The following is a 55,673-nucleotide window of genomic DNA, read 5'->3' as shown; positions in this document are numbered from 1 at the left end:
GGGCTGGGCCTGTACGTCCAGCTCGTCGCCCCGACGGCCGTCAAGGCCGGCGGAGCGAACGCCGAGTCGCTCATCCAGAACGACCTCGGCTGGATCCTGCTCGCCTTCGCCATCTTCAACACCTACATGTTGCTCTGGAGCACCCAGGTCAACGCGGCGGTGTTCGGCGTGTTCCTGACCCTTGAGGTCACCGAGATCGTCCTGTTCATCGGCAACCTGTCCCACAGCACCGGCACGGTCAAGCTCGGTGGGTGGATCGGTGTCCTGACCGCGCTCGTCGCCTGGTACACCTCGGCGGCCGGGGTGACCAACGGCATGCCGGGCAAGCTGTCCCTGCCGGTCGGCTCGCCGCTCGGCGGCCGCGCGGCCCCGGCCGAGCCGGTGATGGAGTAGTCGCATCCTTCTTCGCCGTGGCCGCGCTCACCGCGCGGTCACGGCGAAGTGCCGTTCACGAGCGGCGCGGGCACCGGCACGTGGTGGAGCCGGGCCCAGTCGCGGCCCATGGCGATCCGCTGCGGACCGGTCGGGTGGCTGTTCCACAGCGAGTACTCCAGTGCGTTCGGCGACAGGTCGTCGAGGTTGCGGGCGCTGAGCGAGCGCTGCATCCGCACGTACGTCTCCGGGTCACGCGTCAGATCGAGCGCGTGCATGTCGGCGCGGGCCTCGATGCGGCGGCTGACGAGGTTCTCCACCGGACCGGCGACCTGCAGGAGCACGGTGACCGCGGCGAGCAGCAGCGCCACCGACCGCGGGTCGGCCGGTGAGTCGGCCCCGGCGCGCCGCAGCAGCCGCGGGGAGGTCAGGACGAGGAAGAGCACGCAGACTCCGGCCGCCGCCCCGAGCGCGCCGACGAGGGTGCCGTGCAGCACGTCGTCGCGCTTGGCGTGGCCGAGCTCGTGCGCGACGATGAGCTCGATCTCCGCGCGCGGCTCGCTGGTGAGCAGCGTGTCGTAGACGACGATCCGGCGGGTGGAGCCGAAGCCGGAGACGTAGGCGTTCAGCTCGGTGGTCCGTTTGGAGGCGTCGGCGACGAGCACGTCGCCGACCGGCACGCCGTCCCGCCGCGCCATCGCGAGCAGGTCGGTGCGCAGCGGCCCGGCGGGCATCGAGTGGAACGAGTTGAACAGCGGCTCGACCAGCACCGGATAGCCGAACGACGCCGCCGCGACGAGCACGAACCCGCCCGCGGCCGCCCCCGCCCACCAGCGGCGCGGGAATCGGCGGACCAGCAGGTGCACGCCGAGCAGCACGACGATCCAGATGACGAGGGTGACGCCGAGCGAGGTGAGCTGGTCGGTGAACCAGCCGCCCCAGTGCTCGGTGGACAGCCCGTACCGGCGCAGCACGGTCTGGGACCACACGTCGAACGGCAGGCCGGCGAGCCGGGTCAGCACCGCGAGCACCACCGCGACGCCGACCAGCCGCAGCGGCCACCGCCGCAGGGGCCGCGTGACCGGGCCGAGCAGCCGCGCGCCCAGGGGTGTCAGCCCGAGCAGGAGCACGACCAGGAGCCCGGCGGCGAGCCCGGCGTACGCGGGCGGGTCGAGGGCCCTGTTGAAGGCGTCGCCGCGGCCGATCTGCGCGCGCGTGAAGTCGAGCGCCGGGTCGGCCGGCCGGCCGGCGCCGGGCAGCGGATGCCAGGGAGTCGTCACGAGGATCACCACCGCCAGCAGCGCGCACAGGACCACGGCGGCGATCGCCGCCCCGCGCCGATCCGGCGCGGGACCGGGCCCCTCCTCCGCCTCGGCCACGACCGCGGTCCCGGCCGTACGACGTGCGTTCACCCCGTGCTCCTCACCTGACTGCCTCATCCGCGACTCACGCCGGTCCGCAGCGGACGGACGCGGCGGAGCGCACTGTCTCGACGACGCGGATCACCCGAGTTCACCCGCCTTGCCTCGCCGGTACGACGTGCACACACCCCGTGCTCCTCACCTGACCGCCTCGTCCGCCGCTCACGCGAGCTCGCGGCGGACGTACGCACGCCACAGGGCGACGAACCGGTCGGTGCCGACGCCCAGGACGCTGCGGAGCGCGCGGTCCTGGAGGCGCGGGTCGCCCGAGTCCTCCGGCTCCGCCTCGGCCGTACGGTAGAGCCGGACGAGCCGGTCCTCACCGTAGCGTTCGGCGACCATGCGGCAGGCGAGCCACGCCTCCTCGTACGCCGCCGAGAGCCGGTCGCCCGAGCCGGCGAACTCCGTGGCGCCCGGCAGGGTGGCCGGGACGCCGCCGGTGGCGATGAGGTCGGCCAGTTCGCGGCCGGCCGCCCTGGTCGGGACGCCCGCCTTCTTGTAGCCGACGTAGTCGGCGAGTCCTTCGATCAGCCACATCGGCGTCTTGCCGTCGCGCGCCCCGCCCATGGCGACGTGCACGAGTTCGTGGGTCAGGACGACGCGCCGGCCCAGGGCGGTGAGCCGGCCGAACGCGGTGGGGGTGATGACGAGGCGGTCCTCTCCCGTACCCTGGCCGCCCTCGTCCCCGGTGACCGCGGCCAGCGCGGCGATGTCGCCGAGGTTGCGCACGTCTCCCGCGAGCTCTTCGGCCTTCTGCTCGGTGGCGGGGACGAGCGCCACGGCGTGCCGGGCCCACCGGTCGCCGACGACGCCGGAGACGGCGCCGACTCCCTCGTCGAGACGGGCGGCGATGTCGCGGAGCTCGGCGGTACGGGCGGCGGGGAGCTCGCCGGCCACGGCTCCGTCCTCGGCGAGCACGAGGCTGCGGCGTCCGTGGACCACGGTGAGGCCGCCGCTGTTCCAGATCTGCGGGTCGTCGCGCAGGCCGTGCGCCGCGCCGTCGCCGGAGACCATCCAGCCGGTGCCCGGGCGCCGGTCGAAGGTCAGGTATTCGGTGTAGACGAGGTCGCGGCGGTCGAAGCCGCGCAGCCGGTAGGTGAGCCTGAGCCGGGCCGTCCAGCCGTCATCGGCCGCCACGGCGGGACGCGTGTCGGCCAGGGACTCCCTCCAGGCGGAGAGAGGCACCTTGGCCAGGTTGTCGAAGAGCACCTGCTGCCCGGCGCGGAACGCCTGTCCCGACGGGTCGACGGTGGCGAGGAACGCGGCACGGTCGCGGGCGAGAACGGCCCGCGAGCGGCGCTGGAGCAGGGCGTTCACCGTGGCGACGCTGGGGGCGGACAGCGCCCCGGCGACCGGCCGGGAAGACGCGGCGGCGGCCCGGCCCGCACCGTCGTGGAACGCGAGGTAACCGACCGCGACGGCGAGATTGGCCACGATCGCCAACCCGGCGAGCCCGGCGAACATGGCCGACGCGGTGGTCACCCGCGAGTCCGCGTTCCCCTTGGCCGGCATGCGCGCGATCCTAGTCGCCACGACCGGGTGCCCCGCCGATGACGCCCACCGTCACTGAGCGACCGCCGGGCCCGGCCTCGCGGACGGGCGCCGGCGGTCGTCGTACGGCGGGTGCGTCAGGTTCAGTACGGTCGGGTGGCACCGTTGAAGTGTGCCCGGTAGTAGCTGTTGAGCAGCACCTGCTTGATGCGCGTGCCGGAGTGGGCGGCGTGGATCATGTAGATCTTCTTGCCCTTGACCTTCGAGACGATGCCCGTGTGGCCGTCGCCGTAGAAGTACACCAGGTCTCCGGTGGCGAGGTCGGAGAACTTCACGTGCCGCTTGATGTGCTGGTGCTGGGCGTCCGCGGTGCGCGGGAGCCGTACTCCGGCCTTGCGGTAGACGTACTGGACCAGACCGGAGCAGTCGAAACTGCTCGGGCCGCTGCCACCGTAGCGGTACGGCTTGCCGATCTGCTTACGGGCTGCGGCGACCGCCTTCAGCCCGACCTTGTGTCGCTTGCTCCAAGACGTCTGCTTCGTCGTCGCGCTCGTGGCCGCCGTGGGGGTGGCGACCGGGGTGGTCACCGGGTTGGCGACCGGAGTGACGGTCGTGACGGCGTCCGATGAGGCGGACGCCGTCGAGGCCGTCAGGACCGTCGGCGCGAGGACCGCGCCCGCGGCCAGCATTCCGCCGGCGAGGCGGACGCGCTTCGGCGAAGCGGTCGAGGGGGTGCGAGACAGGGTTCTCTCCTTCCGTGTGCGCCTACCGGGTTAGCTGACGGGTTCGGGCTGGAAGAAGCCGCCCTACGGTCCGCCCGGCGCACCACGCCGCACCACGGCCCGTTCGCCGCACTACGGTCTGCTGTGATGGCGCAGGCGCACCGACTCACCCCTGGGGATCTGCGCCTTCGCGCGCATGTGGGTCCCCGGCTCCGCGTGCCCGCGGACTCGGCGCTCGCGGCCGCCGGACGCGCCCTCTCACCGGGCGGTTCTCACTGTGGCCGGCCGCTTATCTCTGCATTCCGGAAAGCCGAGAGGAAAGTCGCCCGGCGGAATGTGTTCCACAACACATCCAAAGCGGAGGACGAATTCCCTCGTGATGGCCGCATGCGACACATGGGGCGTATCGCATAACTCGGCGCACGCTAACAAGGCACCAATGAATGCGCAAATTTGTCGCCAGAGCGTACGAGAGGAATTACCTAAGGTGAATTGGCCCCGACCGAAACAGGCCCTCTGGGCATCGCCAGAGGGCCTGTGAGGTTCGGGTCGGTCAGAGCAGGCGACCGCCGCCGTAGTACACCTGGCTGTAGTACGCGTCACTGAGGCTGGAGATCTTCACCACATCGCCGGTGTGCGGCGCCTGGATGAACTTGCCGTTGCCGACGTACATGCCCATGTGGTCGTTGTTGCTGAAGAAGACGAGGTCTCCCGGCTGGAGGTCGGCCTTCGCCACGCGCCGGCTCGCGCTGTACTGGTTCGGCACGTAGTGGCTGAGGTTGATGCCGATCTGCTTGTAGGCCATCATCGTCAGGCCCGAGCAGTCGAAGACGTTCGGGCCGGCGCCACCGAAGACGTACGGCTTGCCGAGCTGCGCGCAGGCGTACCTCAGCACCGTCTCGGCGCGGCCGGTCGCCAGGATCGAGCAGTTGGCCTTGGACGAGCCCGGGTCGATGTTGGCGCCCAGCTTGTCGATCAGGCGCAGCTGCTTCCTGATGGCCGAGTTGGCCGCCGACCGCTGCTTGTCGACCTGGTCCTTCTGCTGCTTGAGCTGCTCGGCCGCCTGCTCCGCCAGCGCCTTCTGCCGCTCCAGCCGCTGCGCGGACGCCAGGAACTGGTTCAGCTCCGCCGCGCGATTGCTGGAGACCTTGGTGAAGGCCGTCATCTGGTCGAGCACGGACTCAGGGTCCTTGGCCGACACGAACTGCGGGATGTCCCCTCCCGCGCCGCCCTCCTTGTACGCCGCGGCGGCGAGCTGGGCGACCCGGGTGTGCAGCTGGTTGAACGTCTCCTGCTCGACCGTGACGGAGGACTTGAGCGCCTTGAGGTGGCTCTGCGCGGCCTTCCAGTCCTCCTTGGCCTTGTTGTACTGGTTGGCCAGCTGGTCCACCTGGTCGTTGAGCTTGGCGAGCTGCTGCTTGGCGGCGCTCAGCGAGGGAGTGGGCTTCGCCTGGGCGGGGCTGGCGGGCAGGACGAGCCCGGCGACAACGGCCGCTCCGGCGGTGCCGACGATCCAACGACTGGTTCTGGACATGGTTGAACGCTTCATCTCCACTGTGGTCAGCCCCTTACGGACGGCCGGCGCCGTAGAAGTTGGAGCTGTAGTAGCCGCTCAGGCTCTCGATTTGGACGACCGTGCCCGTGTGCGGCGCGTGGATGAACTGGTTGTTGCCGACGTACATCCCGACGTGGTTCAGGTTGTCGAAGAAGACCAGGTCACCGGGCTGGAGGTCCGAGCGCGCCACGCGGCGGGTGGCGTTGTACTGGTCCGGCACGACGCGGGGAAGGCTGACGCCGGCGTGCCGCCAGGCCATCATCATGAGCCCGGAGCAGTCGTAGCCGGAGTTGTACGGGCCGGTGCCGCCGTACTTGTACGGGGCGCCCTTCTGCTGGTACGCGTACTCGAGAGCGAGGCGGGCGGGGCCGGACGCCGGCCCGTTGTAGGTGCCGCCATGGCCGCCGGACGAGGTGCTGCCCCCGCCGAGCCTGTTGACCAGGGACTGCTGCTGCCTGGCCTGCTTCTTCAGCTTGTCGAGCTGCGCCTTCTCGGACTTCAGCTTCGAACTGAGGTCGGCGGCGGCCTGCTGCGCCTGCGCCTTCTGGCGCTGCAGCAGCTGGGCCGCGTTGAGGAACTGGGTGACCTCGGTCGACCGGTTGTGCGCGACCTGCGTGAAGACCGAGATCTGGTCGAGAACGTCCGACGGGTTGTTCGACGACACGAGGTTCGGAATGTCGCCGGAGTCGCCGCTCTTGTACGCGGCGGCGGCAAGCTGCGCGACCCGCTCGCGGAGGCGCTCGTAGGTCTTCTGGTCCTCGGCGACCGACTTGTTCAGGGCGTCGTACTTCTTCTTGGCGGCCTGGCGCTGTTCCTTGGCCTTGTTGTAGACGTTGTCCTGGTGGTCAACCTGAGAATTAAGCTTCTTGAGCTTGGCCTGGCTCTCTTTCAGCGTCGGTTTCGGCGCTGCTTCGGCCGGCACGGACGGCAGTACCAACGCCGCCGATGCTGCTACGCACAGTGTCGCCAGGGCACGCGCCCCGACTCTGCCTCCCGGCAGCCAACCGGCGGTGGCACCGCCGGAACTGCGCTGTGTCGCCACGATTGCGGCACGCCCCTCTCCCAAGGACCGCCTACCGGGTTAGCTGACGGATTCGGGCGTGGAAGGCGCCCTACGGAACGCGAACGCTCCGATTCACCCCTGGAACCTGGTTCCCCGGCTCGGTACGGCATGGGCGGCCTTCGGCGGAAGGTCCCCGGGGTTGCCGTGACGACTCGGCGGGAGTCTGTCGCCGTCGCCTGGGGGGCGACGAACGAGCGACTGACTCAGCGCGTGAGACTAGTCAAGTATCACCCTGGTAACAACCGCTTCTACGGGAATACTCGCAATTTCCGTCAATCTGGCAGCAGGGTGCGCACGGGTGATTACGAGGCGCGCTCATCGGAGATCGTCAGGCGGAGCGGCGGAAGCATGCCGCCCTCCGCGAGAACATCCAGCGCACGGCGCTCACCGTCGCTGATCTCCACGGCCGCGACCGGATCGGTCAGCATGAACGAGATCACGCAGTCCGCGCACCCGACGTTGCGTACCTCACACTTTTCGCAGTCGACGAGCATCGTGCCTCCTCGTGTCGGCGTCATGACACAGACGGTAGGAGGAGGCAGTGACAGAATCGTGCCGACAGAACCAGCTACGGAACCGGATCACGTGCGGTTGAGGCGCCTCAGCAGCAGTGACGCGGGCGCGGGCCGCGCGTCGGCGCGGCGGGCGGCGTCGCACACCTCCTGGTCGGAGGAGATGACCACCACCGCACGCCCGCTCGGCTCCGCGCGTACGAGCTGGCCGATGAGGTCGTCGGCGGTCTGGCCGGGCGCGCTGAACAGCACCCGCACCCCGCGCGGCGCCTGCACCGCGACCGGGGCGTCCAGCTCGGCGCCGTCGAACACCACGGTCACCTCGGCCTTGGTCTGGGCGTGCAGGACGCCGACGCCCGACACGAGGCGGGACCGCTGGTCCGACAGGGGAAGGTCGCCGTAACCGGTCTTGGTGACGTTGTAGCCGTCGATGATGAGGTGCACCTGCGGCAGCGTGAGGAGCTGGTCGAGCAGCGCGGGGTCGCTGTCGGCCAGCGCACGGCCCGGCAGCGTGCGGTGGCCGGGCCGCTGGGGCGCGACCGCCACGACGTTGTCGGCCGGCCGGGTGATGCCGGTCGGCAGCCCGATCTCCTCGCGCAGGCCCCGAGCCGCGTCGGTCAGGGCGTCGAGCAGCACCCGCAGCCGCGTGTCGTCGAGGTTGCGCCCCTCGCGGGCGGCGCGGCGGGCGTTCTCGGCGGCCGACTCGGCCTGCGACAGCCGGGCCCGCAGCCGGCGCAGCTCCGTCTCGGCGGCGGCCGCCGCGGCCGTGGCGGCGGCGCGGTCCTCCCCCGCCTGGCGGTCCAGCTCCTCCGCCCGCGCGTGCTCGCGCTTGGCGCGCGTGCGGCTCTCGTGCAGCTTCTTGCGCAGCTCGGCGTTCTCCGCCCGTGAGGCGCGCAGTTCGGCGCGGAGCTTCTCGATCTCCTCCGAGCGTGTCGCCTTGGCCGCCGCGATCTGCTCCTGGAGCTCGGCCACCTTGCGGATCGTCTCGGCCTCGTCGGCCGCGAGGGCGGAGCGTTCGAGATCGCGCCGCGCCGTCTCCACCCGCTCGGTCCAGCCCGCCGGTCGCATGAGGTACGCGAGGGCGGCAACGGTCACCGGGTCGGCCGCGGCCGGAACCGTACCCGACTCGAGCGCCGCCGCCAGCTCGGCCTGGTCCTCGCGGGCGGACTCGGCGACGCGCTCGCGGAACACGTCGTCCTTCGCCAGCTGGGCGGCGATCGGCGTGGCCGCCAGCCGGGCCCGGCGGCGTGGCTCGAACCGCGCGACGCGCCGCAGCGGCGCCGGGACCTGATCGCCCGGCAGCACGCCGACGGCGTACGCGGCGATCTCGACCACGCGTTGCCGGACCGCCTCTGGCAACGGCTGATCGAGATGCTCACCCGGGCCGGTGTCGATGATCTTTCTCCTCACGCGTGGTCGGGTCGCGCGTCCGGCGAACATACCGCCGGCTCGCCCGTACCGCCGTCGCTGCCCAGCGTAGACGGCAGGACACCCCGGAGTAGGCGATCCTCCGACGAATGCCCCGCGCCTCGTCGCCGGCCCCTCCCGAGAGGCGTCGCGGGGGCCGGCTTGTCGGTGCCCGCCCGTACGGTGCCAGCCATGGCCCCCGTTGGCCCTGCCGTGCAGGGCACCCTCGACGATCTCGGCACCCCCCTCATCGGAGTGACCTTCGTGGTCGTCGACCTGGAGACCACCGGCGGGTCGGCACGCGACGACGCCATCACCGAGATCGGCGCGGTGAAGGTGCGCGGCGGCGAGATTCTGGGCGAGTTCGGCACGCTCGTCGACCCGGGCATGCCGATCCCGCCGTTCATCACCGTGCTGACCGGCATCACCCAGCAGATGGTCGTCGCGGCGCCGCCCGTCGAGCAGGTCCTGCCGGCGTTCCTGGAGTTCGCGCGCGGAGCCGTGCTGGTGGCGCACAACGCGCCGTTCGACATGGGCTTCCTCAAGGCCGCGTGCGCCGCGCAGGAGCGTCCCTGGCCCGCGCCGGCCGTCGTCGACACGGCCGACCTGGCGCGGCGGCTGCTCACCCGCGACGAGGTGCCCAACTGCAAGCTGTCCACGCTCGCCCGGTTCTTCCGTACGGCCACCGAGCCGTGCCACCGGGCCCTCGCCGACGCCAAGGCGACGGTCGACGTGCTGCACGGGCTGTTCGAGCGCGCCGGCGCGTTCGGCGTGGAGTCGCTGGAGGAGCTGATGAGCTTCTCCCGGGCCCCGACGCCGGAGCAGCGGCGCAAGCGCCACCTCGCCGACGCGGTGCCGGCCTCGCCGGGCGTCTACATCTTCGAGGACGCGCGCGGCGAGCCGCTCTACGTCGGCAAGAGCGGCCGGTTGCGCACGCGCGTCCGCTCCTACTTCACCGCCTCCGAGACGCGCCGGGGCATCCGCGAGATGATCGGCATCGCCGAGCGGGTGCGCACCATCGTCTGCGCCAGCGCGCTGGAGGCCGAGGTGCGCGAGCTGCGCCTGATCGCCGCGCACAAGCCGCGCTACAACCGCCGCTCGCGCCATCCCGAGCGCGCCGTGTGGCTCAAGCTGACCTCCGAGCCGTTCCCCCGGCTGTCCATCGTCCGCGAGGTGCGCGACGACGACAGCGTCTACCTGGGCCCGTTCGGCAGCACGCGCGTCGCCGAGGAGGCCCGCGCGGCCGTGCACGACGCCGTGCCGCTGCGCCAGTGCACGCAACGGCTGACCGTGCGGGTGATCTCCGAGGGCCGGGCCGGCACGTGCGTGCTCGGCGAGCTCGGCCGGTGCGGGGCTCCCTGTGAGGGACGGCAGAGCCCCGAGGCGTACGCCGAGCACGCCGCCCACGCCCGCGCGATCCTCACCGGCGACGTCCGCCCGGTGGTGACCGCGGCGCGCGCCCGCATCGACCGGCTCGCCGAGCAGCTCCGCTACGAGGAGGCCGCCGCCCTCCGCGACCGGCTGGCCGCCTTCGTCCGGGGGGCGGCGCGCTGCCAGCGGCTGTCCTCCCTCGCCGGCATCGCCCAGCTCGTCGCCGCCCGGCCCGCCTTCGACGGCGGCTGGGAGCTGCACGTCGTACGGCACGGCCGGCTCGCCGCCGCGGGCACCGTCCCGCCCTACGCCCATCCGATGCCCTACGTCGAGGCGCTCGTCGCCACGGCCGAGACCGTACGGCCCGGTCCGGGCGCCGCGCCGCGGGCCTCCGCGGAGGAGATGGAGTGCGTCCTGCGCTGGCTCGACTCCCCCGGCGTACGCCTGGTCGAGGTGGACGGCACGTGGAGCTGCCCGGCCCACGGCGCCGAGAGCGTGCGGCGCTGGATCGACGACGCGTATCGCGACACCGATTCCCGTATGGTTGACCGGGCCGGACGGCCGACGCGTTAGGAGTGGGAGTGGCGCTGCCGCTGTACGACAACCAGCCGACACGGCGCGCGCCGCTGGTCACCTATCTCCTCATCGCGGTCAACGTCGTCGTCTTCCTCCTCTCGCCGATCGCCTCGATCGGCCACGGCGGCGAGAGCCGTCTCCAGCGCAACTGCGAGCAGACGACGTTCCTGCTCAAGTACGGCGCGATCCCCAAGGAGATGATCGACGACCGGCAGGCGCCGGTGCCGGACGAGGTCGCCTCCGCCTGCCACCCCGCGCCGTACCACAAGCGCCCATGGCTGTCCGCGCTGTCGTCGATGTTCCTGCACGGCGGCGTCACGCACATCCTCGGCAACATGGTCTACCTGTTCATCTTCGGCGCCGCCACCGAAGACCGGCTGGGCCGCCTGCGGTTCCTCCTCTTCTACCTGCTCGTGGGCTACATCGCGGCGTACGGCTTCGCCGTGACCTACCCCGGCTCGATGACGCCGCTGGTGGGGGCCTCGGGGGCGATCGCCGGCGTGCTCGGCTCCCACCTGGTGCTCTACCCGCGCTCGAAGACGATCGCGCTGGTCCTGTCGTTTCTGCCGTTCCGGCTGCCCTCCTGGACCCTGCTGGTGCAGTTCTTCGTGTTCCAGTGGTTCAGCCTCGGCGACCAGAGCCAGACCGCCTATGTCGCGCACATCTACGGGTTCGTCGCGGGGATGATCTGCGGCCTGCTCGTACGACGAGGCGGCTTCGCCCGCAAGTCGGCGGCCCTCAGCTGGCGGTGAAAACCGCTCTACTAGGCTTTCCGCCACGGCCGGCTCGACCTATCGCAGGAGGACCTCTTGATCACCGCCATCGTGCTCATCAAGGCCGACGTCTCGCGCATCCCCGAGGTCGCCGAGACCATCGCCGGGCTCGAAGGGGTCAGCGAGGTCTACTCGGTGACGGGCGAGTTCGACCTGGTCGCGCTCGTGCGGGTCCGCCAGTACGAGCAGATCGCCGACGTCATCCCGGGCCGCCTCAACAAGGTCGCCGGGGTCACGCACACCGAGACCCACATCGCCTTCCGCACCTACTCCCAGCACGACCTGGAGGCCGCCTTCGCGCTCGGCCTCCCCGACGCCGACTGAGCCCCTGCCGCTCGACGGTCGGTCAGGCGGGCAGGCTTCGCTCCGCCGCCTCGACGGTCTGTTCGAGCAGGACGGCGATGGTCATCGGGCCGACGCCGCCGGGCACCGGGGTGATGAGGCTCGCGCGGGTCCTCGCCGTCTCGAAGTCGACGTCGCCGACGTTGCCCGCGTTGTAGCCGGCGTCGATGACGACCGCGCCGGGCTTGACGTCCTCGCCCCGGACGAACCTCGGCCGTCCCACGGCCGCCACGACGACGTCCGCCTCCCGCACGAGCGCCCCCACGTCGGCGGTACGGGAATGGCAGTACGTGACCGTCGCGTCGCGGCCGAGCAGCAGCATCCCGGCCGGCCGGCCCAGGATGGCGCTCCGGCCGACGACGACCGCGTGCCGGCCCGCGAGGTCGACCTCGTACTCCTCCAGCAGCCGCATGATCCCGCCGGGCGTGCAGGACACGAAGCCCGGCAGGCCGAAGCTCATCGCGGCGAAGGACCGCATGGTGACGCCGTCGACGTCCTTGGCCGGGTCGATCGCCTCGAACGCGGCCCGCTCGTCGATGTGCGGCCCGGCCGGATGCTGCAGGAGGATGCCGTCCACGCCCGGGTCCTCCGACAGAGCGGTGATCGTGGCGACCAGCTCTGCCGTCGTCGTGGCGGCCGGCAGCGGAACGTGGCGGGAGGTGATGCCCACCGACTCGCACCGGGCGCGCTTCATCCGGACGTAGGTCACGGAGGCGGGGTCATCGCCGACCAGCACGGTGACCAGGCACGGGGCCGTGCCGCGCCGCCGGGTGACCGCCGCCGCGCGTGCGGTGGTGCGCTCGGTGATGCGACGGGCGAGGGCGGTGCCGTCCATGAGACGGGCGCTGTGCGTCGTGGACATCGGGTCGCTCCTGGGTGTCACGGTGGATCGGCCCAGGCGCACGGCACTCGGTGTCCGGGCCGCTCCCCGGTGGTGACTCCACCTTCAGCGCCAGTCACGGCCCGCAGGGCACAAGCGTAGCCGTTCCCGCCCCCGAGCGGCCCGCTCACGGCCGAAGGCCCGCCACCGCGATGCGGTGACGGGCCTTCGGGACGTACGGGTCAGCCGCGGCTGAGCTCGCGGTGTTCGCCGCCCTCGGTCTCCGGGTGCTTGACGACGGCGTCACCGTCGTCGTCGCCCGGCGCACCGGGCTCACCAGGGCCGTGACCGGCCGCGTGACCGTTGCCGATCGGGATGTCGTCGGCCGCGAAGGCGCCGTTCAGCGCCCGGCGGGCCCGGCCGAGCGGACCGCGGGAGGCCGGCGACGGGATGCCGTTCTCGTCCTCCTCCTGCCCCGCGATGAGCGCCGGCGCCGCCGGCTTGCTCGCGAGGACCGCCTCGGCGTCGTCCTTGACCGGCTCGTGGACCTCGATGAACTCGCCGCTCGGCAGCATCTTGATGATGCCGGACTCGACGCCGTGGCCGTACTCCGCCGCGTCCTTGCGCTGCAGGCCCAGGCAGATGCGCTTGGTCACGATGTAGGCGATGACCGGGCCGATGAAGACCGCGAAGCGGAAGAACCACGTCGTCTGGTACAGCGAGATGTGGAACTTGTCGGCCAGGACGTCGTTGCCTCCCGCCAGCCACAGCAGCCCGTAGAAGGCGACGGCGGCCATGCCGACCGCGGTGCGGAACGGCGCGTTACGCGGCCGGTCGGCGATGTGGTGGATGCGCCGGTCGCCGGTCGCCCACTGCTCGACGAACGGCCAGACGGCGGCCCCCGTCATGATCAGGCCCAGTGGCACGAGCGCCGGCACCAGGACGTTCCAGGAGACCGTGTGGCCCCAGAGGTTCGTCTCCCAGTTGGGCATGATGCGCAGCGCGCCCTCGAGGAAGCCCATGTAGAAGTCGGGCTGTGAACCGGCCGTGATGGAGTCCGGGGTGTACGGACCGAACAGCCAGATCGGGTTGATCTGAGCGAACGTCCCCAGGAGGGCGACGACCATGAAGGTGAAGACGAAGAACGCGGTGGTCTTGATGAGGAACACCGGGTAGAACGGCTTGCCCATCACGGACTTCTCCTCCCGGTTCTTACCCGGGAACTGCGTGTGCCCCTGGAACCACAGGATCATGAAGTGCGCCGCGACCAGCGCCAGCAGGATGCCCGGGATGAGGAGCACGTGCACGGTGTAGAGCCGTGGGATGAAGTCCTGGCCGGGGAACTCGCCCCCGAAGGCGAAGAAGTACAGGTAGCTGCCGACGATCGGGATCGACTGCAGCACGCCCTGGGTGATGCGCAGACCCGTGCCGGACAGCAGGTCGTCCGGCAGTGAGTAACCGAACAGGCCCTCGAGGATGGCCACGGTGAACATCGTGATGCCGATGAGCCAGTTGATCTCACGCGGCTTGCGGTAGGCGCCGGTGAAGAAGACCCGGAGCATGTGCGCCATGATCGACCCGAGGAACAGGATCGCCGACCAGTGGTGGATCTGGCGCATGAGCAGGCCACCGCGGACGTCGAAGCTGATGTGCAGCGTCGAGCTGTACGCCTCGCTCATGCTGACGCCGTTGAGCTTCGTGTAGCTGCCGTGGTACACGACCTCGGACATGCTCGGTTTGAACCACAGCGTGAGGAAGGTGCCGCTGAGCAGCAGGATGATGAACGAGTACAGCGCGATCTCGCCCAGCATGAACGACCAGTGGTCGGGGAAGACCTTCTTCATCTTGCCGCGGAGGAACCCGGCGGTGGCGAAGCGTTCGTCGGCGAAACCAATCGCGCCGTCGATGGCCTTGGGAGGTGTCGTCGTGCTCATTTCGCCGCTCCTCGCTCGCCGCGCGGTTCACCGATCGGTGCGTGCCGCGAGCCGTCGCATCGGATGCGTGCAGGGGTGAGGGTCATGTCGTTCATACCTTCGGCCTCCCGCGTTCCCAGAAGCTCGGGCCGACCGGCTCGTGGAAGTCACTCGCGGCGATGAGGTAACCCTCGGAGTCGACGCCGATGGGCAACTGCGGAAGCGGACGGGCCGCCGGGCCGAAGATGACCTTGGCGCTGTCAAGCGCGTCGAAGGTCGACTGGTGGCACGGGCACAGGATGTGGTGCGTGGTCTGCTCGTACAGGGCCGCCGGGCAGCCCACGTGCGTGCAGATCTTGGAGTAGGCGACGATGCCGCCCACGTTCCAGTTCTCCCGGCCCTTCTTGACCTTGAGCTGGTCCTCCGGGAGGTTCAGCAGCAGGACCGTGCTCGTCGCGATCTCATTGAGGTTGTCCTCGGAGCCCTCCGGGACGACCGTGATGATGCCGCCCGGAGAGTTGAAGTCGGCCGCCTTCAGCGGCTGCCCGGTGCCGTCGACGACGAGGCGGGTGCCCTGCTTCCAGGCCGTGTGGCGCAGCTTCTTCTCCGGCAGCGGGCCGAGGTCGCGCAGCAGGATGAGCGGGAGCAGGCCGAGCGGCGCGGCGGCGAGCAGCAGCGTGCGGCGCAGCAGCCGGCGCTTGAGCAGGCCGCTCTCGTCGGTGCCCTCCTGGAAGTACTGGTTGAAGACCTGGCGGTCCTCCGGCGTCGAGGACAGCGCGTGCCGCTCCTGGACGATCTCCTTGGTGGTCACCAGGTGACGCACCCAGATGGTCATCCCGACCGCGAGCCCGAGGAAGACGACCGTCAGCGCGGTGCCGAGGGTGTAGTTCGACCGGGCGGCCCGGTCGATGTTGCCCACGTGGCCCGGCCAGACGGCGTAGAACACGATGAACGCGATGCCGGCCAGGAAGCTGAGCGTGAAGAAGGCGGCCGCGACGCGCTCGGCCTTGCGTGCCTTCGTCTCGTCGAGCACGTAGGCGTTGCCGCCCTCCTTGGCCTTCTCCTCGGGAAGCAGCTCCTGAGTGCCGGCCGGCGACGGGGTGCCGATCACACGCTTGGGTACGCGACTCTCCTCTTCCGGGGTCGCGCCGCTGGTCTCGTTGTTGTCAGTCATTGTGCTTCTTCTTGGGCTTCCTGGCGGTGAGCCACGCGGCTGCGACGACCATCAGACCGATCCCGACCAGCCAGCCGGCGAGGCCCTCGGCCACCGGGCCGACACGGCCCAGGCCGTTGCCACCCGGGTTCACTTCACTGCGGGTCTGCGTGACGTACGCGATGATCGCGCGCTTCTGCGCCGGCGTGATGGTCGTGTCGTTGAAGACCGGCATCGCCTGCGGGCCGGTCACCATGGCCTCGTAGATCTGCGTGGGCGTCGCCTTGTCCAGCGGCGGGGCGTACTTGCCGCCCGTGAGCGCTCCCCCGGACCCGGCGAAGTTGTGGCACTGGGCGCAGTTGGCGCGGAACAGCTTGCCGCCGAGCGCGGCGTCGCCGGTCTTCGGGTCGACCTGGTCGCTGGAGGGGACCGCCGGCCCGCCGCCGAGCGAGGCGATGTACGCCGCGATCTGGCGGGTCTGCTCCTCGTTGAAGACCGGCTTCTTACGCGGAATCTGCGCGCCGGGGTTCATCGCGGGCATCCGGCCGGTACCGACCTGGAAGTCCACGGACGCCGCGCCGACGCCGATCAGACTGGGCGCCGTGCGCGTGCCCTGGGCGTTCGCGCCGTGGCAGCTCGAGCAGGTCTGGTTGAAAAGCTCCTTGCCCTTGGCGATGTCCTGCGCCGACGCCTGGGTGTCAGACGCCTGCGCGCGATCGCCTCCCGAGGAGACACCGGCGTACGCGACAGCGATGATCGCGAGCGCGGCCAGCACGACGGCGTAGCCCGCCCACGGGCGCCGGCGCCATGCGGTGAACCATTTCACGGAAGAGGGTCCCATCTGGATCATTGCAACAGCTCGATGATGTAAATCGTGAAGAACAGCCCGACCCACACCGCATCGACGAAGTGCCAGTAGTAGGACACGACGATGGCGCTGGTCGCCTGCTCGTGCGTCCAGCGCTTCGCGGCGTACGTCCGCCCGAGCATGAACAGGAACGCGATGAGGCCACCGGTCACGTGCAGACCGTGGAAGCCCGTGGTCAAGTAGAAGACCGATCCGTACGCGCTCGACGAGATCGTGGTGCCCTCATGGATCAGCGAGCGGTATTCGTTGAGCTGCCCGGCGACGAACACCGCGCCCATGAGGAACGACAAGAAGTACCACTCGCGCAGGCCCCACTTGCGCATGTTCACGATGCTTCCGAGGCGCCCGACCTGGCCCCGCTCGGCCGCGAACACACCCAGCTGGCACGTCACACTGGACATCAGCAGGATGAAGGTGTTCACCGACGCGTACGGGACGTCGAGGTTCGCCTCCGGCCACTTGCCGCCGTCTCCGACGGTCACCGACCGGATCGTGAAGTACATCGCGAACAGCGCCGCGAAGAACATGAGCTCGGACGACAGCCACACGATCGTGCCCACACTCACGAGGTTGGGCCGGTTGGCGCGGGTGCGGGGTGCTGCGCTGTCAGTCGCGGATACTGTTGCCACGGCAAGCATTATTACGGCACCTGCCGAGTAGGTGACGCAGGACCCCCCATCAGGCGCGCCCCGATCGCCGCCACGAGGGCTCTTCCAGGCGGTTTTCGCCGGAACATTCCGTTGCGGGCCGGTCCTGGCGCCCGGCCGGTCGTACGGGCCGTGTCGCGCCCGGTAGCATCGCTACGTGCGCGGGGCGTCATCGCCTGATCGGTGATCACCCGGCTCGCAGGCGCCGGCAGTGCGGCGGCGCGACCATGTCCTTTCGGAAGGGGGAGGCGCATTCCCTCCTCGGCCTGACCGCCGGGGCCTCCGCGCCGCAGTCCACGATGAAGATCCTTGTTTACAGCCACGACGCGAACACTCGTACGCAGGTGCGCCTCGCGATCGGCCGGCGGCCCGCCGCCGGGCTCCCGGAGGTGGAGTACGTCGAGATCGCCACCGAGCCCGCGGTCTTCGCCCGTCTCGACAAGGGCGACATCGACGTTGCCGTGCTCGACGGCGAGGCGCAGCCCGCCGGTGGCATGGGCATCTGCCGCCAGGCCAAGGACGAGATCTACAACTGCCCGCCGATCATGGTCCTGATCGCCCGCCGCGACGACGGCTGGCTGGCCACCTGGTCGCGCGCCGACGCCGTCGCGAGCCAGCCCATCGACGCCGTCGCCCTCGCCGAGGGCGTGGCCGAGCTGGTGCGCAAGCGGCAGGCCGGACCCGGCTCCGAGCTGTCCCGCCGATAACCCGATAGCCGCCAGGGAGCGTCCGGATGGACCCGCGTACGACGTGGCCCGCCCTGATCGACGCGCTGCTCAACGGGCAGTCGCTGTCGGCGGACGAGACCACTTGGGCGATGCAGGAGATCATGTCGGGCCAGGCCAGCGACGTTCAGATCGCGGGCTTCGCGGTGGCGCTCCGGGCGAAGGGCGAGACGGTCGCCGAGGTCACCGGCCTCGCGACGGGCATGCTGGCCCACGCCACGCCGATCACCGTCCCCGGCCCGGCGGTCGACCTCGTCGGCACGGGCGGCGACCAGGCCCACACGGTCAACATCTCGACCATGGGCGCGATCGTCGCCGCCTCCGCGGGCGCGCGGATGGTCAAGCACGGCAACCGGGCCGCGTCCTCCTCCTGCGGCGCCGCCGACCTGCTCGAAGAGCTCGGCGTCGTGATCAACCTGTCGCCGGCCGCCGCGGCCCGTGTCGCCGACGAGATCGGCATCACGTTCTGCTTCGCGCCCCTGTACCACCCGGCCCTGAAGCACACCGCGCGTACGCGCGGCGAGCTGGGCACCCCGACGATCTTCAACTTCCTGGGCCCGCTGGCCAACCCGGCCCGCCCCACGGCCCAGGCGGTCGGGGTGTACCACCCCCGCATGGCGGGCGTCATCGCGGGCGTCTTCGCCGAACGCGGCTGCTCGTCGCTGGTGTTCCGCGGCGACGACGGCCTGGACGAGCTGACCACCACCTCGACGTCGGTCGTGTGGGTGGTCCGCGACGGCACGGCGACCGAGACCGTCTTCGACCCGGCCGACCTGGGCATCCCCCGCGCGACCCCGGACGACCTGCGCGGCGCGGACGCCCGCCACAACGCCCGCGTGGCACGCGCGGTGCTGGGCGGAGAGACCGGACCGGTCCGCGACATCGTGGCCCTCAACGCGGCCGCGGCGCTCGTGGCGGGCGACGGCGCCCCACCCGCGGAGCGGCTCACGGAGGCCATGACAGCGGCGTACACGCGCGCTCTGGAGGCCATCGACTCCGGCAGCGCCGCGGCCCTCCTGGACCGCTGGACCGAACTGACTCAGCGCCTGGCCGCCTGACGCGAACCCACCGCCGTCCGCGGCGGGACGCCCCTGGTCGTGGCGGCCTCGTCGGGCGTCGCGCGGCCTCAGCGCGGGGTGAGCGTGGGCGGCTGGGCCGGGGCGGGCATGCCCTGGCCGTACGACGGGCCCAGGCGGCTCGTGGACAGCCATTCGGGCCACGACAGCTGCCAGAAGCCCCAGCCGTTCCCCGGTGCGAGGCGCCGGCGGGTGCCGGTGACCTGGACCACGTCTCCCGGCTGGGTCTGGCGGAAGAACCAGCGGGCGTCGCGCGGGCCCAGGTTGATGCAGCCGTGGCTCACGTTGCGGCTGCCCTGGTCCCCCACCGACCACGGCGCGCTGTGCTCGTACTCGCCGCTGTCGGAGATCCGGACGGCGAAGTAGACGTCGTGCCGGTAGTGGTCCGGGCAGCCCGGCGGGCAGCCGACCGACGCCGAGTCCATCACGACGTGGTGGCTCTTCTCCATGGTCAGGTGGATGCCGCTCGTGGTCGTGTACTTGAGCCGCGTCCCCTTTCCCATGCTGATCGGCATCCGGCGGACTCTGTGGCCGTTCACCCGGACGTCCTGGTGGTGGCTGCGGGCGCTGGCCACGGTGATGTGCGCGTCACCGACCGCGAAGTCCCTGGCGACGTCCTCAGCGCCGTACGCGGCCCCTGCCAGCCGCAGGCCGGACAGGTGCGCCAGCAGGCGTACGCGGGTGTGCGCCGGCCAGTACTCGCGTGGGCGGAAGATCACCTCTGCCGGAGAGGTCCAGTGCCACGCACCCGTCACCGGCGTCGACGTCCACAGCGACAGGGATCGCTCGACGGCGGTGCGGTTCCGCACCGGCTCCGCGAAGCGCATGATGATCGGCATTCCCACCCCGACCGTGGCGCCGGGCTCCGGGGCGGCGACGGTCGCGCCGATCGTGTGCGCCACCCGGCGCGTACGGAACGTGCTCCGGACCGAGCCGACGCGGCCGTCGGCGCCCGCGACCGTGACGACGAGCGTGTACGAGCGGCCGGGGGTCAGCGCCCACCGTGGCCACCACAGGGTGCCGTCCGCGCTGGTCCGCCCCTCCAGGCGCCCGCCGTCGGCCAGCGTGACCGAGCGGATCCGCCCGTCGCGTACCCGGACGCTCACCGGGGCGTCCGGCGGCACGGCGCTCGCTCCCTGCGCCGGCAGGACCGTCACCGCGGCCGGCGGGCGCGTCGCGGGAGTCCGATGGGCGCAGGCCCCGAGCAGGACGGCGAGCGGGAGCACGCCGGCGGCGGCCGCCCCTCGTCGCATACGCACCCCCACCCGTGAGTGTTCGTGGCGAGTATGCGACGAGGGCCGGCGCCGCCTCTCGGCGACACCGGCCCTCGTGACCGTTTCTTGGGGTTCCTCAGTGCGAGAAGTGACCCCGGTAGTACTCGAACACGAATCCGATCGCGGCCAGGACCACCGCGAGCAGCCCGATCATCAGCAGCCACCAGCCGATGACCGCGCCGAGCGACGCCGTGGCCGCGGCGGCGGCGGCGAACAGCGGCCACCAGCTGTGCGGGCTGAAGAAGCCCAGCTCGCCCGCGCCGTCGGCGATCTCGCCCTCCTTGTCGTCCTCCGGCCGCGGACCCACCCGGCGGCCGGTGAACAGGAGGTAGAAGCCGACCAGCCCGGCCAGGCCCACGGTCAGGGCCAGCGCGGTGGTGCCGGTCGGGTCGTGCGACCACAGCCAGTAGATGACGTCCATCACCGCGAAGAACAGCGCGCAGCCGACGAACAGGTAACCTTCGACCTTCATCGTCAGTCCTCCGTTCCGGCACCGGCCGTCACGGCGGGCTTGGCGTCGCTGTGCGGGTAGTGCAGGTCGAACGCGGGCCGCTCGGAGCGGATCCGCGGGATCGCGGTGAAGTTGTGCCGCGGCGGCGGGCAGGACGTCGCCCACTCGAGCGAGTTGCCGTAGCCCCACGGGTCGTCGACGTGGACCCGCTCGCCGCTGCGGGCGGTGATGTAGACGTTCCACAGGAACGGCAGCATCGAGATCGCCAGGATCAGCGCGCCGATGCTGGAGACCTCATTGAGCCCGGTGAACTGCTTGGCGTAGTCGGGGACGCGCCGCTGCATGCCCTCGGCGCCCAGCCAGTGCTGGACCAGGAAGGTCGTGTGGAAGCCGATGAACAGCAGCCAGAAGTGGACCTTGCCCCAGAACTCGTTGAGCTTCTTCCCCGTCATCTTCGGCCACCAGAAGTAGAAGCCGGCGAACATCGCGAACACCACGGTGCCGAACAGCACATAGTGGAAGTGCGCGACGACGAAGTAGCTGTCGTTGAGGTGGAAGTCCAGCGGCGGCGAGGCCAGGATGATGCCGGTCAGGCCACCGAAGAGGAACGTCACCAGGAAGCCCAGCGACCACAGCATCGGTGTCTCGAACGTCAGATGCCCTCGCCAGATCGTGCCGACCCAGTTGAAGAACTTCACCCCGGTGGGCACCGCGATGAGGAACGTCATGAACGAGAAGAACGGCAGCAGCACCTGGCCGGTCGGGAACATGTGGTGCGCCCACACGGTCACGGACAGGCCGGCGATGGCGACGGTCGCGCTGACCAGGCCGATGTAGCCGAAGACCGGCTTGCGGGAGAACACCGGCAGGATCTCGGTGATGATCCCGAAGAAGGGCAACGCGACGATGTACACCTCGGGATGGCCGAAGAACCAGAAGAGGTGTTGCCAGAGCATCGCGCCGCCGTTGGCGGCGTCGAACACGTGCGCGCCGAGCTTGCGGTCGGCCTCCAGCGCCAGCAGCGCGGCGGCCAGCACCGGGAAGGCCATGAGCACGAGGATCGACGTCAGCAGGATGTTCCACACGAAGATCGGCATCCGGAACATCGTCATGCCCGGCGCCCGCATGCAGAAGATCGTGGTGACGAAGTTGACGCCACCGAGGATCGTGCCCAGGCCGGACAGCACCAGGCCCATGATCCACAGGTCGCCGCCGACCTCGGGTGAGCGGATGGCGTTCGACAGTGGCGAGTAGGCGTACCAGCCGAAGCTCGCGGCGCCGCCCGGGGTCAGGAACCCGCTGATCGTGATGATCCCGCCGAACAGGAACAGGTAGAAGCTGAACATGTTCATGCGGGGGAACGCCACGTCGGGCGAGCCGATCTGCAGCGGCATGATCACGTTGCCGAACCCGACGAACAGCGGCGTCGCGAACAGCAGCAGCATGATCGTGCCGTGCATCGTGAAGAGCTGGTTGAACTGCTCCTCGCTGACGACCTGCAGGCCCGGCCGGGCCAGCTCGGCGCGCATGACCAGGGCCAGGATGCCGCCGATGCCGAAGAACACGAACGACGTGATCAGGTACATGTACCCGATCACCTTGTGGTCCGTGGACGACATCCACGACGCGATGATCTGGCCCTTGCTCGTGCGCCGGGGCGCGCCCGCCGACGACGAGGTCGGGTGAGAGATGGTGGTGGTCACTGCGTGCTCCCGCTCGCCTTATGGCTGGAGATGAACTGGTCGAACTCCGCCTGCGGAACGATCTTCACCTGGAAGAGCATCCGGCCGTGCTCGACACCGCAGAGTTCGGCGCAGCGTCCTTCGTACGTGCCCGTCTTCGTGGGGGTGACCTCGAAGTCCTGACCGGTCTTGGCCCCCGGGATGATGTCGCGCTTGAAGATGAAGGACGGGACCCAGAACGAGTGGATGACGTCCTTGGACACCAGGTGGAACCGCACCTTCTTGCCGACCGGGATCTCGAACGTCGGCTTGTGCGGGTCGTCGGGCGAGACGGGCTGTCCGACGATCGGCGCGGTGTGGTACTGCGGATAGTCGAACTGCCAGCTCCATTGGAACGCCGTCACGTTGACGACGGTCACGTCGCTGGCCTGGGACGCCGGCGTCAGCTTCTCGAGATACGTCTCGTCGCGCGCGGTGAAGTAGAACAGCACCGCGACGATGATGAACGGCACGACGGTGTACAGCATCTCGATCGGCAGGTTGTAGCGAACCTGCGGCGGCAGCTGATCGGACCGCTTGCGGTGGAAGAGCACCGCCCAGATGATCAAGCCCCAGACGAGGGCGCCGACGGCGAGCGCGGCGACCCAGGACCCCTGCCAGAGGGTCAGGACGCGCTTGCCCTGCTCGGTGACCGGCGTCGGCAGGCCGAGGCGCACTTTCTCAGCGGAGCACGCCGTCGCGGCGAACGCCAGCGCCGACAGCGCCGCGGCGCCCGTCAGCAGGCGTCGGCGGGCGCCGGGCGCGGCGGCGCTCGCGGGCGTACGCCGCTCTCTACGGCGGGTCGGACTCACGGATTGCCTTCCCACGATGAAGCCCGAGTCTCGGGCGATCAGGTCGATGTTCACACGTGTGGAGGAAACATTAGCGGAGGGTCCCGGACACCCCGGTGGTACCCCCGTTACTGTCGTAGTCGTGGCCTACTTCGACGCCGCGTCCACCGAACCCCTGCACCCGGCGGCACGCGAGGCGCTGCTGGGTGCCCTGGAGGGCGGATGGGCCGATCCCCAGCGGCTTTACGGCTCGGCGCGCCGTTCGCGCATGCTGCTCGAACGGGCCCGCGCGCAGGTCGCGGCCGCCTTCGGGGCACGCGCCGACGAGACGTCCTTCACCTCCTCCGGCACCCAGGCGATCCACCTCGGCGTGCTCGGCACCCTGCACGCGCGCCGCCGCGCCGGCCGGCATCTCGTCGTGGGCGCCGTCGAGCACTCCAGCGTGCTGCACGCCGCCGGGCGGCACGAGCGCGAGGGCGGCACGGTCACCACGGTGGGCGTCGACCGTACGGGGCGGGTCGATCCGGAGGAGTTCGCCGCGGCGCTGCGCCCGGACACGGCACTGGCCTGCCTGCAGTCGGCCAACCACGAGGTCGGCACGCTCCAGCCCGTGGCCGAGGTCGCCGAGGCGTGCCGCGCGGCCCGGGTGCCGCTGCTGGTCGACGCGGCCCAGTCGGCCGGCCGGGCGCCGATCCCGGGCGGCTGGTCGCTGCTGACGGCCTCGGCGCACAAGTGGGGCGGCCCGCCCGGCGTGGGCGTTCTGGTCGTGCGCAAGAACACCCGCTGGAGGTCGCCGCTGCCCGAGGACGAGCGGGAGAGCCGCCGCGTCCCGGGATTTGAGAACGTTCCAGCGATCGTGGCAGCGGCGGCGGCTCTGGAGGCGTACGGTGCGGAGATGGAACTGGACGCCCCGCGCCTTTCGGCGCTGGTCGGCCTGATCCGTGAGCGCGCGCCCCGTCTGGTCGAGGACGTCGAGGTCATCGGTCACCCGGTCGAGCGCCTCCCCCACCTGGTCACGTTCTCGTGCCTGTACGTGGAGGGCGAGGCGCTGCTGACCGAGCTCGACCGGCTGGGATTCGAGGTCTCGTCCGGAAGTTCCTGTACGGCGGATACTCTCCGACCGAGCCATGTTCTGGAGGCGATGGGAGTGATTACTCATGGAAATGTCCGGGTATCGCTCTCCCGCGGGACCAGAGCGGCCGACGTCGACCGTTTTCTCGCGGTCCTTCCCGGGGCCGTGCGCAGGCTCCGCCAGACGAGCGGGGTGACGGGTTGATCGGCACCGGTCGAGTGAGTGAGCGGAGCGAGCGAACCGATGAAACACGCGCGCCTGGTCACTCCTCCGACGAAGGAGGGCTCATGAACGAGGAGATCGGCATATGGGCCTGAAGCGCCGCCGCGCCGTCCGGGAGACGCCGGCTCCGGAGACGCCCCCGGTGATCACCGGCCCCCGGGCGCTGGTCACCATCGACGCGCTGGGCCGCAAGTGCCCGATCCCGATCATCATGCTCGCCGAGCGCATCGGCGAGGTGCCGGTCGGCGAGATCATCGCGGTGAAGGCCGACGACGTGGCGGCCCGCACGGACGTCCCGGCGTGGTGCCGGATGAAGTCGCAGGACTTCGTCTGGGAGGAGACCCTCCCCCGCGGCTGGGCCTTCCACGTACGCCGCAACTACTGACCCGGCCGTACGGGGCGACCCGGCATGGGCCGCCCCGCGGGTGAGGCTCAGTTCAGGACGCGCCCGGCGATCTCGTCCGCGGCCTCGCGGCCGTACGCCTCGACGAAGCGGTCGACGAACTGCTGGCGGTGCAGGGTGTACTCCTGCGGCCCGGCGACCTCGAGCGCGTGCGCGGCGAGGAGGTTGCCCATCTGCGCGGCGCGTTCGAGGGACAGCTCCCAGGAGATCGCGGTGAGGAAGCCGGCGCGGAAGGCGTCGCCCACGCCGGTCGGCTCGACCTTACGAACCTCCGGCGCGGCGTCGACGTGCAGGGAGGGCTCGCCGGCGCGGTCGATCCGCACGCCCTTCGGACCGAGGGTGGTCACCCGCACGCCGACGCGCTCCAGGACCTCCTCGTCCGACCAGCCGGTCTTCTGCTCGCAGAGCGACTTCTCGTACTCGTTGGTGAACAGGTACGCGGCGCCGTCGATCAGCTCCCGTACGTCGTTCATGCGGGCCAGTTGCTGGGACGGGTCGGCGGCGAACGGGATGCCGCGGGTACGGCACTCCTCGGTGTGCCGGAGCATGCCGTCGGGGTCGTCGGCGCCAATGAGGACCAGGTCCAGGCCGCCCACGCGGTCGACGATGGGCTGGAGCTCGATCTCCCGGGCCTCGCTCATCGCGCCCGCGTAGAACGAGGCGATCTGGTTGTGGTCCTCATCGGTGGTGCACAGAAAGCGCGCCGTGTGGTGGAGCTGGGAGACGTACACCGAGGAGGTGTCGACGCCGTGCCGGTCGAGCCAGGAGCGGTAGTCGGCGAAGTCGTCGCCGACGGCGCCGACGAGGATGGGGTTCTGGCCGAGGCACCCCATCCCGTAGCAGATGTTGGCGGCGACGCCGCCCCGCCGGATGTCCAGCGCGTCCACCAGGAAGGACAGGGACACGGTGTGCAGCTGGTCGGGGATCAGCTGGTCGGCGAACCGTCCTGGAAACGTCATCAGGTGGTCGGTGGCGATGGAACCGGCAACAGCGATGCGCACGACGTCGTACTCCTCGGTCGATCGGCGACCTCGTCATAGCCGCGAGGTCATCTCGAAGCCTGTGGTCAAAACCCGGCAAGACTACTGCCTCTGGGCGCCCTGACATGCCGAATGCCCGTGTACCCGGGCGATCCCGGGAACACGGGCACCATGATCCGGCGAAGCGCTAGAGGATCAGTGGAACGAGTCGCCGCACGCGCAGGAGCCGCCGGCGTTCGGGTTGTCGATCGTGAAGCCCTGCTTCTCGATCGTGTCGACGAAGTCGATCTTCGCGCCCGAGAGGTAAGGCACGCTCATCCGGTCGACCCGGACGCCCAGCCCGTTGAAGTCCTGGACCAGGTCGCCGTCCACCTCGCGGTCGTCGAAGTAGAGCTGGTAGATCAGGCCCGAGCAGCCGCCGGGCTGGACCTGCACACGCAGCGCGAGGCCTTCCTCGCCCTGCTGCTCGAGCAGGCTCTTGGCCTTCTCGGCCGCGGCGTCGGTGAGGATGACGCCATTCTGCGTGGAGGTGTCGGCTGAAACCGTCATGTGCGAACTCCCGGTTGGCTCGGCCGTCCCATGACGGCCGTCGCTGTTGGCTTTCCCTCCTCCACAACGTACCCGCTGCCCCCGGCCATTCCCCAAGTCCACCGCTGTGTTCCTGGCCGCATATCGCCACAGACGGGTCCTGGGAGGCCCATAACGCCCGCTCGTGCAGTATCGTCAAATCGACGATAAGTCCTGTTGGAGGAGGTACCCCCAAGTGACCACCGGCAGCAGCCTGCTGATTCTCGGACAGGGGGCGGACCCGGCCAGCGAACGCGGGGTCTCCTGCCCCGGTGAGCTCCCGCCCGCTTCGGACCCGGCACTGGTGGAGCGTGCCCGTGCCGCCAAGGCGGCACTGGGCGACCGGCTCTTCGTGCTGGGCCACCACTACCAGCGCGACGAGGTCATCCAGTTCGCCGACGTGACCGGCGACTCGTTCAAGCTCGCCCAAGAGGCCGCGGCACGGCCGCAGGCCCCCTACATCGTCTTCTGCGGCGTCCACTTCATGGCCGAGTCCGCCGACATCCTCACCTCGGCCGACCAGCAGGTGGTCCTGCCCGACCTGGCCGCCGGCTGCTCGATGGCCGACATGGCCACCTACGACCAGGTCGAGGAGTGCTGGGAGGTCCTGGAGGACGCCGGGATCGCCGACGACGTGGTGCCGATCACGTACATGAACTCCTCCGCCGACATCAAGGCCTTCGTCGGCCGCCACGGGGGCGTCGTGTGCACGTCCTCCAACGCCCGGCGGGCGCTGGAGTGGGCCTTCGCCAAGGGGTCGAAGGTGCTCTTCCTGCCCGACCAGCACCTCGGCCGCAACACGGCCGTCCTGGAGATGGGCCTGTCGCTGGACGACTGCGTCGTCTACAGCCCGAACCGTCCGGACGGCGGCCTGTCGACCGCCGAGCTGCGCGACGCCACGATGATCCTCTGGCGGGGGCACTGCTCGGTGCACGGCCGGTTCAGCCTCGACTCGGTGAACGAGGTGCGCGCCCGCATCCCCGGCGTCAACGTGCTGGTGCACCCCGAATGCCGCCACGAGGTCGTCCGGGCCGCCGACCTGATCGGGTCGACGGAGTACATCATCCGCACCATCGACGAGGCCCCGGCCGGTACGGCCTGGGCGGTCGGCACCGAGCTGAACCTCGTCAAGCGCCTCGCCGGCCGCCACCCGGACAAGACCGTCGTGTTCCTGGACCGGACCGTCTGCTTCTGCTCGACCATGAACCGCATCGACCTGCCGCACCTGGTCTGGTCGCTGGAGTCCCTGGCGCAGGGGGAGGTCGTGAACCAGATCACGGTGGAGGCCGAGACCGCGCACTACGCCCGGGTCGCCCTCGACCGGATGCTGGCGCTCCCCTAGAGAGCCTGCTGTCGCAGGTAGGCGTCGAGTTCGGCCGCGCCCGCCAGCAGGGCGCGGCCGCGCGCGTCGAGCCGGCCGCGCCACTCGTCCAGGGTCGCCCGCAGGGGTTCCACGCCGCCGGCCTCGCGGACCCGCTCCAGGAGCGGGGCGATCTGCCGCAGCAGGTAGCCGCCCCGCCGCAGCTGGTGAGCCAGCCGGGCGTCCCGTACGTCCGCGTCGGTGTAGACGCGGTAACCGGTCCTCGGGTCGCGCCGCGGACGGACCAGACCGGCGCGCTCCCACTTGCGCAGCGTCGCCGGCCGGAGCCCGAGCCGCCGTGCCAGCGGGCCCACGGACGTCTCACCCCCCGTACGGTCCCGGCCGGACGGCTCGACGCCGCCACGGCCGTCGTACGCCCCGCCGGGCGGCTCCGGAGCGGCCGTCAGGTCGCGGAGCGCCGCCTCGACCGCCGACAGCGTCCGCCGGTCCTCCAGGAGCCGCTCGTGGCTCTCGTCGACGAGCGTCAGGGCGTCGGCGGTCCGCCCTTCGTTGACGGCCTCCATGATCGCCGTGGCGGTCCGGTGGCCGTGGCCCGGGACGAGGGCGACGAAGGCACGCAGGGCCTGGGCGTGCAGGGGCGTGTAGATCCGGTAGCCGGTGGGCGTGCGCTCGGCCGCGGGGAGGATGCCCGCCTCTTCGTAGTTGCGTACGGCTTGTGGGGACAGGCCGTGCTCCCGCGCCAGATCGACCGGCCGCAGGCGCTTCATGCCGAGTGAGGGCCCGAGGGTTTCGGCGGTCTCACAGGCCGGGGGCGCCCCAGACCGGGAACCAGCGGCTCAGGTCGCCCTCCACCGGCAGGTCGGCGCCGACCGCGCCGCGGACCTGGAGCTCCAGGGCGTTGTCGCGCCGCTCCCCCGACGTCGGCGCGAACGGGTAGAACGTGCCCCGCTTGTAGAGGTAGACCAGGCCTGTACGGCGGCCGTCCGGGGTGGCGAAGGCCACGACCGAGCACAGCAGCTGGGGGCCGAACCCGCCGGACTCCAGCGAGGAGTTGACCGCGTGAAGGTCGGTGACGAGCCCCACGAGGTCGGTCGGCTCGTGCCGGCTCACGAGCCAGGTGTAGCCGTAGGAGTCCTTGCTCAGCTCGACCTTGGGCCCCTCGTCGGAGTCGAGCAGCTCACGCACGTCCTTCTCGATCTGGGCGAACGCCGCGCCCTCGGCGGCGCGGAAGCAGACCGAGCCGACGCCCGTGGGTGTGAGCCCGGCCGCGGCCTCCAGCGTGATCGCGGCCGTGGGCAGCGCGAACAGCCGGTCGAGGTCGGGCTTCTTCGGCTTGGAGCGCCCGAGCAGAGTGTCGAGGAAACCCACGTCACACGCCCCGGCCGAGCTGGGCCGAGATCTTCGCGAGCTGCTCGAGCCGCTGGTCGAGCGACGGGTGCGTGGAGAAGAGCGTGGAGATGCTGAACCCCTTCGAGAAGGCCGGTGCGAAGTAGAAGGCGTTGAACGGCTCGGCCGCCCGCAGGTCCTTCGTCGGGATGCGGGCCATGTCGCCGGTGACCTTCGTCAGCGCGCTGGCCAGCGCCGACGGCTGCCCCGTCAGCTCCGCGGCCGACCGGTCGGCGGACAGCTCGCGGTAGCGCGACAGCGCACGGGTCAGCAGGAAGCTGACCGCGTAGACCGCCGCGCTGACCCCGATGACGATCAGCAGCACCATCGCCGTGCTCTGGTCGTTGTTGTTGCGGTTGCGGTCGTTGAAGCCGCCCCACAGCCCCCACTCGAGGCCGAACCGCGTGAGCAGGCCGGCCAGGATGCCCAGGAACGACGCGATCGTCATCACGGCGACGTCGCGGTGGGCGACGTGCGCGAGCTCGTGCGCGAGCACGCCCTCCAGCTCGGTGTTGTCGAGCCGGCGGAGCAGCCCCGTCGTGACGCAGACGACCGCGTTGTCCTGGTTGCGCCCGGTGGCGAAGGCGTTCGGCACATCCGTGTCGGCCACCGCCACCCGCGGCTTCGGCATGTCCGACATCGCGCAGATGCGGTCGATGACGCCGTGCAGCTCCGGTGCCTCCTGCTCGGAGACCACCCGTCCGTGCATGGCGAACAGGGCGAGCTTGTCGGAGAAGAAGTACTGGACCAGCAGGAAGCCCACCGCGATGACCAGGACCAGCACCCACAGGCGGGGGACGAACACGATGAAGAAACCGATGAAGGCGACGTAGAGCAGCCCCAGCAGGAACATCGTCACCAGCATGCGCGCCGTGAGTCCCCGATCCGGTGCGAAACGAGAACGCGCCATCGTGCTCCTCCTACCCCCGACCTGCGTTACACCCCGTACTAACGCCGGAGCTGCGTGATAGGTGCCAGGTTTCTGGTCGCGCTCGCCTCACCTATCCATGGTCGCGCTCCGGTCAGTCGGGGATGAGTCCCTCATCACCCAGCATCGCCCGCACCTCGTCCATCGTGGCATCGGCCGGCGGCAGGATCAGGTCCGACGGCGCGATCTCCTCCGCCGGCAGGACCTTGCCCACCGTGCGGACCTGCTCCAGCAGGGCGTGCAGCGCCCCGCGGAACTTCTCCTCGTCGCCCGACTCGATCGCCGCTTCGAGCTCGCCGTCGAGCTTGTTGAGGGCGGTCAGGTCACCGTCGGCGACGTCGACCTGGCCCTCGCCCATGATCCGGACGATCACTGGCCCTCCCGCGGCTGCTGCGGCGCCTGGTGCGGCTGGGCCTGCGGGGCCTGCTGACCCTGCTGCTGTCCCTGGGCGGCGTCGAGCTGCTTGGGCGCGGGACCCATGCCCAGCTCGGCCTTCATCTGCTCCAGCTCGAGGTCGACGCCGGGGCCCGAGCCCATGCGGTCGAGCTCGGCCTGGATGTCGTCGCGCGGACCGGAGTAGTCCTCCAGGGCGCCCGAGGCGAGCAGCTCGTCGATGGCGCCGGCGCGCGCCTTCATGTTCTCGGTCTTCTCCTCGGCGCGCTGGATCGCGAGGCCGACGTCGCCCATCTCCTCGGAGATGCCGGAGAACGCCTCGTTGATCTTGGTCTGCGCCTCGGCCGCCGTGTAGGTGGCCTTGATGGTCTCCTTGCGCGTGCGGAAGGAGTCGACCTTGGCCTGCAGCCGCTGGGAGGCGAGCGTGAGCTTCTCCTCCTCGCCCTGGAGCTGCTGGTACTGCGCCCGCAGATCGTTCAGCTGGCTGTCGAGGCCGCCGCGGCGGGTCAGCGCCTCGCGCGCGAGGTCCTCACGGCCGACCTGGAGGGCCTTGCGGCCCTGGTCGGTCAGCTTGGCCTGCTGCTGCTCCAGCTGGTTGATCTGCAGTTCGAGGCGCTTGCGTGAGGTGGCCACGTCGGCCACGCCGCGGCGCACCTTCTGGAGCATCTCAAGCTGGCGCTGGTACGAATAGTCAAGGGTCTCTCGAGGATCCTCCATTTTGTCCAGCGCCTTGTTGGCCTTGGACTTGAAGATCATCGACATTCGTTTCATCACGCTCATCGCGCGTGGCCGGTCCCTTCGTGCTGGTGCCTCTGCAAACGCTGCTGGGGTTAGCCACCACCCTACGCGTTAACGACCAAGACAGTCATTATGTTCGCGTCCCAGCGCCGGTAGGCTGATCTGCGTGTTCCGACGCCGCACCGAGACCGCCACCGAAGAGCCGCCCCAGGCCCCCGAGGCCGACAGCACCACCAAGACGGTGGGCAAGGGCCGGCCCACGCCCAAACGCCGCGACGCCGAAAAGCGCAATCGGCAGCCGATCACGGCCCCGCGAACGCGCCGGGAGGCCCTCGCCCGCGAGCGGCGGCAACGCACGCAGCGCACCGGCGACGCCAAGCAGATCCGCGAGGGCATCGCCCGGGGCGACGATCGTTATCTACCCCGGCGCGACAAAGGCCCGGTACGCAAGCTCGCCCGCGATTACGTCGACGCCCGGCGGACATTCGGCGAGTTCTTCATGTACCTCACCATCCTCAGCCTCGTCGCCTCGATGGCCGCGCCGCTGGTCGTCCGCATCTACCTGCAGACATTCGCGCTGCCGGCGATCCTGCTCATATTGATCGTCGAGTCGCTGTGGATCTCCAGCCAGGTCAAGAAGCTGGCCCGCGAACGCCACCCCGAGGAGAGCACGCAGGGTGTCGGCTTCTACGCCGCGGCCCGCTCCCTGCAGATCCGGCGGCTGCGCATGCCGCAGCCGCGGCTCAAGCCGGGGCAGAAGGCCCAGGTCTGAAACCGCCTGAACCGGCCTCAGCGGTCCCCGGTCTATGGTCGGGACATGGAGTTTCGTCATCTCGGCCGCAGCGGCCTCATGGTCAGTGAACTCGCCTACGGTAACTGGATCACCCACGGTTCGCAGATCGAGGAGGACGCCGCCGTCGCGTGCGTGAACGCCGCCCTCGACGAGGGGATCACGACGTTCGACACCGCCGACGTCTACGCCGGCACGCGGGCCGAGGAGGTGCTCGGCCGCGCGCTCAGCGGCCGGCGCCGCGAGTCGCTGGAGATCTTCACCAAGGTGTTCTGGCCGACCGGTCCCGGCCGGAACGACCGCGGCCTGTCGCGCAAGCACATCTTCGAGTCGATCCACGGCTCCCTGCGCCGCCTGGGCACCGACTACGTCGACCTGTACCAGGCCCACCGGTTCGACCACGAGACGCCGCTCGAGGAGACCCTGCGGGCCTTCGACGACCTCGTACGCCAGGGCAAGGTCCTCTACGTCGGCGTGTCGGAGTGGCGCGCCGAGGAGATCTCCCGGGCACTGAAGATCGCCGACGAGATGGGCCTGGACCGCATCGTGTCCAACCAGCCGCAGTACAGCATGCTGTGGCGCGTCATCGAGTCCGAGGTCATGCCGCTGTCCGAGCGTGAGGGCCTCGGGCAGATCGTCTTCTCCCCGATCGCCCAGGGCGTGCTGACCGGCAAGTACCGACCCGGCCAGGCTCCCCCGGCGGGCTCCCGCGCGACCGACCAGGAGGGCGGCGCCTCGATGATCAAGCGCGTCCTGCGCGACGAGGTCCTGACGCGGGTGCAGCGGCTACGACCGGTCGCCGAGGAGGCGGGCCTGTCGATGGCCCAGCTCGCGGTGGCGTGGGTCCTGCAGAACCCGAACGTCTCCTCCGCCATCATCGGCGCGAGCCGACCCGAGCAGGTACGCGACAACGTGCGCGCGTCCGGCGTACGGCTGGACCCGGAGCTGCTCAAGCGCATCGACGAGATCCTGGACCCGGTCATCGAGCGCGACCCGGCCCGGACGGTCAGCCCCCCGCACCGCCCGTGACCCACCGTCCGGTGATCCCGGCCACACCGACGGCCGGGCTCACCGGAGGGCCCTGCCCTGGACGCGTCGCCCTGGAGGTCAGGGGTGGTCGATGACGAGCGCCGGGAACCAGCACCGGCCACCCGCCCGGTCCGACGGTGAGGCGGGACGCTGGATCAGCCCTCCGGTGGGTGCAGGCTCATCGGGCCGTAGACGACGCGTCCGTCCTCCAGCAGGCTGACCTGGTCGACGCCGGACTCCACCAGGCTTCGCCAGTTCTCGCCGACCCATGACTCGGCGTCGGCCTGGGTGGTCCAGGTCTCGTCGCCGATGCCGGGTGCGTCGATCGGTGACCCGTCCGCCTTCTCGTACCGCCAGCTCCAGGGCATGACTCTCCTGTTACCTCCGCGCACGTGCTCCCTCACCCGGCCGCGACGACCGCGCCGCGCAGGCCTTCCGCGGTCATCGTCTCATTCGTGGGCAAGGCCCTGCCGTTCACCTTCACCGTCGGCGTGCCGGTCAGGCCGCCGGAGATCGCGGCCTGGCTGGTCCGGCCCACCTCGGCGGCGTACCGCTGGCTCCGCACACAGGAGGCGAAGTCCGAACCGGTCTCCCCGGCGGCCGTTCCGTACGACACCAGGTCCGCGAGGCTGAAGCCCGGGCTTCCCTCTTCCGGCTGGTGGGCGAACAGCTGGTCCTGGTAGGCGAGCCAGCGCGCTCCGTCGGTGACGCAGTGCGCGGCCGCGGCGGCCCGTGTGGAGTTGCCCGCCAGCGGCTCGCCGCTGAAGATCACGACAGGGTGGTAGACGACCTTGGCGCGGCCCTCGGCCGCGAGGTTCTTCAGCGTCGCGTCGTTGACCCGGTGGAACTCCTTGCAGATCGGGCACTGGAAGTCCTCGTAGACGTCCACGACCGTACGCCCGGCGCCCTTCTTGACCATGGTCACGGTGCCGTCGCCCGCCGTCGTGACGGTCACTCCCGGCGCGAGGGCCACCGGCTCGCCGTGCCGGGCGTCGCGCCGCAGCAGGAACACCGTGACGGCCACGCACACCAGCACGACGACCAACCCGGCGACGAGACCGACGACCAGACCGCGACGGCCGCGCGGCGGCCCGTACGGCGGAGCGCCGTACGGCGCTCCGGGCGGAGGCCCGAACGGCGGGCCGTAGGGCGGCGCGCCGCCGGGAGGCGGCCCCCAGCCTGCCTGCGGAGGCGGCCCATGAGACGGCCCGTAAGGCGATGCGGGCGGCGCTCCGTACGGCACGGCGTCCCGCGGTTCGGGGCCCTCGGGGGGCGGGCCGCCAGGGGGTTGGCTCACGGATCGCCAGATTACCGGTGTGGGCCGTTTTGACGAGGTCTCGGCCTCCGTGGTCAACTCATCGGCAGCAGCACACGCGCCGACGTGGGGAAAGCCGGTCCGAATCCGGCGCTGACCCGCAACCGTGTGCCGTACGGGCGCCCGCCCGCACGGCGAGCCGGACGCCCGCGCCGGCGCGAGCGGCTCCGATAATCCGTCGTGGTCTGCGGGTGGGAGTCCGGGCGCGTGCGGCTCGTGGTGCGCCCGTCCCATCGGCACCACCCCACCGAAAGGCGCCCATGCTCACGGCTCGTTTCCGCGTCCTCGTGGCCCCGGGGTTCGTCCTGGCACTCGTGCTCGGGCTCGTCTGGGCGCTCGCCGCCCCCGCGTCCGCGGACGCCACCGCGTTCTGGGGCTACTGGCAGGCCGACGGCTCCAAATGGGCGTTCGCCCAGACCGGCCCCGCGTCCGCCCACCCCAAGGACGGCTCCGTCGAGGGCTGGCGGTTCGCCAAGTCGAGTGGGGAGTCGGGCACGCCGCCCCGCGGCGCCCCGGACTTCGGCAAGGTCTGCGGCTCCACTCCGGAACAGGCGGGCGCCAAGCGGGTCGCCGTCGTCATCGACTACGGCGAGGCCGCCGACGCTCCGGCCGGCGCCGCCCCGCCCGCCGCCAAGACCGCGTGCGCGTCGGTGCCGAAGAACGCCACCGGCTCCGACGTCCTGGCGAAGGTGGCGCGGCCACAAGCGGACAAGTCCGGCCTCGTCTGCGCCATCGACGCGTTCGGCACCTGCGCCGCGGCCGCGCCGTCCTCCTCGCCGAGCGCCACGGCCGCGCCGGCCGGGAAGAAGAGCACCGGCTCCAAGGCGGTGACGATCGTCATCGGCCTGATCCTCGTGCTCGCCGCGGGCGGCAGCATGATGGCGGTACGCCGCCGCGCCAAGCTGTGAGCGGGCGGGACCGCCGGTGAAAGGGTCCCGGCCGCTGCACCCCGGCGCCTGGTGGCTGTGGGCTCTCGGCCTGGCCACCGCCGCCACGCGCACCGCGAGCCCCCTGCTCCTGCTCCTGGTCGTGGCCGCCACCGGGCTGGTCGTGGCGGTCCGGCGCACGGGCGACCCGTGGGCGGGCTCGTACGCGGTGTTCCTTCGTCTCGGCATGCTGGTCGTGGTCGTGCGCGTCGTCTTCTGGGTGGTGTTCGCCGCGCCCGCGCCGGGCCCGGTCCTGTTCACACTGCCGTCGGTGACCCTCCCGGACTGGATGGCCGGCACCCGGATCGGCGGCCCGGTGACCACGGACGGCCTGCGGGCCGGTCTGTACGACGGGCTGCGTCTCGCCGCCGTGCTCGTCTGCCTGGGCGCGGCGAGCGCCCTGGCGAGCCCGAGCCGGCTGCTGAAGGCCGTGCCCGGTGCCCTGTACGAGATGGGCGTCGCCGTCGTCGTCGCGATGACGTTCGCGCCGCAGGCGGTGACGCACGTCCGCCGCGTACGGGCGGCGCACCGGCTGCGCGGGCGCCCGGACCGCGGGCTGCGGGCCGTGCGCGGGCTGGTCATGCCGGTGATCGAGGGCGCGCTGGAGCGGTCGGTGGAGCTCGCGGCGGCGATGGACTCCCGCGGGTACGGCCGTGCCGCGGCGGTCTCGCCCGCGCGCCGGCGCGCCACGGCCGGGCTGACGCTCGCCGGGCTGGTGGCCGTGTGCGCCGGCCTGTACGGCCTGCTGGGCGCGGACACTCCGGCCGCGCTCGGCGCGCCGGTGCTGGTGCCGGGCCTCGTCGCGGCGACGGCGGGCCTGTGGCTGGGCGGCCGCCGCTCGCCGCGCACCCGCTACCGCCCCGACCCGTGGAGGTGGCCCGAGTGGGCCGTGTCGGCCTGCGGCCTGGCGGCCGCCGCCGCGACGGCCGCCGGCACGCGCACGGGCACACCGCCGCTTCCGGCCGCCGCACTGGTGCTGGCCCTGGCCGCGGCGCTGCTGTCGTCGCCCTCGCGGCGGGAGGCCGGATGATCCGCTTCGAACGGGTGGGCTTCCGGTACGCCGAGGAGGCCGCCCCGGTGCTGTCCGACGTCGACCTGGAGGTCGACGAGGGCGAGCTGTGCCTGGTGGTGGGCCGTACCGGCTCGGGCAAGTCCACGCTGCTGCGCGCCGTCAACGGGCTCGTGCCGCACTTCACCGGCGGGATCCTGTCCGGCCGCGTCACCGTGGCCGGCCGCGACACCCGCGACCATCCGCCGCGTGACCTCGCCGACGTCGTCGGGTACGTCGGCCAGGACCCGCGCGCCGGGTTCGTCACCGACGTGGTCGAGGAGGAACTCGCGTACGGGATGGAGTCGCTCGGCCTGGCTCCCGCGGTGATGCGGCGCCGCGTCGAGGAGACGCTCGACCTCCTCGGCCTGGAGGGCGTACGGGACCGGCCGCTGGCGACGCTGTCCGGCGGACAGGCGCAACGCGTCGCCATCGGGTCGGTGCTGACGGCGCATCCGCGGGCGCTCGTGCTGGACGAGCCCACCTCCGCGCTCGACCCGGTCGGCGCCGAGGACGTGCTGGCCATCCTCCAGCGGCTCGTGCACGACCTGGCGCTCACCGTCGTCCTGGCCGAGCACCGGCTCGAACGCGTCGTCCACCTCGCCGACACCGTCGTCGTGCTGGCGGGCGACGGCGGCCCCGCGGCGTACGGACCGGCGGCGGCGGTCATGGGCGACGCGCCGGTGGCCCCGCCGGTCGTACGGCTCGGACGGGCCGCGGGCTGGTCACCGCTGCCGCTGTCGGTGCGCGACGCCCGCCGGGCCGCCGCGCCGCTGCGCGCCCGCCTGACGCGCGAGGACACCCTGAAGAACGACGCCGCGCCCACCGCCCGTACGGACGCCGCGCCCGTGGCCACCGTGCGAGGGCTGCGGGTCCGGTACGGGCCGGTGCCCGCGCTGCGGGGCGTGGACCTCACCGTCGCGCGCGGCGAGGTCGTCGCCCTCATGGGGCGCAACGGCGCGGGCAAGTCCTCGCTGCTGTCGTCGCTGGTCGGCCTCGTGCGGCCGGAGACGGGCCGGGTGGAGGTGCTCGGCGCCGCGCCGCACGGGCTGCGGGCCCGTGCGATGGTGCGGCGCGCCGGGCTCGTCCCGCAGGAGCCGGCCGACCTGCTGTACGCCGAGACGGTCACGGCCGAGTGCCGCGCCGCCGACCGCGACATGTCCGCGCCCGAGGGCACCTGCCGGGCGCTGTTCGAGCGCCTCGCGCCCGGCGTCTCCGGCGACGTCCATCCGCGCGACCTGTCGGAGGGGCAGCGGCTGTGCCTCGCCCTCGCCGTCATCCTCACCGGGCGGCCGCCGCTCGTCCTGCTCGACGAGCCCACCCGCGGCCTGGACTACGCGGCCAAGACACGGCTGGTGGAGATCCTGCGGGAGCTGTCCGCCGAGGGCCACGCGATCGTGCTCGCCACCCATGACGTCGAACTCGCCGCGGAGGTGGCCGGCCGGGTGGTCGTGATCGCCGAGGGAGAGGTGGTCTCCGACGGCCCCACCGAGGAGGTCCTGGTCTCCTCCCCCGCGTTCGCGCCGCAGATGAGCAAGATCTTCGCGCCGCTGCCGCTGCTGACCGTCGCCCAGGCCACCGCCGCGCTCGTGGAGCTCGCGTGAGGGCGCGCGCCGTCGCGGTGCGTCTGCGGCCCCGGTCGGCGCTGACCGTCGGGCTGGTGTCGCTGGCCGGCCTGGTGGCGTTCGGCTGGCCGCTGTTCGTGGCGCCGGGCGCGGGCCTCACCCAGGCCGGGCCCGCCTCGTGGCTGTTCGTGCTGCTGCTGCCGCTGCTGTTGCTCGTCGCGCTCGCCGAGATCTCTGAGGGCGGCGTGGACGCCAAGGCGGTCGCGCTCCTCGGCGTGCTCGCCGCGATCGGCGCGGCGCTGCGGCCGATCGGCACGGGGGTCGCCGGGTTCGAGCCGATGTTCTTCGTGCTGGTGCACGGCGGCCGGGTGCTCGGCCGTGGCTTCGGGTACCTGCTCGGGTCGGTGACGATGTTCGCCAGCGCGCTGCTCACCGCCGGGGTGGGCCCGTGGCTGCCGTTCCAGATGCTCGGCGCGGCGTGGGTGGGCTTCTTCGCGGGCTGCCTGCCGCGTCTCGGCGGCCGGGGCGAGGTCGCGATGCTCGCGGGCTATGGCGCGGTGGCCGCGTTCCTCTATGGTTCGTTGCAGGACCTGGCCTTGTGGCCGTTCGCGACGGGAGTGTCGACGTCGATCGCTTATGTACCCGGTGCGGCGGTGACCGCGAACCTCGGCCGGTTCGTGGCGTTCGACCTCGCCACGTCGCTGGGGTTCGACGTGCCGCGGGCGGTGACGACCGCGGTGCTGGTCGCGGTGACCGCCCGCCCGGTGCTGTTGGCCCTGCGCCGTGCCGCCCGCCGCGCCGCGTTCGAGGCGCCCGTGGACTTCCGGCGACCGTGACCGAGCGAAGCGAGGGAATCGAAGACACGGCCCTTATGGTCACTCCCCCGGCGGAGGAGGGCTCGTGACCGCGCGAGCACGGGTGCGGGAGGCGGGGCGGCCGTGGACGGCCTAGAGATCCACCTGCTCGGCATCGCGGGGCCGGCCGGCTGGCCCGAGCCCGGCTGCCGGTGCGCGTCCTGCACGCGCATGCGCGCCGCGCGGCGCCGGTTCGAGCCGACGCGGGTCCTGCTCGACGGCGTGCCGCTCGAACAGTGCCGGCGTGAGGAGATCCCGGGCGGCTACGAGGTACGGACGCCCCGGGGGCACCGGGTCCTGTTCGCCTCCCGGCCGGGCGGCCGGCCCCGGCCGCCCTCCCCCGGGCCGTACGACGCGGTCCTGCTCGACCTGGCCGGTGATCCGGCGCACCTGGGCTGGCTGCGGCACATCGGCGCGGTGACGCCCGCGACGCGGATCGAGGCCGTGCAGGTCGACCACCGCGTCGCGTCGCCGGCCGAGCTCGAACGCCGCCTGGAACGGTGGCGGCGCCCCTTCACCGCGCCCTGGCGGACCCTGATCCTCGGCGGCGCGCGGTCGGGCAAGTCGGAGGAGGCCGAGAAACGCGTGCTGGCCGGCGCCGACGTGACCTACGTCGCGACGGGCGTCATGCATCCCGACGACCCGGACTGGCGCGCCCGCATCGCCGCGCACCGCGCGCGGCGGCCCCGCTGGTGGGAGACCACCGAGACGATCGACGTGGCGGGCCTGCTCCGTACGGCGTCCGGCACCCTCCTCATCGACGGCATGGGCACGTGGCTGACCGCGATGTTCGACGCGCTCGGCGCCTGGGAGTACCCGCGCGCCGTCCAGCCGCGCGTGGACGAGCTGGTCACGGCCTGGCGGTCCACGCGGGCCCACGTCGTGGCGGTCAGCGACGAGGTCGGGCTGTCGGTCGTCCCCGAGACCCCCGTCGGCCGGGCGTTCCGCGACCTGCTCGGCCGGCTCAACCAGCGGCTGGCCGCCGAGTCCGAGGAGACCGCCCTCGTCGTCGCCGGCAGCGTGCTGGAGCTGCCGTGAGAACCCGTTCGGACCCGGCCGTCGGCGACGGGCTGCGGCTGGCCGTGTCGCTGTTCACGATCGTTCCGGTCCGTGCCGGGCGGGTGGACCGGGAGACCGCCCGGTGGGCGATGACGCTGGCGCCGGTCGCCGGCCTCCTCGCCGGTGCGGTCGCCGCGGCGGTACTCGTCGTCTCCGGGTGGCTGGGCTTCGGCTCGCTTCTCGCCGCGGCCCTCGCGGTCGGCGCCACGGCCGTGCTGACCCGCGGCCTGCACCTGGACGGCCTCGCCGATCTCGCCGACGGCCTGGGCAGCGGCCGGCCCGCCGCCGACGCGCTGGCGATCATGAAGAGGTCCGACATCGGGCCGTTCGGCGTGGTCACGCTCGTGCTGACGCTCGCCGTCCAGGTCGCCGCGATCGCCGAGGCCCCGGTCGCCGCGGTCGTCGTGGCCGGGATGACCGGGCGGCTCGCCGTCACGTGGGCCTGCCGCACCCGCGTCCGCGCCGCGCGGCCGGAGGGGCTCGGCGCGCTCGTCGCCGGCACCGTACGCTCCCGCGACGCGGTCACGGCCGTCCTGGTCACCGCGGCCGCGGGCGCGCTCGCGGCGCTGACCGGCCCGGATGGCGGCGCGTACGACGCGCTGCGCGGCGCCCTGGCGGTCCTCGCCGGCCTGGCGGCCTCGGCGGCCCTGCTCCGGCACGCCGTACGGCGGCTGGGCGGCGTGACCGGCGACGTGCTGGGCGCGCTGGTCGAGACGGCCGTCACGGTCGCGCTGCTGGTGATGGTCCTGCGCTGACCGCGGGCCGTCACGCGCGGACACGCCTGGTCGCCGTGGCCGGTCACGGACACGGGCGGCGGCAAACCCGCAGGCAGCGGCGCGGGCCTTGTTGATCGAATTGACGAAACCAGTCAGTAGGGCGACTAGCATCTGGCCACGTGACGAACCTCAGGCTTGCCAATCTCGAAATCGCATCCCTAGACGTCGACGCGGTAGTGATCGGCGTTGTCAGTAACGAGCCGGACATAGGCCTCGCCCCCGGCGCCGAGAGTGTCGATCGGGCGTTCGACGGCGGTCTCGCCGCGGTCCTGGCCGGCCTGGGTGCGACCGGGAAGCAGGGAGAGGTCACCAGGCTCCCTACGTTCGGCAAGCTGTCCGCGCCGGTCATCGTCGCCGTCGGCCTGGGCAAGGAGCGCGACGCCTCCGCCGACGGAGGTGAGGCCCTTCGCCGTGCGGCCGGCGCCGCGCTGCGCTCGCTGGCCGGATCCGCGTCGGTCGCGCTCGCGCTGCCCGCCGCCACCGCCGAGGACGTCACCGCGACCGCCACCGGCGCGCTGCTGGGCAACTACGCCTACCTGACCTACCGCACCGGCAACGGACACAAGAAGCCGGTCGGCGACGTGACCCTGATCAGCTCCGCGGACGCCGGGGACGCGCTCAACCGCGCCGAGGTGATCGCCGAGTCCGTCACGCTGGTGCGCGACCTGGTCAACACCCCGCCGTCGGACCTGAGCCCGGAGATCCTCGCCGAGACCGCCGAGCAGGTGGCCGGCGCGACCGGCCTCTCCATCCAGGTCCTCGACGAGAAGGCGCTGGTCGACGGCGGATACGGCGGCATCGTCGGCGTGGGCCAGGGGTCGGTCAACCCGCCGCGCCTCGTCCGTCTCGCCTACGAGCACGCCGAGGCCGCCCACACCGTCGCCCTCGTCGGCAAGGGCATCACGTTCGACTCCGGCGGCCTGTCGCTCAAGCCCGCCGACTCCATGGACTGGATGAAGTCCGACATGGGCGGCGCCGCCGCCGTCCTGGGCGCCCTCAAGGCGATCGCCCGGCTGGCGCCGAAGATCAACGTCGTCGGCTACCTCGCCATCGCCGAGAACATGCCCAGCGGCACCGCGCAGCGCCCCTCCGACGTGATCACCATCTACGGCGGAAAGACCGTCGAGGTGCTCAACACCGACGCCGAGGGCCGCCTCGTCATGGCCGACGCGATCGTGCGCTCCGGCGAGGACGACCCCGACCTGATCGTCGACGTCGCCACGCTCACCGGCGCGCAGCTCGTCGCGCTCGGCACCCGCACCGCCGGCGTGATGGCCAACGACGACGACGTCCGCGACCGCGTGGTCGCCGCGGCGGGCCGCGCCGGCGAGGCCGTCTGGCCGATGCCGCTGCCCGAGGAGCTGCGCAAGGGCCTGGACTCCGCGGTCGCCGACATCGCCAACGTCAGCGCCGAGCGCTGGGGCGGCATGCTGACCGCCGGCGTCTTCCTCCGCGAGTTCGTGCCGGAGGGCGTGCGGTGGGCCCACCTCGACATCGCCGGCCCGGCGTTCCACAAGGGCGAGCCGTACGGCTACACGCCCAAGGGCGGCACCGGCGCGGCCGTGCGCACCCTGGTGCAGATCGCGGAGGACATCGCCGCTCAGGGACTCTGAGGTGGGCTCCCGGGCCCCGTCCGCGGCGCGCGACGACCGCGGACGGCGGCCCCGGGAGACGCCGCGCCGCGGCGGGACCCGGCGCGTGCGCACCGGCGTGAGCGGGAGGCATGTCACCGGGCACCGGCCACAAGTGGAAAGATGCTTCCCGGGGAAGAACCATCGCGCCGGCGCCCGGCGCGCGAGTGAGCATCGTTAGGAGCGTCCCGTGTCGAATAGCACCTACGACATTGTCGTCCTAGGTGGTGGCAGCGGCGGCTATGCGTGCGCGTTGCGCGCGGTGGAGCTGGGCAAGAGCGTCCTACTCGTCGAGAAGGACAAGCTGGGCGGCACGTGCCTCAACCGCGGCTGCATCCCGACCAAGGCGCTGCTGCACGCCGCCGAGGTCGCCGACCAGACACGTGAGGCCGCCACCTTCGGCGTCAAGGCCCGCTTCGACGGCATCGACCTGCCGGGCGTGCACGCCTACAAGGACAAGGTCGTCAGCACCACCGTGAAGGGCCTCACCGGCCTGATCAAGTCCAAGGGCATCACGATCGTCGAGGGCGAGGGCCGGCTCGTGTCGCCCACGCAGGTCCGCGTCGGCGACACGACCTACGAGGGCGGCCACATCGTCCTGGCCACCGGCTCGGTGCCCAAGTCGCTGCCCGGCCTGGAGATCGACGGCGAGCGGGTGATCTCCAGCGACCACGCGCTCACGCTCGACCGGATCCCGCAGTCCGTGGTGGTCCTCGGCGGCGGCGTGATCGGCGTGGAGTTCGCCAGCGTGTGGCGTTCCTTCGGCGCCGAGGTGACCATCGTCGAGGCGCTGCCGCACCTGCTGCCGCTGGAGGAGGAGTCCAGCTCCAAGCGGCTCGAGCGCGCGTTCCGCAAGCGCGGCATCAAGTTCGAGCTCGGCGTGCGCTACGAGGGCGTCAAGCACACCGACTCCGGCGTGATCGTCACCCTTGAGGGCGGCAAGACCCTCGACGCCGAGATCATGCTCGTCGCCGTCGGCCGGGGCCCGGTCTCCGAGGGCCTGGGCCTGGAAGAGGTCGGCGTCGAGGTCGAGCGCGGCTTCGTCAAGGTCGACGAATACTGCCGTACCAACGTCGAGACCATCTCCGCGGTCGGCGACCTCATCCCGACGCTCCAGCTGGCGCACGTCGGCTTCGCCGAGGGCATCCTCGTCGCCGAGCGGCTCGGCGGTCTGGACCCGGCGCCGATCGACTACGACGGCGTACCCCGCATCACCTACTCCGAGCCCGAGGTCGCGTCGGTGGGCATCACCACCAAGACGGCCGAAGAGCGCGGTCTCGAAACGACCTCCTTCACCTACGACCTGGCCGGCAACCCGCGGAGCAAGATCCTCGGCACCCAGGGCGAGGTGAAGGTCATCGCGGAGAAGGACGGCCCGGTCCTGGGCATCCACATGGTCGGCAGCCGTGTGGGCGAACTCATCACCGAGGGCCAGCTGATCTACAACTGGGAGGCCCTGCCGTCCGAGGTCGCCCAGCTGATCCATCCGCATCCCACCCAGTCCGAGGCGGTCGGCGAGGCCCATCTCGCCATCGCCGGCAAGCCACTGCACGTCCACGGCTGATCACCGCCCGAACCAGCACCAAGAGGAGTCGCTGAGAACCATGCCGGTCTCCGTAACCATGCCCCAGCTCGGCGAGAGCGTGACCGAGGGCACTGTCACCCGCTGGCTCAAGAAGGAAGGTGAGCACGTCGAGGCCGATGAGCCGCTCCTCGAAGTATCGACCGACAAGGTCGACACCGAGATCCCCTCGCCGGCCGCGGGCGTACTGAGCAGCATCACCGTCGCCGAAGACGAGACCGTCGAGGTCGGCGCCGAGCTGGCGATCATCGCGCAGGAGGGCGAGGCCGCCGCGGACACGGGCGGCCAGGCCCAGGCGCAGCAGGAAGAGGCGCCCCAGCAGCCCGAGCCCGAACCGGAGCAGGCCCAGGCCGAGCCCGAGCCGGAGCGTCCCGCCGCGCAGCAGCAGTCGCAGCCGCAGGCCCCGTCCTGGCCGCCGCCGGCACAGCAGCAGCCGGCTCCCCCGCAGCAGCCCCAGCGGCAGGCCGAGCCCGCGGGCGCGCCGTCGGGCGACAGCCCGTACGTCACCCCGCTGGTCCGCAAGCTGGCGGCCGAGCACGACGTCGACCTGGCCTCGATCAAGGGCACGGGCGTCGGCGGCCGCATCCGCAAGCAGGACGTCCTGGAGGCCGCGCGGGCCAAGCAGGCGCCCCCGCCGCAGCCCGCGGCGCCGGCGCAGCAGGCCCCCGCCCCGCAGGCCCCGGCCCAGGCTCCGGCCGCTCCGGCCGCCCGGCCCGCGGTGCAGGCGCCCGCGCCGTCCCAGCCGTCGGCGGCGGCCGCGCGGCTGCGCGGCACGACCGAGAAGATGTCGCGGACGCGGCAGTCGATCGCCCGGCACATGGTCGAGTCGCTGCAGGTGTCGGCGCAGCTCACCACGGTCGTCGAGGCCGACGTCACCAAGATCGCGCGGCTGCGTGACCAGGCCAAGGCCGACTTCCAGGCACGTGAGGGCGTCAAGCTCAGCTTCCTGCCCTTCTTCGCGCTGGCCGCGGTCGAGGCGCTCAAGGTCCACCCGAAGCTGAACGCCGTCATCAACTCCGAGACCAACGAGGTCACCTACCACGACGTCGAGAACCTCGGCATCGCGGTGGACGCGGAGAAGGGCCTCATGGTCCCGGTGATCCACAACGCCGGTCAGCTCAACCTGGGCGGCCTGGCGCAGCGGATCGCCGACCTTGCCGAGCGCACCCGTACCAACAAGGTGAGCCCGGACGAGGTGACCGGCGGCACGTTCACGCTGACCAACACCGGTAGCCGCGGCGCGCTGTTCGACACGCCGATCCTCAACCAGCCGCAGGTCGGCATGCTCGGCACCGGCACGGTCGTCAAGCGGCCCGCGGTGATCGATGACCCGCAGCTCGGCGAGGTCATCGCCGTGCGCTCGATCGTCTACCTCGCGCTGACCTACGACCACCGGCTGGTGGACGGCGCCGACGCCGCGCGGTTCCTCGCGACGGTCAAGCACCGGCTCGAGGAGGGCAATTTCGAGTCCGAGCTGGGGCTCTAGGCTCACCCGGGCGGTACTCCCGAGGCCCGGCGCTCACTAGGGTGGCGGTCGTGCAGATCGCCATCACGGGTTCGACGGGACTCATCGGAAAGGCCCTCGTCCGCGCTCTGCGCGACGAGGGCCTTACTGTCATCCGGCTCGTGCGCCGGCCGGCCGCCGCCGAGGACGAGGTCCGGTGGGATCCCTTCGGCGGGGTGGACTCCGGCGCGCTGGAGGGCGTGGACGCCGTCGTCCATCTGGCCGGGGCCGGCATCGGCTCCCACCGCTGGACCGACACGTACAAGCGCGAGGTCCGCGACAGCCGTGTCGAGGGCACCCGTACGCTCGCGCGGGCCCTGGCGCGGCTCTCCCGCCGTCCCGCGGTGTTCGTGTGCGCCTCGGCGGTGGGCTTCTACGGCGACACCGGCGACGAACCGGTCGACGAGTCGGCCTCGGCGGGAGCGGGCTTCCTCGCCGCGCTGTGCCGCGACTGGGAGGCCGCGGCGCAGCCGGCGGCCGACGCCGGCATCCGGGTCGTGCACCCGCGCACCGGTCTCGTCCTCTCGCGGGAGGGCGGGCTGCTCGGCAAGGTGCTGCCGCTGTTCCGGCTCGGTCTCGGCGGGCGGCTCGGCTCCGGACGGCAGTGGATGAGCTGGATCACCCTCGACGACCAGGTCGCCGCGCTGCGCTTCCTGATCCACGACGGCCTGCAGGGGCCGGTCAACCTCACCGCGCCCGAGCCGGTGACCAACGCCGCCTTCACCGCGGCGATCGGGCGTGCGCTGCGCCGCCCGGCGCCGTTCATCGTGCCCGCGCCCGCGCTGCGGCTGGCCCTCGGCGAATTCGCCGACGAGGGGGCGCTCATCAGCCAGCGGGTGCTGCCCGACCGCCTGACGAAGGCCGGGTTCGCCTTCCGGCACCGCGACATCGACACCGCGTTGGCCGCGCTGCTCGGCTGAACGGCGCTCCACGAACTCGCAAGGAACCCGTCACTCTCCTGCGCGCGACCGCCCGGCCGCGTACGGTGACTGATGCGACAGTCCGCAGGGGACGTCTCGAAGTGAGGGGCGGGAGCGAACAGTGAGCACCGACGGGAAGCCGCACATCCTCGCGATCGGCGGTGGCAGTTTCATACCGACCGACAGGTACGGCCTGTCGCCGAGTCCGCTGCTGCGGTACGCGCTCGACCTCACGGGCCACGACCGTCCGCGCGTCTGCTTCGTGCCCACCGCGCTCGGTGACGCCTCGGAGCGCATCGCCCACTTCTACTCGGCGTTCGCCCAGCTCGACGCCGAGGTCAGCCACCTGTCGCTGTTCCCCATGCCCAACCACGAGGACCCGGCGGCGCACCTGCTCGCCCAGGACCTCGTGTACGTCTCCGGCGGCAGCGTGGCCAACCTGCTGGCCCTGTGGCGCCTGCACGGCCTCGATGACGCGTTCGCCGAGGCGTGGCGGTCCGGGGTCGTCCTGTGCGGGCAGAGCGCGGGCGCGCTGTGCTGGCACGTCGGCGGCAACACCGACTCCTTCGGGCCGCGCCTGCGCCCGCTCACCAACGGCCTGGGCCTGCTCCCGTACTCCTGCGGCGTCCACTACGACAGCGACCCGCAGCGCCGTCCGCTGCTGCACCGGCTCATCGCGGACGGCACGCTGCCCTCCGGGTACGCCGCCGACGAGGCCGTGGGCCTGCACTACGTCGGCATCGAGTTCGTGCAGGCGGTGAGCTATGTCGACGGGCGCGGCGCCTACGACATCGAGCCGGACGGCGCCGGAGGCGTCAAGGAGACCCGCATCGAACCTCGCCTGCTGGCCTCCCTGTGAGGGACGTACGCTCTTGTACGTGAGCGAGACTGCGATACAGCCATCCACCGACCTTCCGCCGGCCCCCGTGACAACCGGTGACCTGGTGTTCGTCCATGCCGGATTCGGCGAGCAGGCGGTGCCGTACGAACAGGCGTGGGATCTGCAGCGGCGGCTGCACGAGCGCCGGGTCGCGGACGAGATCCCCGATGTCTGCCTGCTGCTGGAGCACCCGCCGGTCTACACCGCCGGCAAGCGCACCGAGCCGCTGGACCGCCCGATCGGCGACCCCGGCGCCCCGGTGATCGACGTCGACCGCGGCGGAAAGATCACTTGGCACGGGCCGGGACAGCTGGTGGGCTACCCGATCGTACGGCTGAAGGAGCCGGTCGACGTGGTCGCCTACGTCCGCACGATCGAGGAGGCCCTGATCCGGGCGTGCGCCGACCTCGGCCTGGCGACCAAGCGCGTCGAGGGCCGCAGCGGCGTGTGGGTGTCCGGCGTGCCCGACCGCAAGGTCGGCGCGATCGGCATCCGCGTCTCGCGCGGCGTGACGATGCACGGGTTCGAGATCAACTGCGACGCGGACCTGTCGTGGTTCGACCGGATCGTGCCGTGCGGCATCCGCGACGCGGGTGTGACCTCACTGTCGCAGGAGCTCGACCGCGAGGTCTCGGTGGCCGAGACCCTGGCGCTCACCGAGCAGCGGCTGGCCGAGGCGCTCGGCGCCGCGAACACCGCGCACCGCACCCTCAACGCGATGCTGGGCGGTGACCCGACGGGTCAGCCCATCGCCTTGTAGATCGCCTGACCCTCGTCCGCGGCGGCCTTGAAGAAGCCCACGAGGTTCTCGTACGCGGTGCGCAGATCGCGGTCGCGTACGGCCTCGACGGGCTTGCTGATCCAGTCGTCGGCGCCCTGGACGCCGAGCCGGGCCATCTGCTTCGGGTCGTACCGGCCGGCGATCTGCCGGAAGTCGGTCGCCGCGAGATGGTCGGCGGCCGGCTTCACCCGCTGGGGCGCCAGGTAGATGACGTCCACGCCGAACTCCTCGGCACCGTCCTCGGTGAGGAGACGACCACCGCAGACGACGTCGGCGGCCGGGTGCGGGCCCTCCCACGGGTCGCCCGTGATCAGGTAGTGGAGGCCCTGCCACGTGCCGGCGATGGGGAGCACAGCATGGTTTTGCTGCCAGCCCTTTCTCCCGAAAACCGACCTGGCGACGGCGCCCGGATCGCCTCCGCCCTCGGCTTCCGGAAGCCTGAGGTACGTCATGGCAACTCGCAAGCCCGACCTCCCGTTATGCGCAGTTGTGCACGCGACATCCCAGTTACCTTAGAGAGATCGACAGCTACGTATGGTGAGAACGCGGCAAAAGACCGGTCTCAACTTCCGCCGGCGCCACGCACCCCCCGGCGCACGGGAGAGCGGGCGCCGCAGGGGCTGTCGTCTCAGTATCCCGGCCGACCTTCCACCATGTCCGGCGCTTGCGCAAACTGAACGTCCCGCCACATACGCCGAAGCGGCCTCTACTCTCGCTTTCATGACGCGAGCCGCGTACATCACCCGTCTCGGACCTCCCGAGGAGATCCGCTGGGGAGAGCTGCCCGACCCCGTTTCGGGCCCCGCCGACGTGCTCGTCCGCACCGAGGCGGTCGCGGCGAACCACGTGGACACCTTCGTGCGCTCGGGCCGCTACCGGACGCCGACGCCGTTCCCGTTCGTCATCGGACGCGACCTGGCCGACGAGGTCGTCGGCGCGGGTCCGGGCTTCTCCCCCGGCGACCGGGTCTGGTGCGCCGGCATGGGCCACGGCGGGCGGCAGGGCTCGTTCGCCGAGCTGGTCGCGGTGCCGGCCGAGCGGCTGTACCGGCTGCCCGAGGGCGTCGGCGCGGTGGAGGCGGTGGGCGTGCTCCATCCGGCGGCGACGGCCTTCCTCGCGCTGTTCCGCCACGGCGGCCTGCGGCTCGGTGAGACCGTGTACGTGGGCGGCGGAGCGGGCAACGTGGGCGACGCGCTGGTGCGCATGGCCTCGGCGGCGGGCGCGAGGGTGATCGCGTCCGCGAGCGAGCGGGACGCCGACCGCTGCCGGGCGGCCGGCGCCGCCGTGGTGATCGACTACCGCGATCCATCCCTGACCGCGCGTGTACGCGAGGCCGCCCCGGACGGGATCGACGTGCACGTGGACACCTCGGGCCGGCCCGACCTGGAGGCGGCGGTCGGCCTGCTGGCCCACGGCGGGCGGATCGTCCTGCTGGCGGGCGTGGGCGTCCGCGCGGAACTGCCCGTGGGGCCGCTGTACATGAGGGACGGGCGGCTGCTGGGCTTCGCGATCAGCAACGCCTCCGCCGCCGACCTCGCCGGCGCGGCATCGGTGATCAACACGATGCTGGCGGCGGGCGCGCTGCCGTGCCGCGTCACCGACGTGCTGGCACTGGCCGACGCCGCGGAGGCCCACCGGCGCCTAGAGGCCGGACAGGTCCGCGGTCGCCTCGTCCTCCGCCCCTGACGCCCCGCGCCCCGTACGGACGCTCACAGCCACGGCCGCGGCATCGCGTCACAGGCAGGTCCTCATCGCGGAGGACGTGGTCGAAGCCGGAGCCCGCGTATCCGGGCGCCCTGTCGCGCGCGCGGGACGCTTTCGCGGAGCCCGGGCGGTGGGAATGATGGGCGCATGACGCTGAGCGCCGCCGACGGCAACGCCATCCTCAATGAGAACTTCGCCCCCTGGGTGCGGGAGCTCGGCCTCGTGGTCGAGGAGATCGGGGACCTGATGGCCGTGCTGCGGCTGCCGTGGTCCACCCGGCTGGCCCGGCAGGGCGGGGCCATGTGCGGTCAGGCGCTCATGGCCGCGGCCGACACCGCCACCGTGATCGCGGTGTCCGCGGCGCGCGGGGAGTTCGTCCCGATGACGACCGTGCAGCAGTCGAGCACGTTCCAGCGTCCCGTCGTGGACGCCGACGTCCTCGTCACGGCGACGCTCACCAAGGTCGGCCGCACGCTGGCGTTCGCCGAGGTCGCCATGACCGCGGGCGGGAACGTCGCCGCGCACGCGACGACGGTCTACGCCCTCCTCTGAGGGAGGAACGTCACCAGTTCGGGTCGGTGCCGGGCACGTTCGGCGGGAGCGCGTGTCCCGGCGGGTACATGATGTAGGCGATGCCGCCGCTGGAGGAACTCCGCTGCCAGACGTTCTCGAAGTCGGCGCGCGGGTAGACGTGACGGACCTCGGCGTCCGAGGGCGACGCCGGGTCGTTGACGATCGGGTCGCCGCTCTGGGTGAAGCCGACGACCACGAACAGGTGGCCGTTGGTGCCGTAGCCGGCGCCGGGCAGTTCGGATGCCTTGAACGACTGCGAGGTCACCACCGGGATGCCCGCCTTGATGAACTGCTCAAGCTCGGTGACCGACCGCAGGCGCGTGATGAAGCCGTTCAGCCCGAAGCGGCCGGCGTACGCGGGGTTGAACGGCCAGTTGCCGGTCCCCTGATAGTTGTGGTCGTAGGTGTTCCGCGCGGCGTAGTCGACCTGCGGGTCGGCGTACGACGGGTCCACCCAGGACATGTCCTGCGGCGAGGGTCCGGTGTTCCAGTAGGCCACGACCATGGACGTCGACGTCGGGCTGCACCACGCCTCGCCGCCGCCGTTGTACTCCGGGTACTGGCCCTTGTGGATCTCCTGGGAGTAGGCGGGGACGTTCAGCTCGACGCCCTCCGCGCCGCCGAGCGGGCTGGCCGGCACGGTCTTGCGGCCGGGCACCAGGGAGGCCATCGCGCCCACCGAGCGCAGCGCCGGCCGCGTCCCGGTGCCCGGCAGGCGGTACAGCGTCACCCGGAGCTGGTAGGAGGTCAGCGAGCCCGTGGCGACGAACGTGTCGATGTCGACGTCGCCGTCGGCGTCGCCCTGGCCCGGCACGGAGGTGCGGTGGATGTCGCCGCCCTCCCCCGGGTCGTCGGCCGCCCAGCGGCCCATGACGTACCACTTGGTGTCCGCGCCCGCTCCGGTGTGGCCGCGCATCTCGATCTGCAGCCAGCTCCCGTGCGGGGTGTCGGCGGTCCAGGACGCCACGAGCTGGCTCGCGCCGAACCCGACCGACACCGTCGGCGACGTCCAGCGGGCGTAGTCCCAGCTCTTGGTTCCGCCGCCGTACGGGTCGGTGTAGCTCGCCGTGCCCGCCGGGGTGGCGAAGGCGACGGCGCCGGTGCCGGACGGCTCCACGCCCTCCGAGACCCCCGCCGCGAAGTCGGCGTCCGAACTCCACTCGTGGTAGACGACGCTCGACTGCGGCGCGGCCTTCGCCGCCTCCGCGCCGGGCGCGCCGGTTCCCGCCGTGGTCATCAGGCCGGCGAGGACCAGCACGAGGACTCGCCGCGCCGGAGCGCGGAACCGCGAACACACCATGGGGTGCTCCAGGGGGAGGGCCCCCGGTGCGCCGTGACCGCGGTCACGGCGCACCGGGCGACGGTTTTCACCAGTTCTTCTCCATACCGGGGATGTTCTTGGGGAGCCGGTGACCCGGCGGGTACATGATGTACGCGATGCCGCCGCTGGAGGAACTCCGCAGCCAGACGTTCTCGAAGTTGGCACGCGGGTAGACGTTGCGGACGACGGCGTCGGAGGACGAGGCCGGGTCGTTGATGATCGGGTCGCCCTTCTTGGTGAACCCGACGACGACGAAGAGGTGACCGTTGGTGCTGTAGTTCGAGCCGGGCAGTTCGTCGGCCTTGAACGACTGCGAGGTCACCACCGGGATGCCCGCCTTGATGAACTGCTCAAGCTCCGTCACCGACCGCAGCCGCGTGATGAAGCCGTTCAGCCCGAAGCGGCCGGCGTACGCGGGGTTGAACGGCCAGTTGCCGGTGCCCTCGTAGTTGTAGTCGTAGGTGTGACGCGCGGCGTAGTCGACCTGTGGGTCGGCGTACGACGGGTCCACCCAGGACATGTCCTTCTTGGAGGGGCCGCGCTTCCAGTAGCCCACGACCATCGAGGTGGACGTGGGGCTGCACCAGGCCTCGCCGCCGCCGTCGTACTCCGGGTACTGGCCCTTGTGGATGTTCTGGGAGTACGTCGGGACCTTCAGCTCGATGCCCTCGGCCCCGCCGAGCGGGCTGACCGGCACGGTCGTGCGCTGCGCGACCAGCGAGGCCATCGCGCCGACGGAGCGGAGCACCGGCCGCACGTGCTTGCCGGGCGCGCGGTACAGGGTGACCCGCAGCTGGTAGGAGGTGAGGGAGTTCTTGGCGATGAAGGTGTCGATGTCGACGTTGCCGTTGGCGTCGGCCTGGCCGGGCACCGTCGTCCGGTTGATGTCGCCGCCCTCCTTGGGGTCGTCGGAGGCCCAGCGGCCCATGACGTACCACTTGGTGTCGGCGCCCGCTCCGGTGTGGCCGCGCATCTCGACCTGCAGCCAGGTGCCGTGGGGGGTGTCGGCGGTCCAGGAGGCCACCAGCTGGCTCGCGCCGAACCCGACCGACACCTTGGGCGACGTCCAGCGGGCGTAGTCCCAGGTCTTGGTGCCGGCGCCGTACGGGTCGGCGTACGCGGTGGAGCCGACCGTGCGGGCGATGGTGAGGGCGCCGGCGCCGGACGGCCGTACGCCCTCGGACGAGCCCTTCGCGAAGTCGCGGGCCGACGTCCACTGGTGGTAGGCCGCGAGCGAGCGTGCAGGGGCCTCGGCCGCCCCCGCGTGCGGCGCCGCGGCCACGCTGGTGGTCGCGAGACCGACCAGTACGACAAGAGAGACCCTCCGTGCCGAAGCACGGGCACCCGACCACACCATGGCGACTCCAAGGACGGCGACGATCTGAACCGGGACGGTAAGACCGCGCCGACCGCGTGTCAACGCTTAACAGGCCCAAGCGTTGCGTGGAAATTTGTTTACCGCCGGGCCCGACAACGGCGGCGTCGCTTTCGACTGCGGGCGCGAACCCTCGTATCCTTCCCTCCATGGCAAAGAAGTCCCAGGACGGACAGGACGAAAGACCCGGCCGCCTCAAGCAGATCCGCATGGTCGCCTCGCTGGTCCACCAGGCCAATCCCAAGGCTCTGCCGATGGTGTTCTTGGCGGCGATCGGGACTCTCGTGGTGTTCGTGGTCGTCGGGCTGCTCCTGGGCCAGGCACTGCTGCTGATCCCGCTCGGCGTACTGGCCGCCCTCGCGGTCGGCATGATCGTCTTCGGGCAGCTGGCGCAGCGTACGCAGTACTCCATGCTCGAGGGAAGGCCCGGCGCCGCCGCGTCGATCGTGGAGAACATGCGGGGCCGCTGGGTCGTCACCCCCGCCGTGCAGGCGAACCGCAACATGGACGTCGTGCACCGCGTGGTCGGCCACCCGGGCGTGATCCTGCTCGCCGAGGGCCCCCGCTCGCGGGTCGGCAAGCTCATCGGAGCGGAGAAGAAGCGCATCTCGCGCGCCGCCTCGGAGGTCCCGATCTATGACATCCAGGTCGGCAACGACGAGGGCCAGGTGCCGATCGGCAAGCTCCAGCGCCACCTCACCAAGCTGCCGCGCAACCTGAAGAAGGACGAGGTCAGCGAGCTGACCGACCGTCTCAACGCGCTGCCGCAGGCGATGCAGATGCCCAAGGGCCCGATCCCCAAGGGCGCGCGCATGCCGAAGGGCCCCAAGCCCCGCACGCGCTGAACGGCTCAGCGGACCACGACCACCGTGTTCGCCGCACGGTCGTGCAGGCCTCGGTGGTCGCGGTCCCACAGCACGGCGGGGATCAGCAGCACGAGCAGCACGGCGCGCTCGAAGGCCCACAGGAGCCCGACGCGGCCGCCGTTCGGCACGGCCACGCGCAGCCCGGCGAGCCGCTTGCCGACGGTGGTGCCGAACAGGCCGGTGAGCAGCCACGAGAGCACCCCGAAGATCGCCAGGGTGACGACGCTGCGCATCGTGGGGCTCCAGTGCAGGAGGGCCGACAGGATCTGCGCCACCAGCAGGGCCAGGAACCAGTCGACGACCAGCGCCACGAGCCGGCGGCCGTACCCGGCCACCGAGCCGGGGCCCTGCTGCGGCAGGCCCATCCGCTCCCCCGGATAGCCGAGGTCGGCGCCTGCCGCGCGGGCGCCCGAGAGCCAGGTTCCGGCCGAACGCCGAGGTTCGCTCATGACCCCAAAGCTATCCGCCACCGGTGATCATCCGGCGCCGGGGTTGCATGTAACACGTGCGAAACACATGGGACACGGCTTGGAAACGGCCGGTGCATAGCGTGATAGCGCCCTGAAAACACCCTAGGAGGTCGGATGTTCAGCAGTGCCAGCGAGGTCCTGAAATACATCAAGGACGAAGGGGTACAGTTCGTCGATGTCAGGTTCACTGACCTGCCGGGCACGACGCAGCACTTCACGTTCCCCGTGAACAACTTCGGTGAGAGCGTCTTCACCGACGGCCTGATGTTCGACGGGTCCTCCATCCGTGGTTTTCAGGAGATCCACGAGTCGGACATGCTGTTGCTGCCGGACCCCACGACGGCTGTCATCGACCCGTTCCGCCAGCACAAGACCCTGAACATCACGTTCTTCGTGCACGACCCGCTCACCGGCGAGGCGTACACCCGTGACCCCCGCAACGTCGCCCGCAAGGCCGAGGACTACCTGCGCGGCACGGGCATCGCGGACACGGCGTTCTTCGGGCCCGAGGCGGAGTTCTACATCTTCGACGACGTGCGGTTCGAGACGAGCCAGCACGAGTCGTTCTACCACATCGACTCGGTCGAGGGCGCCTGGAACACCGGCCGCAAGGAAGAGGGCGGCAACCTCGGGTACAAGCCGCGTTACAAGGGCGGCTACTTCCCGGTGCCGCCGATGGACCACTTCACCGACCTGCGCTCGGAGATGGTCCGGCAGCTGACCGAGTGCGGCATCGAGGTCGAGATGCAGCACCACGAGGTGGGCACCGCCGGCCAGGCCGAGATCGACTTCCGTTTCGGCACGCTGCTGAAGACCGCCGACGACCTGATGCTCTACAAGTACATCGTCAAGAGCGTCGCCCGGCAGGCGGGCAAGACGGTCACCTTCATGCCGAAGCCGATCTTCGGTGACAACGGCTCCGGCATGCACTGCCACCAGTCGCTGTGGAAGGACGGCTCGCCGCTCTTCTACGACGAGGTCGGCTACGCCGGGCTGTCGGACCTGGCCCGCTACTACATCGGCGGCCTGCTCAAGCACGCCGCCTCGCTGCTGGCCTTCACCAACCCGACGGTGAACTCCTACCACCGCCTGGTGCCGGGCTACGAGGCACCGGTCAACCTGGTCTACTCCCAGCGCAACCGCTCGGCCTGCGTCCGCATCCCGATCACCGGTTCGAACCCCAAGGCCAAGCGCCTGGAGTTCCGCGTTCCGGACCCGTCCTGCAACCCGTACCTCGCCTTCCCGGCGATGCTCATGGCGGGCCTCGACGGCATCAAGAACAAGATCGAGCCGCCGGAGCCGGTGGACAAGGACCTGTACGAGCTGCCGCCGGAGGAGGCCCGCAGCGTCCCGCAGGTGCCGGGCTCGCTGGAGGCGGTCCTGGCCGCACTCGAGGCCGACCACGACTACCTGCTCGAGGGCGGCGTGTTCACGCCGGACCTGATCGAGACGTGGGTCGCCTACAAGCGTGAGAACGAGCTGGACCCGATCCGCCTCCGCCCGCACCCGCACGAGTTCGAGCTGTACTACGACTGCTGAGCGCCGGGCGCCCCGCGCCCTCCGCGACACGTGACCGGCCCGGTCCGCCGCCCAGGCGGACCGGGCCGTTCGTCGTCGCCCGCCCGCTGTCGTGGGGTGATGTCCGGCCGC

The 55,673-nt window shown here is 71.5% G+C and carries 56 protein-coding genes and 3 riboswitches (1 of these 59 cut by a window edge); of the genes, 27 read left to right on the top strand and 29 right to left on the bottom strand.

Translation table 11 applies throughout. The features are described from left to right. Positions 1–393 carry the 3' portion of an acetate uptake transporter gene (locus tag ACQEV1_RS18785; protein ID WP_285617042.1) on the top strand. 258 nt of this gene lie to the left of the window's left edge, so only the last 393 of its 651 coding nucleotides appear in the window; its start codon lies beyond the left edge, outside the window; the stop codon is at positions 391–393. A 38-nt stretch (positions 394–431) separates the two neighbouring features. On the opposite strand, the gene ACQEV1_RS18780 is transcribed toward ACQEV1_RS18785, so the two are convergent. The 7 genes from ACQEV1_RS18780 to ACQEV1_RS18750 all read right to left on the bottom strand — a co-directional run bounded on the left by ACQEV1_RS18780 (position 432) and on the right by ACQEV1_RS18750 (position 8,546). After that, entirely contained in the window at positions 432–1,784 is a 1,353-nt protein-coding gene (locus ACQEV1_RS18780) for a M48 family metallopeptidase (protein ID WP_285617043.1), read from the bottom strand. 171 nt (positions 1,785–1,955) lie between these two features. Beyond that, a complete protein-coding gene (locus tag ACQEV1_RS18775; RefSeq protein WP_433394860.1) occupies positions 1,956–3,305 on the bottom strand; it encodes a basic secretory protein-like protein in 1,350 nt (449 codons plus the stop codon). Between the two features lie 122 nt (positions 3,306–3,427). Beyond that, the gene (locus ACQEV1_RS18770; RefSeq protein WP_285566832.1) at positions 3,428–3,973 is read right to left on the bottom strand and encodes a C40 family peptidase; all 546 of its coding nucleotides are present in this window, start codon (positions 3,971–3,973) and stop codon (positions 3,428–3,430) included. 58 nt (positions 3,974–4,031) lie between these two features. Continuing rightward, positions 4,032–4,250: riboswitch (cyclic di-AMP (ydaO/yuaA leader) on the bottom strand. A 309-nt stretch (positions 4,251–4,559) separates the two neighbouring features. Then, a complete protein-coding gene (locus tag ACQEV1_RS18765; RefSeq protein ID WP_285566833.1) occupies positions 4,560–5,540 on the bottom strand; it encodes an NlpC/P60 family protein in 981 nt (326 codons plus the stop codon). 34 nt (positions 5,541–5,574) lie between these two features. After that, the gene (locus ACQEV1_RS18760) at positions 5,575–6,483 is read right to left on the bottom strand and encodes an NlpC/P60 family protein (RefSeq protein ID WP_285617048.1); all 909 of its coding nucleotides are present in this window, start codon (positions 6,481–6,483) and stop codon (positions 5,575–5,577) included. Between the two features lie 132 nt (positions 6,484–6,615). Next, a riboswitch (cyclic di-AMP (ydaO/yuaA leader) is annotated at positions 6,616–6,749 on the bottom strand. A gap of 177 nt (positions 6,750–6,926) precedes the next feature. Further along, positions 6,927–7,142, bottom strand: a complete 216-nt coding sequence (locus ACQEV1_RS18755) for a hypothetical protein (protein ID WP_285566837.1) — start codon at positions 7,140–7,142, stop codon at positions 6,927–6,929. A 63-nt stretch (positions 7,143–7,205) separates the two neighbouring features. Beyond that, positions 7,206–8,546, bottom strand: a complete 1,341-nt coding sequence (locus ACQEV1_RS18750; protein ID WP_433394859.1) for an NYN domain-containing protein — start codon at positions 8,544–8,546, stop codon at positions 7,206–7,208. Positions 8,547–8,735: 189 nt separating this feature from the next. Between ACQEV1_RS18750 and ACQEV1_RS18745 the strand changes: the two genes are divergently transcribed. The 3 genes from ACQEV1_RS18745 to ACQEV1_RS18735 are packed head-to-tail and all read left to right on the top strand — an operon-like array spanning position 8,736 to position 11,587. Beyond that, positions 8,736–10,487, top strand: a complete 1,752-nt coding sequence (locus tag ACQEV1_RS18745; protein ID WP_433394858.1) for a DEDD exonuclease domain-containing protein — start codon at positions 8,736–8,738, stop codon at positions 10,485–10,487. Positions 10,488–10,495: 8 nt separating this feature from the next. Beyond that, positions 10,496–11,242 (top strand): rhomboid family intramembrane serine protease, encoded by a 747-nt coding sequence (locus ACQEV1_RS18740; protein WP_285617052.1) that lies wholly within the window; start codon positions 10,496–10,498, stop codon positions 11,240–11,242. A 57-nt stretch (positions 11,243–11,299) separates the two neighbouring features. Next, the gene (locus ACQEV1_RS18735) at positions 11,300–11,587 is read left to right on the top strand and encodes an Lrp/AsnC family transcriptional regulator (RefSeq protein ID WP_285617053.1); all 288 of its coding nucleotides are present in this window, start codon (positions 11,300–11,302) and stop codon (positions 11,585–11,587) included. 22 nt (positions 11,588–11,609) lie between these two features. Here the strand turns inward: ACQEV1_RS18735 and ACQEV1_RS18730 are convergent, their stop codons facing one another. From ACQEV1_RS18730 to ctaE, 5 genes are all read right to left on the bottom strand, one after another. After that, complete coding sequence (locus ACQEV1_RS18730; RefSeq protein ID WP_433394857.1) at positions 11,610–12,467, bottom strand: bifunctional 5,10-methylenetetrahydrofolate dehydrogenase/5,10-methenyltetrahydrofolate cyclohydrolase; 858 nt, start codon at positions 12,465–12,467, stop codon at positions 11,610–11,612. Between the two features lie 23 nt (positions 12,468–12,490). After that, positions 12,491–12,575, bottom strand: a riboswitch (ZMP/ZTP riboswitch). A gap of 92 nt (positions 12,576–12,667) precedes the next feature. Beyond that, positions 12,668–14,359 (bottom strand): cytochrome bc1 complex cytochrome b subunit, encoded by a 1,692-nt coding sequence (qcrB, locus tag ACQEV1_RS18725; protein WP_285617055.1) that lies wholly within the window; start codon positions 14,357–14,359, stop codon positions 12,668–12,670. Between the two features lie 91 nt (positions 14,360–14,450). Continuing rightward, positions 14,451–15,512, bottom strand: coding sequence for a cytochrome bc1 complex Rieske iron-sulfur subunit (qcrA, locus tag ACQEV1_RS18720; protein ID WP_285566850.1), 1,062 nt, complete (start codon positions 15,510–15,512; stop codon positions 14,451–14,453). After that, positions 15,505–16,332 (bottom strand): cytochrome bc1 complex diheme cytochrome c subunit, encoded by an 828-nt coding sequence (gene qcrC, locus ACQEV1_RS18715; RefSeq protein WP_432705515.1) that lies wholly within the window; start codon positions 16,330–16,332, stop codon positions 15,505–15,507. Before qcrC ends, qcrA begins: the two co-directional genes overlap by 8 nt. A 5-nt stretch (positions 16,333–16,337) precedes the next feature. Then, a complete protein-coding gene (gene ctaE / locus ACQEV1_RS18710) occupies positions 16,338–16,997 on the bottom strand; it encodes an aa3-type cytochrome oxidase subunit III (protein WP_349497936.1) in 660 nt (219 codons plus the stop codon). Between the two features lie 308 nt (positions 16,998–17,305). On the opposite strand from ctaE, the gene ACQEV1_RS18705 reads away from it, so the two are divergent. Then, complete coding sequence (locus ACQEV1_RS18705; protein WP_285567202.1) at positions 17,306–17,713, top strand: hypothetical protein; 408 nt, start codon at positions 17,306–17,308, stop codon at positions 17,711–17,713. A 26-nt stretch (positions 17,714–17,739) separates the two neighbouring features. Then, a complete protein-coding gene (gene trpD, locus ACQEV1_RS18700; protein WP_433394856.1) occupies positions 17,740–18,789 on the top strand; it encodes an anthranilate phosphoribosyltransferase in 1,050 nt (349 codons plus the stop codon). A gap of 68 nt (positions 18,790–18,857) precedes the next feature. On the opposite strand, the gene ACQEV1_RS18695 is transcribed toward trpD, so the two are convergent. From ACQEV1_RS18695 to ctaC, 4 genes are all read right to left on the bottom strand, one after another. After that, positions 18,858–20,060: an Ig-like domain-containing protein gene (locus ACQEV1_RS18695; RefSeq protein ID WP_285566855.1), complete on the bottom strand. Its 1,203-nt coding sequence runs from the start codon at positions 20,058–20,060 to the stop codon at positions 18,858–18,860. Positions 20,061–20,157: 97 nt separating this feature from the next. After that, the gene (locus ACQEV1_RS18690) at positions 20,158–20,553 is read right to left on the bottom strand and encodes a cytochrome c oxidase subunit 4 (protein ID WP_285566857.1); all 396 of its coding nucleotides are present in this window, start codon (positions 20,551–20,553) and stop codon (positions 20,158–20,160) included. Between the two features lie 2 nt (positions 20,554–20,555). Further along, positions 20,556–22,235, bottom strand: coding sequence for an aa3-type cytochrome oxidase subunit I (gene ctaD / locus ACQEV1_RS18685; protein ID WP_285566859.1), 1,680 nt, complete (start codon positions 22,233–22,235; stop codon positions 20,556–20,558). After that, entirely contained in the window at positions 22,232–23,065 is an 834-nt protein-coding gene (ctaC, locus tag ACQEV1_RS18680; protein ID WP_285566860.1) for an aa3-type cytochrome oxidase subunit II, read from the bottom strand. The genes ctaD and ctaC overlap by 4 nt, the downstream gene beginning before the upstream one ends. A 121-nt stretch (positions 23,066–23,186) precedes the next feature. Between ctaC and ACQEV1_RS18675 the strand changes: the two genes are divergently transcribed. Together ACQEV1_RS18675 and ACQEV1_RS18670 are read left to right on the top strand one after the other, a co-directional pair. Further along, entirely contained in the window at positions 23,187–24,320 is a 1,134-nt protein-coding gene (locus tag ACQEV1_RS18675; protein ID WP_433394855.1) for a cysteine desulfurase family protein, read from the top strand. Positions 24,321–24,423: 103 nt separating this feature from the next. After that, on the top strand, positions 24,424–24,723 hold the full coding sequence (locus ACQEV1_RS18670) for a sulfurtransferase TusA family protein (RefSeq protein ID WP_285617059.1): 300 nt from the start codon (positions 24,424–24,426) through the stop codon (positions 24,721–24,723). Positions 24,724–24,770: 47 nt separating this feature from the next. Here the strand turns inward: ACQEV1_RS18670 and ACQEV1_RS18665 are convergent, their stop codons facing one another. Together ACQEV1_RS18665 and ACQEV1_RS18660 are read right to left on the bottom strand one after the other, a co-directional pair. Next, a complete protein-coding gene (locus ACQEV1_RS18665; protein ID WP_285617060.1) occupies positions 24,771–25,742 on the bottom strand; it encodes a carbohydrate kinase family protein in 972 nt (323 codons plus the stop codon). 174 nt (positions 25,743–25,916) lie between these two features. Next, positions 25,917–26,270 (bottom strand): HesB/IscA family protein, encoded by a 354-nt coding sequence (locus tag ACQEV1_RS18660; RefSeq protein ID WP_285617061.1) that lies wholly within the window; start codon positions 26,268–26,270, stop codon positions 25,917–25,919. 214 nt (positions 26,271–26,484) lie between these two features. Here ACQEV1_RS18660 and nadA point away from each other — a divergent pair, with 214 nt between their 5' ends. After that, positions 26,485–27,630 (top strand): quinolinate synthase NadA, encoded by a 1,146-nt coding sequence (nadA, locus tag ACQEV1_RS18655; protein ID WP_285566867.1) that lies wholly within the window; start codon positions 26,485–26,487, stop codon positions 27,628–27,630. Here nadA and ACQEV1_RS18650 read toward each other — a convergent pair. From ACQEV1_RS18650 to ACQEV1_RS18630, 5 genes are all read right to left on the bottom strand, one after another. Next, positions 27,627–28,376, bottom strand: coding sequence for a TioE family transcriptional regulator (locus ACQEV1_RS18650; RefSeq protein ID WP_433394854.1), 750 nt, complete (start codon positions 28,374–28,376; stop codon positions 27,627–27,629). The genes nadA and ACQEV1_RS18650 overlap by 4 nt on opposite strands. 31 nt (positions 28,377–28,407) lie before the next feature. After that, positions 28,408–28,977, bottom strand: coding sequence for a PspA-associated protein PspAB (gene pspAB / locus ACQEV1_RS18645; protein ID WP_285566871.1), 570 nt, complete (start codon positions 28,975–28,977; stop codon positions 28,408–28,410). Position 28,978: 1 nt separating this feature from the next. Continuing rightward, a complete protein-coding gene (gene htpX / locus ACQEV1_RS18640; protein ID WP_285566873.1) occupies positions 28,979–29,905 on the bottom strand; it encodes a zinc metalloprotease HtpX in 927 nt (308 codons plus the stop codon). Positions 29,906–30,017: 112 nt separating this feature from the next. Beyond that, positions 30,018–30,296: a PspA-associated protein PspAA gene (gene pspAA / locus ACQEV1_RS18635; RefSeq protein WP_285566875.1), complete on the bottom strand. Its 279-nt coding sequence runs from the start codon at positions 30,294–30,296 to the stop codon at positions 30,018–30,020. Then, complete coding sequence (locus tag ACQEV1_RS18630) at positions 30,293–31,096, bottom strand: PspA/IM30 family protein (RefSeq protein ID WP_285566877.1); 804 nt, start codon at positions 31,094–31,096, stop codon at positions 30,293–30,295. Before ACQEV1_RS18630 ends, pspAA begins: the two co-directional genes overlap by 4 nt. A gap of 124 nt (positions 31,097–31,220) precedes the next feature. Between ACQEV1_RS18630 and ACQEV1_RS18625 the strand changes: the two genes are divergently transcribed. Then, positions 31,221–31,826 carry a DUF3043 domain-containing protein gene (locus ACQEV1_RS18625; protein ID WP_285617064.1) on the top strand — a complete coding sequence of 202 codons (606 nt, stop codon included), beginning with the start codon at positions 31,221–31,223 and terminating at the stop codon, positions 31,824–31,826. 45 nt (positions 31,827–31,871) lie between these two features. Next, complete coding sequence (locus tag ACQEV1_RS18620; protein ID WP_433394853.1) at positions 31,872–32,873, top strand: aldo/keto reductase family protein; 1,002 nt, start codon at positions 31,872–31,874, stop codon at positions 32,871–32,873. 155 nt (positions 32,874–33,028) lie between these two features. On the opposite strand, the gene ACQEV1_RS18615 is transcribed toward ACQEV1_RS18620, so the two are convergent. Both ACQEV1_RS18615 and ACQEV1_RS18610 read right to left on the bottom strand, forming a co-directional pair. Beyond that, entirely contained in the window at positions 33,029–33,241 is a 213-nt protein-coding gene (locus ACQEV1_RS18615; RefSeq protein ID WP_285566880.1) for a hypothetical protein, read from the bottom strand. A gap of 32 nt (positions 33,242–33,273) precedes the next feature. Continuing rightward, positions 33,274–34,170 carry a DsbA family protein gene (locus tag ACQEV1_RS18610; RefSeq protein WP_433394852.1) on the bottom strand — a complete coding sequence of 299 codons (897 nt, stop codon included), beginning with the start codon at positions 34,168–34,170 and terminating at the stop codon, positions 33,274–33,276. A 278-nt stretch (positions 34,171–34,448) separates the two neighbouring features. Here ACQEV1_RS18610 and ACQEV1_RS18605 point away from each other — a divergent pair, with 278 nt between their 5' ends. The 12 genes from ACQEV1_RS18605 (at position 34,449) to lipB (ending at position 47,693) form a co-directional block, all read left to right on the top strand. Beyond that, complete coding sequence (locus ACQEV1_RS18605) at positions 34,449–35,096, top strand: SCO2322 family protein (RefSeq protein WP_285617067.1); 648 nt, start codon at positions 34,449–34,451, stop codon at positions 35,094–35,096. 16 nt (positions 35,097–35,112) lie between these two features. Beyond that, complete coding sequence (locus ACQEV1_RS18600) at positions 35,113–36,144, top strand: energy-coupling factor transporter transmembrane component T (RefSeq protein ID WP_433394851.1); 1,032 nt, start codon at positions 35,113–35,115, stop codon at positions 36,142–36,144. Continuing rightward, positions 36,141–37,766, top strand: a complete 1,626-nt coding sequence (locus tag ACQEV1_RS18595; RefSeq protein ID WP_433394850.1) for an ABC transporter ATP-binding protein — start codon at positions 36,141–36,143, stop codon at positions 37,764–37,766. The genes ACQEV1_RS18600 and ACQEV1_RS18595 overlap by 4 nt, the downstream gene beginning before the upstream one ends. Next, positions 37,763–38,563 carry an ECF transporter S component gene (locus tag ACQEV1_RS18590; protein WP_285617072.1) on the top strand — a complete coding sequence of 267 codons (801 nt, stop codon included), beginning with the start codon at positions 37,763–37,765 and terminating at the stop codon, positions 38,561–38,563. Before ACQEV1_RS18595 ends, ACQEV1_RS18590 begins: the two co-directional genes overlap by 4 nt. Before the next feature lie 102 nt (positions 38,564–38,665). After that, positions 38,666–39,619, top strand: coding sequence for a bifunctional adenosylcobinamide kinase/adenosylcobinamide-phosphate guanylyltransferase (locus tag ACQEV1_RS18585; protein ID WP_285617073.1), 954 nt, complete (start codon positions 38,666–38,668; stop codon positions 39,617–39,619). Further along, complete coding sequence (locus tag ACQEV1_RS18580) at positions 39,616–40,395, top strand: adenosylcobinamide-GDP ribazoletransferase (protein WP_433394849.1); 780 nt, start codon at positions 39,616–39,618, stop codon at positions 40,393–40,395. The genes ACQEV1_RS18585 and ACQEV1_RS18580 overlap by 4 nt, the downstream gene beginning before the upstream one ends. A 140-nt stretch (positions 40,396–40,535) precedes the next feature. After that, positions 40,536–42,029, top strand: a complete 1,494-nt coding sequence (locus tag ACQEV1_RS18575; protein ID WP_433394848.1) for a leucyl aminopeptidase — start codon at positions 40,536–40,538, stop codon at positions 42,027–42,029. A 208-nt stretch (positions 42,030–42,237) separates the two neighbouring features. Next, entirely contained in the window at positions 42,238–43,611 is a 1,374-nt protein-coding gene (gene lpdA / locus ACQEV1_RS18570; RefSeq protein WP_285566894.1) for a dihydrolipoyl dehydrogenase, read from the top strand. A 40-nt stretch (positions 43,612–43,651) separates the two neighbouring features. Then, positions 43,652–45,115, top strand: coding sequence for a 2-oxoglutarate dehydrogenase, E2 component, dihydrolipoamide succinyltransferase (gene sucB / locus ACQEV1_RS18565; RefSeq protein WP_433394847.1), 1,464 nt, complete (start codon positions 43,652–43,654; stop codon positions 45,113–45,115). Between the two features lie 50 nt (positions 45,116–45,165). Then, the gene (locus tag ACQEV1_RS18560) at positions 45,166–46,053 is read left to right on the top strand and encodes a TIGR01777 family oxidoreductase (protein ID WP_433394846.1); all 888 of its coding nucleotides are present in this window, start codon (positions 45,166–45,168) and stop codon (positions 46,051–46,053) included. A 121-nt stretch (positions 46,054–46,174) separates the two neighbouring features. Next, complete coding sequence (locus ACQEV1_RS18555) at positions 46,175–46,912, top strand: peptidase E (protein ID WP_285566898.1); 738 nt, start codon at positions 46,175–46,177, stop codon at positions 46,910–46,912. Positions 46,913–46,979: 67 nt separating this feature from the next. Continuing rightward, entirely contained in the window at positions 46,980–47,693 is a 714-nt protein-coding gene (lipB, locus tag ACQEV1_RS18550) for a lipoyl(octanoyl) transferase LipB (protein ID WP_432705542.1), read from the top strand. Here lipB and ACQEV1_RS18545 read toward each other — a convergent pair. Then, the gene (locus tag ACQEV1_RS18545) at positions 47,675–48,067 is read right to left on the bottom strand and encodes a DUF1877 family protein (protein ID WP_285566902.1); all 393 of its coding nucleotides are present in this window, start codon (positions 48,065–48,067) and stop codon (positions 47,675–47,677) included. The two genes, lipB and ACQEV1_RS18545, sit on opposite strands and share 19 nt — an antisense overlap. A 367-nt stretch (positions 48,068–48,434) precedes the next feature. On the opposite strand from ACQEV1_RS18545, the gene ACQEV1_RS18540 reads away from it, so the two are divergent. Further along, positions 48,435–49,400: an NADPH:quinone reductase gene (locus tag ACQEV1_RS18540; protein WP_433394845.1), complete on the top strand. Its 966-nt coding sequence runs from the start codon at positions 48,435–48,437 to the stop codon at positions 49,398–49,400. A 165-nt stretch (positions 49,401–49,565) separates the two neighbouring features. Further along, positions 49,566–49,970, top strand: coding sequence for a PaaI family thioesterase (locus tag ACQEV1_RS18535; RefSeq protein ID WP_433394844.1), 405 nt, complete (start codon positions 49,566–49,568; stop codon positions 49,968–49,970). A 10-nt stretch (positions 49,971–49,980) separates the two neighbouring features. Here ACQEV1_RS18535 and ACQEV1_RS18530 read toward each other — a convergent pair whose 3' ends face one another. Both ACQEV1_RS18530 and ACQEV1_RS18525 read right to left on the bottom strand, forming a co-directional pair. Further along, a complete protein-coding gene (locus ACQEV1_RS18530; RefSeq protein WP_433394843.1) occupies positions 49,981–51,291 on the bottom strand; it encodes a C39 family peptidase in 1,311 nt (436 codons plus the stop codon). Between the two features lie 67 nt (positions 51,292–51,358). Beyond that, a complete protein-coding gene (locus tag ACQEV1_RS18525) occupies positions 51,359–52,669 on the bottom strand; it encodes a C39 family peptidase (RefSeq protein ID WP_285566910.1) in 1,311 nt (436 codons plus the stop codon). Between the two features lie 167 nt (positions 52,670–52,836). Here ACQEV1_RS18525 and ACQEV1_RS18520 point away from each other — a divergent pair, with 167 nt between their 5' ends. Beyond that, complete coding sequence (locus ACQEV1_RS18520; RefSeq protein ID WP_285617086.1) at positions 52,837–53,532, top strand: DUF4191 domain-containing protein; 696 nt, start codon at positions 52,837–52,839, stop codon at positions 53,530–53,532. Positions 53,533–53,537: 5 nt separating this feature from the next. On the opposite strand, the gene ACQEV1_RS18515 is transcribed toward ACQEV1_RS18520, so the two are convergent. Continuing rightward, positions 53,538–54,002: an RDD family protein gene (locus ACQEV1_RS18515; protein WP_285617088.1), complete on the bottom strand. Its 465-nt coding sequence runs from the start codon at positions 54,000–54,002 to the stop codon at positions 53,538–53,540. Between the two features lie 135 nt (positions 54,003–54,137). Here ACQEV1_RS18515 and glnA point away from each other — a divergent pair, with 135 nt between their 5' ends. Next, entirely contained in the window at positions 54,138–55,562 is a 1,425-nt protein-coding gene (gene glnA, locus ACQEV1_RS18510; RefSeq protein WP_285617090.1) for a type I glutamate--ammonia ligase, read from the top strand. Positions 55,563–55,673 lie beyond the last annotated feature (111 nt).

The organism is Actinoallomurus sp. CA-142502, from assembly GCF_050936355.1.
GTDB lineage: Bacteria > Actinomycetota > Actinomycetes > Streptosporangiales > Streptosporangiaceae > Actinoallomurus > Actinoallomurus iriomotensis.
This window is presented reverse-complemented; position numbering and strand designations above follow the sequence as displayed.

What these genes read in the sequence shown, in the direction of transcription:
- ACQEV1_RS18775 (WP_433394860.1), bottom strand. Translation starts at nt 3,305, where the DNA reads ATGCCGGCCAAGGGGAACGCGGACTCGCGGGTGACCACCGCGTCGGCC.
- ACQEV1_RS18770 (WP_285566832.1), bottom strand. Translation starts at nt 3,973, where the DNA reads ATGCTGGCCGCGGGCGCGGTCCTCGCGCCGACGGTCCTGACGGCCTCG.
- ACQEV1_RS18765 (WP_285566833.1), bottom strand. Translation starts at nt 5,540, where the DNA reads ATGTCCAGAACCAGTCGTTGGATCGTCGGCACCGCCGGAGCGGCCGTT.
- ACQEV1_RS18755 (WP_285566837.1), bottom strand. Translation starts at nt 7,142, where the DNA reads ATGACGCCGACACGAGGAGGCACGATGCTCGTCGACTGCGAAAAGTGT.
- ACQEV1_RS18745 (WP_433394858.1), top strand. Translation starts at nt 8,736, where the DNA reads ATGGCCCCCGTTGGCCCTGCCGTGCAGGGCACCCTCGACGATCTCGGC.
- ACQEV1_RS18730 (WP_433394857.1), bottom strand. Translation starts at nt 12,467, where the DNA reads ATGTCCACGACGCACAGCGCCCGTCTCATGGACGGCACCGCCCTCGCC.
- qcrB (WP_285617055.1), bottom strand. Translation starts at nt 14,359, where the DNA reads ATGAGCACGACGACACCTCCCAAGGCCATCGACGGCGCGATTGGTTTC.
- qcrA (WP_285566850.1), bottom strand. Translation starts at nt 15,512, where the DNA reads ATGACTGACAACAACGAGACCAGCGGCGCGACCCCGGAAGAGGAGAGT.
- qcrC (WP_432705515.1), bottom strand. Translation starts at nt 16,332, where the DNA reads ATGGGACCCTCTTCCGTGAAATGGTTCACCGCATGGCGCCGGCGCCCG.
- ctaE (WP_349497936.1), bottom strand. Translation starts at nt 16,997, where the DNA reads ATGCTTGCCGTGGCAACAGTATCCGCGACTGACAGCGCAGCACCCCGC.
- ACQEV1_RS18705 (WP_285567202.1), top strand. Translation starts at nt 17,306, where the DNA reads ATGAAGATCCTTGTTTACAGCCACGACGCGAACACTCGTACGCAGGTG.
- trpD (WP_433394856.1), top strand. Translation starts at nt 17,740, where the DNA reads ATGGACCCGCGTACGACGTGGCCCGCCCTGATCGACGCGCTGCTCAAC.
- ACQEV1_RS18695 (WP_285566855.1), bottom strand. Translation starts at nt 20,060, where the DNA reads ATGCGACGAGGGGCGGCCGCCGCCGGCGTGCTCCCGCTCGCCGTCCTG.
- ACQEV1_RS18690 (WP_285566857.1), bottom strand. Translation starts at nt 20,553, where the DNA reads ATGAAGGTCGAAGGTTACCTGTTCGTCGGCTGCGCGCTGTTCTTCGCG.
- ACQEV1_RS18670 (WP_285617059.1), top strand. Translation starts at nt 24,424, where the DNA reads ATGGGCCTGAAGCGCCGCCGCGCCGTCCGGGAGACGCCGGCTCCGGAG.
- ACQEV1_RS18660 (WP_285617061.1), bottom strand. Translation starts at nt 26,270, where the DNA reads ATGACGGTTTCAGCCGACACCTCCACGCAGAATGGCGTCATCCTCACC.
- ACQEV1_RS18650 (WP_433394854.1), bottom strand. Translation starts at nt 28,376, where the DNA reads ATGAAGCGCCTGCGGCCGGTCGATCTGGCGCGGGAGCACGGCCTGTCC.
- htpX (WP_285566873.1), bottom strand. Translation starts at nt 29,905, where the DNA reads ATGGCGCGTTCTCGTTTCGCACCGGATCGGGGACTCACGGCGCGCATG.
- ACQEV1_RS18630 (WP_285566877.1), bottom strand. Translation starts at nt 31,096, where the DNA reads ATGAGCGTGATGAAACGAATGTCGATGATCTTCAAGTCCAAGGCCAAC.
- ACQEV1_RS18620 (WP_433394853.1), top strand. Translation starts at nt 31,872, where the DNA reads ATGGAGTTTCGTCATCTCGGCCGCAGCGGCCTCATGGTCAGTGAACTC.
- ACQEV1_RS18615 (WP_285566880.1), bottom strand. Translation starts at nt 33,241, where the DNA reads ATGCCCTGGAGCTGGCGGTACGAGAAGGCGGACGGGTCACCGATCGAC.
- ACQEV1_RS18605 (WP_285617067.1), top strand. Translation starts at nt 34,449, where the DNA reads ATGCTCACGGCTCGTTTCCGCGTCCTCGTGGCCCCGGGGTTCGTCCTG.
- ACQEV1_RS18595 (WP_433394850.1), top strand. Translation starts at nt 36,141, where the DNA reads ATGATCCGCTTCGAACGGGTGGGCTTCCGGTACGCCGAGGAGGCCGCC.
- sucB (WP_433394847.1), top strand. Translation starts at nt 43,652, where the DNA reads ATGCCGGTCTCCGTAACCATGCCCCAGCTCGGCGAGAGCGTGACCGAG.
- ACQEV1_RS18540 (WP_433394845.1), top strand. Translation starts at nt 48,435, where the DNA reads ATGACGCGAGCCGCGTACATCACCCGTCTCGGACCTCCCGAGGAGATC.
- ACQEV1_RS18535 (WP_433394844.1), top strand. Translation starts at nt 49,566, where the DNA reads ATGACGCTGAGCGCCGCCGACGGCAACGCCATCCTCAATGAGAACTTC.
- ACQEV1_RS18530 (WP_433394843.1), bottom strand. Translation starts at nt 51,291, where the DNA reads ATGGTGTGTTCGCGGTTCCGCGCTCCGGCGCGGCGAGTCCTCGTGCTG.
- ACQEV1_RS18525 (WP_285566910.1), bottom strand. Translation starts at nt 52,669, where the DNA reads ATGGTGTGGTCGGGTGCCCGTGCTTCGGCACGGAGGGTCTCTCTTGTC.
- ACQEV1_RS18520 (WP_285617086.1), top strand. Translation starts at nt 52,837, where the DNA reads ATGGCAAAGAAGTCCCAGGACGGACAGGACGAAAGACCCGGCCGCCTC.
- ACQEV1_RS18515 (WP_285617088.1), bottom strand. Translation starts at nt 54,002, where the DNA reads ATGAGCGAACCTCGGCGTTCGGCCGGAACCTGGCTCTCGGGCGCCCGC.
- glnA (WP_285617090.1), top strand. Translation starts at nt 54,138, where the DNA reads ATGTTCAGCAGTGCCAGCGAGGTCCTGAAATACATCAAGGACGAAGGG.